This window comes from Belliella buryatensis, from assembly GCF_900188245.1.
GTDB classification, from domain to species: domain Bacteria; phylum Bacteroidota; class Bacteroidia; order Cytophagales; family Cyclobacteriaceae; genus Belliella; species Belliella buryatensis.
Map to the genome: position 1 here is coordinate 57,672 of NZ_FZOK01000012.1, position 57,671 is coordinate 115,342.

Below are 57,671 nucleotides of genomic sequence, written 5' to 3' on the forward strand. Positions count from 1 at the left end.
TTGTGTATAAAAAAGTGAAGTTATGAGAACCAATATAGAAATAGATCAAAAAGTCATTGATGAGATTTTAGAAAAAACTAATATCAAAACAAAGCGTGAGGCAGTTGATTTAGCATTGAAGGAATTTCTCCGAATGATTAAGTTGAAAGAACTGTCTGAATTGGCTGGTAAAGTCAATTGGTCTGGAGATTTAGATGCCATGAGGACTGACTGAAATGGACAATGTATTGATAGATACAAGTGTATGGATTAATTTTTTTGGAGGAAAAGACCAAAAGATTACCAGTGCTGTTCAAGAATTATTGCACAAGGATCAAGTGATAATTTGCCCTCCTGTCTACCAAGAGATTTTACAGGGAATCAAGTATCCCAAAGAGTTTTTAGACATGAAGGATAAGTTAAATGCATTAAGACAAATCCACGCCGATCCTTTTGAGGCTGCTGAAGGTGCAGCTAAGATATATGCTGTATTAAGGTCAAAAGGTGTTACAATAAGAAAGAGTTATGATTGTCTTATCGCTTGGTATGCCATTACAACTAACTCTATTCTATTTCATTTAGACAGGGATTTTATTTCAATTTCCAAGCACTTTAAATTTGAATGCTTTCAGATAAATTAAGTTAATTTGAGTTGCATTTATTAAAAAAGAGAAGTTTTTTCCAATTTCGCATACTTATTTACCCCTCCTGCTCCTTAAACTCAATCTTGCTGATCAAATCCATGGCCACATGGAGCATCACGCCTGTGACTAGCAGCATCCCTACGCATATCCCAATCATGCCATAAGCAAACTGCTTGCTGATGATAAAGACAAACAGACCGCTTCCTATAGCTGGTAAGAAACCAAACAGCAATACGCCTATTGTCATCACCGGTTTGATCAATTTCCTGTCCCAACCTTCTTCAAAACCCACATTGGTCACCGTAGTCATCGCAAATCCCGACAAATAAAACATCAGCATCGCCAATACAAATGCAGGAATCAGCAAAAGACTCAATTTGGCGATCAATACGGTAGGCACGATCAGGATCGAAGAGAAAATCAAGGTTTGCATCAGGTCCAAGCGAATCAGGTTCCAAAATTTTGCCCCCCATGATGCCGGTATGAGGATAAAATAGGGCTTCTTCAAATCTCCCACATTGTTTCGCCCCATTCCAGCGATCCAATAAATAAATATCAAAATCAATAGATAGAAATAGATTACATGGTGGGAAAACCAATCAAACCTAGATAAGGCTGCAAACAAGATCCCCAGTCCAGCAAAACCTAATCCATACAAACCAAAGAAAGGGTGGAAATCCTGCCTTGAGCTATGGACATAATTTCTCCAATACAAGGCCTTTGCCCCAAATCCAAAATTGGGAATATCCAGCTGCTTTTTGGCATTGAGGCTCATGGCAGATTCTGAAGCTTCTTTTTTGCCTTTTACTTTTTCCTTTGCCTCTTCATTGGATTTGGTCGACTCCAGCACATCTTCATAATAGTAACCCGCATGCTGCAAAACAGCCTGTAAGATCATGAAAAACGTCAGCAAGTACACCAATGAAAAACCGCCCACCAACCAAAGATTCTCATGGGAAGGGTACAGTATAATCGCCCTGCTCCAGCCTACCAATGGAAAGAAATCAAACCAAGGAGAGCTCAGCCAAGCAAACATCCCATGCCAAAACTTATCTGCCATCACACCGGGTATCACGATCATCAGCAACAATATCACTCCAAATCCAAATACACCTCTCTTGATATGCTCCATGATGCCATACTTGGTGTGCAAAGTATAGATCAGAAACTTGATCGGGAAAAGGATGAAAACAAAAAATGCCAATCCCAGACCCATCACAACCACTTGCATCACTTCCAAACCCAACTGCTCTACTACTTGTGCACTTGCATAGAGCATAAATAAAATACTCCCTCCCAATATCGGCAAGATTGATCTGATCAGGTAGTAAACCAATATACTGGATGGTGCCACTGGAGCAGTAAAAAGCATATTGACATCCGCCATGGAAAAGAAGCTGATATTCTTCTTAGTCGCTCTAAACAACTGAAACAGTAAGACACCGAAAGCTAATAAGGTAAGTCCTCCTATGATCGCCAGTTTGGCATATAGCTTGGCATCTGGAATGGCATCCATGGCACTTGCTGCCTCTTGAAGCTGTTCCAAATCCACATCTTGTATGGAGGCTGAAGATCTTTTGGCCCTTCTGAAATAGAAAAAACTAAAATACCCTACCACAAATAAATAGGGCAATAACCTTAAGGGATTCTTAAGGATAAGCTTGATATTATTGATCAGGATAAAAAGATCTTTCCTGAGTAGCAGCTTGAACTCATTCATCCTTTGTCAATTCTAAAAACAAATCCTCTAAACTATAACCTGCTTCTACCATCTGACGCTTGAGGTTCTCCAAAGTATCATTGCCGACGATGTTGCCATCTTTCATGATCATTATACGATCAGCGATGCTTTCCACTGAATCGATCAAGTGAGTACTGACCAATATGGTTTTGCCTTGCGCCTTGAGGTCTTTGAAGATTTTCTTGGTATTTCTGATTGCTTTGGGATCTAAACCAATCATGGGTTCATCAAAAAACAGCAACTGTGGATCTGGCAGCAGTGCACAGCAGATTGAAACCTTCTGTCGCATCCCTTTGGAAAGGTCTCTACCCAATTTGTCCTTTTTATCATTGAGGTCATAGTATTCAAAAAGCTCTTCCGACTTCTGCTTCCAATCCGGCACTGCATAGGCCTGGGCAATAAACTGCATGTGTTCCTGGACGGTCAATAAGTCATAGACGCTGGGTGTCTCTGGGATATAGGAAAAATATCGCTTGGCAGCCACACTTAAGTGATCATGCCCACCAATATAAATTTCCCCGGCAGTTTTCCTCAAAAGCCCTACAATACACTTCATTGTGGTACTTTTTCCCGCACCATTCGGACCGAGCAAACCTACTACTTCTCCACCTTGGAGAGAAAACGAGATGTCATTGACAGCGTTTTGCTTGCCATACTTCTTGACTAAGCCAATTACTTCCAGCATTTTTCATGTTTATTTCTGGCAAGATAATCAATAGAACTAAAAATCCTCAAAAAACTATACCCCAACGAAGGGAAAGACTCTTGAAAATGTAACTTTCTTCTAAGACACTTTCAAATCCTGGGCGCACTCCTTCAATGGGCGCACTTCCTGCTAAACGGAAGCCTTCAAAAAATGAAGCATGTTGTTGCCTGAAACCAAGCATCCAAGTATAGCTATACCGACCTTTTTTAGACTTTTTCCTGATACCTATTCCTGGCGCAACCATCGCTCCTCCCTCGTTCCAAGCCTCTCTGTTCCCATCTATCTCGCGCTTTTCGAGGAAAGCAGAGCCATAACCTAGATCCAATGCCAGCTGAATACTGTACTTTTTGTCAGGATTGAGCTCGTGTCTCCATCCAGCCCCTAGCGGCATCAGCTTCATACCGGGGTATGTATCAAAACCAAGAAAAAAACCTACTTGATTGTGCTGGTCTAATTGCACACCATGAAAACTCTGAAATGAAAAATTGATGCGATCAGACTTGTTGACATTCCCAATAAGTGCGCCTATCTCAGCATGATGAATATAAGAGCCAATCTCCCTTTGAGAAAAGGAAAATTGGCTCGAAATGAAAAATAGAACAAACAGAAGAAAAGTAGATTTCATCAAACGACGATTGGATTTTTTACATCGATACAGCTCAACTGTACAAGCTTTTCGGGATTGGAATAGTCAAACTGACAAACCCCATCAGGTCCGATAACTATCAGGGATTTTGGCCCAGGAATGATATCTACTGACTTCAAAGAGCGAAGATGCTCGATCTGATTTTGGGAAATATTCATAATATCAGCAGCATTAAAACTCTTTAACCCATGTTTTCCCTCAGCGATATAGAGGTAATCTCCAGCTAGTGCAAGCCCATGCGGATTCTGCATAGGATAGGTTTTGAGTAATTTGGGTTCATACAAGTTTTCAATATTGAGCACATGCAATTCATCTACTCCAAACCTACAATTGACGCCTGTTCTCAAAGTGACAAAGGCATGGGTTTCATTGACCACTACTGGATCGCAGGCTGTGACGTGTTGGTAGACCGACATTTTGCTTGGAGATGCTGGCTCTGTTGCATCATAGATATGCATCCCCGTATTGGAGCCTATGAAAAGTCGATTTTGAAAAGGAAAAATTGTTTCTATCCCCCAGCCTAAATTGATGGTACTAAGAAAATCAGGTTCCTCCTTAGTACTCACATCAAAAACACGCAGTGAATAATCATCCACTGCATATAAGTGCGCATTCATCAAGGTAAATCTAGCCATAGAGCCACCTTGTCCATAACTCTCTCCACCTGCGCGAGAAGCATCACTACTGAAGGCAAGCATTCCTCCACGATTCCAGAATACATTACCTCCCCACCAGCCACGCATAAAGTTTGACTCAGCAGTCAAAACCGTATCCTTCATGGTCATGAAAGTACCTGACGCCTGATTGGTATACATACTGAGAAAAACATCCTCTACCCTCTTGATTTGCTGAATATTTCTAGGATCAGAAATATCAAATACCAATAAATCCAAGTAATTATCCGCATAGAGCATGTTGGCATTGACAGCCATGTCTACGTTCCCTGGAACCTTGATAAAATTGATATTGATCGGATTTGATGGGTTGGAATTGTCCAGGATGTGGATTCCTTTTTGGGGTTCATTGATCAATAGAAAATCACCATAGATGTATATTTTGCCGGGGTTTTCCAATTGCTTGCCCGGCTCTATGATTGCTTCATTGGTTCTGAAATCACTCATCTGCATGTACACGGGCACCATGGCTCTGTAAGTGTAAGTGCTTGAAACCTGATCTTCGCAGGAAGAAAAAGTAAACAATAATGCCAGCGAAAAAATATATGCAGGCCAGTTAGCGAGTAGTTGGTTGATCTTTTTCATAAGCATGTGGTTTGGTAAAAATGATTCAAAGACGCATTTATTTTTGCAATACAAACCTAGGACGCAAACGACATATCAAACGCTACAAAGCATTGCAACTTTTTTTAATTTTCTAATCTTGCCGTCATTTTTCTATTGAAATTTTCGAATAGACTTATAAAATCTTTTAGTATCCTGCTGACCAATTCGTTCTGAGCACTTTCCGGATAGATAGGGTTATACTTGATTCTCAAAATGATCATATCCATCCAACCTTTTCCATCGTCGATCAGGTCTTCATTGAAAGCTTCTACAGTGATATCTCGTGATCCAGAAAAGGTCCCTTGATGCTTCTGTTGTCTAAAAAACTCTGTAATTGTCTTCAACGCCAATTCATGTGCCAGCTCAAAGCTTCTCACAAGCTGAGCTTCTGTCCTGGCATCCAAACCCTTAGATTTTCCACTTTGAACAAACAGCTTCAATTGCTCCAAAGCATCTTGAAAGTCAAGCAAGCACTTTTCACATGTTAGCGTTGGTGATTTCATAGGTTTTTCTTTCTGTTCAATTTACGATAATTTAATGGTAATCCATCACCTTACCGTATAACTTTGCATGAAAGGCTGTCCATTAGGTGTAAGTCCTTCTAGGCGAAGACGGCCAGAGAAATTTTCCAAAAACTGCCCCACCTTTTCAGGATTTCGTGCGGCCTCACCATTGATTTGAGTCAGCACAAAGCCATTATTCAATCCTAATTCTCGCAAGTAACCTCTTGTCAAAGCAGAGATTTTTATCCCATAATCTATACCTAATCTATCTCGCTCTATCGCATTGACTGATTCTAATCTTGCCCCCAGAATGTTGGAACTATAGAATTCTCTTTTGAGTACTCCCGTACCACCATCAAGATTTTGCAAGGTAACCTTAGCCGTTTTTCTGTCTGCTTTTCGCTGGAAGGTGAATGTCAACTGATCTCCAGGGTAGTAGTAGGACAGTACCTCCTCAAAGCTACCTTTACCCACGACATTGAAGCCTTCAATCTGTATAATGACATCATCTTTTTGAATGCCAGCCTTCTCAGCAGCCCCCCCTCTCAGTACGTTGGTAACGATGACTCCGTCGAGTGTTTTTAGATTCATTTCATCCGCCAATTCTGGGGTGATTTCCACCACATCCACACCAGGCAGCGCCTTCTGTACCTCTCCGTATTTGATCAAGTCATTGGCGATTTTGACTGCAATATCTACTGGTACTGCAAAACCATATCCTGTATATGATCCTGTTCTAGAAAGAATGGCAGTATTGATTCCTACCAGTTCCCCTTTGGTATTGACAAGTGCTCCTCCTGAATTACCAGGGTTGATTGGGGCATCTGTTTGAATAAATGATTCCAGCGGAAAATCACCTCCAAGTATGTTGATTTGGCGTTCTTTGGCAGAAACAATACCAGCGGTGACAGTTGATGTCAGGTTAAACGGATTGCCCACAGCAATGACCCACTCACCGATTCTCATATCTCTGCTACTGCCCTGCTTGATAGCAGGAAGATTTGCTGCTTCGATTTTCAGTACAGCAATGTCTGTATTTTTGTCAGTTCCTATCAGTTCAGCTTTGTAAGTCCGCTTCTGATGCACTACTTCAATGGTCTCTGCTCGATCTATCACATGATTATTGGTGATGATATAGCCATCCTTGCTGATAATTACACCAGATCCCGTACTTACACGCTGGGTGGGACCTGAGCCAAAGAAATAATCAAAAATACTATAACGTCTGTAGTCTGATCCAGAAAAGTTTTTGATAAATACTACTGATGGCGTACTCACTTCAGATGCCTCTACAAAAGAAATTGGAGCCGATGGTAATGACTCATCCTCGTAAGCGTTATAATTGACTTGTTGTCTTTCAAAAGACTCACTTTGAACATATTCATTTAGAAATTGTGGTTTATCAGCAATAAATTCCACAAAAACATAGGCGCCTGCAAGTCCTGCTACAAATGCAAGGAAAATTATCTGGATATTTTTCATCATAATGCTTAACGAAAATTCAATTTCTAAGTTAAAAAGAAGGTTTGAAATCCATAAAGAAAATTACCGATTTCCGTGCCAAAAGTACCAAAGGTCAAAAAGACTGAGAAATCACAAGGAAAAGTCTCTGATCCTTGTAATTTTGTCAGTTGGTAAAATGACCTGAAAAAAATTTTAGAGATAAACCCATTTGGAGGTAAGCCAATATTCATGTCAGATAAAAAAAGAGTTGCCATCTTAGGTTCCACAGGGAGCATAGGGACACAGACCTTAGATGTCATCAAATCCCATCCGGACAAATTTGAAGTAGAAGTACTGACTGCACAAAACAACTGCGATCTGCTAATTCAGCAGGCATTGGAGTTTAAGCCAAATTGTGTGGTCATCGTCAATGAAGCCCACTACGAAAAAGTAAGAGAAGTACTTCTTCCTCAAGATATCAAAGTATTTGCAGGGGAAAAGGCCTTGAGCCAAGTAGTAGAAATGGACAGCATTGATGTGGTCTTGACTGCTTTGGTCGGCTATTCAGGACTAATTCCTACCTTCAAAGCCATAGAAAGCGGGAAACAGATAGCCTTGGCCAACAAGGAAACATTGGTTGTAGCAGGTGAACTAATCACCAAGCTAGCCAGAGAAAAAGGCGTCAACATCTATCCAGTTGATTCAGAACATTCAGCTATTTTTCAATGCTTGGTAGGTGAATTTCATAATCCTATTGAAAGGATAATTTTGACAGCTTCTGGTGGGCCATTTAGAGGTAAGGATAGGAAATTTCTAGCATCAGTTACTAAAGAGCAAGCCCTCAAACACCCTAATTGGGATATGGGAGCTAAGATCACAATTGATTCAGCTTCATTGATGAACAAGGGGCTTGAGGTCATAGAGGCTAAATGGCTCTTTGGTTTGAAAACTGAGCAGATCGAAGTGATCGTCCATCCACAATCCATCGTACATAGTTTGGTGCAGTTTGAAGACGGATCCATCAAAGCACAACTTGGGTTACCTGATATGCGTATTCCCATTCAGTTTGCCTTGAGCTATCCTGATCGATACAAGTCAGATTTCCCAAGGTTCAATTTTGCAAAATATCCTAATTTGACCTTCGAACAGCCCGATATGGAGACATTCCAAAATCTCAGGTTAGCCTTTGACGCATTGGAAAAAGGAGGTAATGCACCATGTATACTCAATGCAGCCAACGAAATTGTTGTGGCCGCATTTTTGAGAGACGAGGTTGGATTTCTCGAAATGTCAGACCTTATTGCAGCTGCATTGGATGAAGTCAAGTTTATTAGTCAGCCAAAACTAGATGATTTTGTGGAGACAGATAGGCTTACAAGAATATTTACAAAAGAATTAATTAAGCGTAAAAAATAAGTAATGGATACATTGATCATGGTAGCTCAGCTTTTACTGGGGCTATCGATTTTAGTAGGACTGCATGAACTCGGGCATTTGCTTACAGCAAAAATGTTTGGCATGCGCGTGGAGAAGTTTTCGATTGGATTTCCTCCAAAAATTATAGGTTTTCAGTGGGGAGAAACAGAATACTCTATCGGAGCGATACCTCTAGGTGGATTTGTAAAGATCTCTGGTATGGTAGACGAGAGCATGGATACCGAGCAAATGGCTTCTGAGCCACAGCCTTGGGAATTTCGTTCCAAGCCCGCATGGCAGCGGTTGATCGTAATGCTTGGTGGTATCATTGTCAATGTGATTACGGGAATTTTGATTTTTGTGGTTTTGGTTTACCAAAAAGGAGAGACTTATTATTCTCAAGAACAAATTGCAGAACATGGTATAGTTGCTTATGAAATTGGGCAGCAGATTGGTTTTCAGGATGGAGATAAGATCATAGATATCAATGGACAGCCCTATCAAAGCCTAGGTGACCTTAGCAGCGGTGAAGCACTCTTGAGTACTGATGGATACTATACCGTAGAGCGAAATGGTGAGATCATCCGAATTGACATCCCAAGAGGATTTATCAATTCTTTCTCTAATGAGGAGAGCATGTCTAAGTTTGTCAGCATCAGGATGCCATTTGAGATCATCGATACACCAAAAGGCGGTGCAGCACGAGAAGCAGGATTGCAGAAAGGAGATAGAATCCTAGCTATCGATGGACAACCTATCAATTACTTCAACGAGTTACAAAGCAATCTTGCAGAAAGGGCAGGCTCAGAGGCAAGGCTCACAGTTCAGAGAAACACAGAGACTTTTGAAAAAACGCTAGCTGTAACTGAAGAAGGTACCATTGGAATTCAGATCAATCCTTTATTATCACCAGTGACCAACAGATTCGGTTTTGGGGAATCTATTGTCAAAGGTACCGAAAGAGCCTTCGGAGTAGTGATCATCAATGCCAAGGCTTTGGGTAGGATGTTTACCGGAGAAGTTTCCACCAAAAACGTATCTGGGCCAATTGGAATGGCTAAGATCTATGGTAATAAATGGGACTGGACCAAATTCTGGAGTATTACTGGTTTGATATCTATGATTCTCGCATTTATGAACCTGTTGCCAATTCCTGCATTGGACGGGGGTCATGTGGTATTTTTGCTCTATGAAATGATCTCAGGCAAGACCCCTTCAGATAAATTCTTGGAGAATGCCCAAAAAGTCGGCATGGTTATGTTGCTGGCACTGATGGTCTTTGCTATAGGAAATGACATTTTGAAGTTGTTCACGGGCGGGTAAACCAACTTTATATAAAAAAGTTTAGTAGGTCAATGAAAATTTTCATTGACCTATTTTTTTGTTTGATTTTTTTGATTAGAATTAATGGTTTTAAAGCCTATATATGAAGAAACTATTTACCATCAATTTCCTGATTTTTTTATCAGGATTTACAATCCCTTTTTTAGCAATAGCACAAAAAGAAATCCCAACAAAAGACCTACTTTACCTCAAAGACGGCTCAGTATTATCAGGAAGCATTCGATACAATCCTAGAAAGTCTGCTGAAACAGTCATTCTAATTTCTGAGGGGGTTGAAAAATCATACTCAGTAAATGAAGCTGATGGTTTTCTATTCGAGTTTCAAGAAAAATATGTTATCAAAGACCTTAACACAAAAGATTTTGATTCAAAACGTTTTTTCAGCAGGTTGATTGTTGATGGAAATTTGAAGCTTTACCAACTCTTTGGCAGATTTTATATTGAAGATCAATCTGGAAAAATTATTCCTTTACAAAAGTCAGAGATTGGCGAGTTTACCAAGAAAGAAAAAAGCAGCAAGCATCATTTGTCTATTTTAAGCTTTGTAACCCAAGGTGATTGTAGTTCTAACAAAGGCTCAAGCTTAGACAAGGTTCAGCTCAATGATGAAAGCCTAAGCGATTATTTAGTAGCTTACTTAGCCTGTCAGGGTTCATCTTTTACAAGTTATATTGACAACAGGCCTAGGGCTCAATTGAACTATTATGCACAAATTGGCGGTGTTCACACAAGGTACAAGTATGCAAGAGAATCTGTCCCAGTGCGACAAAACATTCAAAAAAATACCATTCCTGCTATTACAACAGGGGTTAGATTAGATGAATTAAGAGGCAAGCCTAGAGTTTCTATGGACTTTTTGTTGGGGATAACCTCCCAAAACAACTCCTTGGACTACTTTTATGAAGATAATGTTTACCAGTATGTAGGCACATCAAATTATTCTTTATTTTCTTTGACAGGCAATTGGTTTGTGAATTACACTTTGTTAAAAAAACAAAAATTTGATTTGTACGCAGGTGTAGGACCAATGACTAGGGTGAATTTTTTCAAAGAAGAATTTGGCATAGCTGAAAGAATCAGGACTACAAGTGGATTTACAGTACTTGACGAAGGCAAAACATTCGATGCAGTTCCCTATACACTTGGATTAGGATATAAAATTGGAGCTGTATTGATGAAAAACAACAGAAGCAGAATTACGGCTGAATTGATAATGGATTTCACCCCTAGAAGTGTTAATATCAATATCGCCAACAGATCAAATCTTGACCAATTTAATACCGCATTCATGATTGGTTACTCTTTTAGACAATTGAAAAAATGAAGAAGGTTTTTAATATTCTGCTGTTTTTAGTCTTCTTATCGTCTTGCGAAGAGGAGAAACTTCCTGAGTTGGTAAATCCTAGGTTTAGTGTGGCATATATTCAGGAATCTAACTCTGAAGGAGTAACTTTTGGTGCTGAAGTAATTAGCTTAGGCAAGCATGAAGTACTTGAGTATGGGTTTGCTTTAAGTAATTCGCACATTAATAGCTTAGAAGATGGGATCTTATTTAAAAAAACTGGTCCAGTTGAGAATAATTTTGAAATAAAAACATATTATTTCTTGACCACGGGTAAAGTTTATTTTGTGGCTGCATATTTCATTACCACAAATGGAACCATAATATCTCAGCAACGAGAATACATGAGTACTGATTCTAGAGGGTTTGTATTTGAAAAATTAGTACATGAAGAAAAGATATATTACAATGACCCAATTAGACTTTATGGAGAAAATATTAGTGACAAAGTGGGAGAATTCAACGTAAAAATAAATAATGAAGTTGCTGAGGTTCTTAGCGTTACAGAAGAATACATTGAAGTTTTAATTCCAGATAACATTTACTTACCCCATAATGGTATTGCTCACTTTGATGTGAGTGTTTCTAATCTTAATAGGAAATTTGATCATCCTTTATCACTTAGAGATCCAGAGTTTGAATATAGCCCCAACAGAATTGTGAAACTTTCAGAACCAATTGTAATTAAAGGGAAATATTTAAGATCGTTTGATTCAGACATAAAGGTACAAGGGAACCCATTTGAAGTCCAGATGATTGGAGAAGCTACAGATTCGACAATTACATTTAATCCACATGCTCTTTTTCCATCTGCAAACCCCACTATAAATGTAAATGTGCGAGAAAAATCTTATGATGTCCAAAACAATTTTATACTTGCTCCTATTGAGTTTATTTTTGGTCAATCCATCAACTTGAAAGCGAATGAGAAAACCACAATAAAAGGATCTAATTTCAATACATTTTTCCCAATAGACTATTATCTCATTTTTGATAGAGAAGCTGTCATATATGACATTCATGATGTCAAAGAAAATGAATTTGACATTTCGTTTAGACCAATGAAAGCTTTTACTGATGATGAAATTACAATTAAATTAATATCACATGGCCAATTTTCTCAAAATCAAGTCAACATCACTATCAAAGATCCACGATCAATTATCATGGATTTACCAAGCAATGCTTCTAGGTTCACGAGAAAGGTTAAGAATAGAATTTACTATGTAGCAGATGGGAACATTTATGAAATTGATCCACTAAACAAGACATATACAATCAAAACAACATTACCGAGTTTTTCAGAAAAGATTAATTATGTCAACATGATACTAGAATCTAATGATAAATTATATATTTCTCATTTTGATCAAGTAGACTCAAATTATTCACACAAATTTATAGAATATGATCCTACGACAAATTCAATAACAATTTTACCAGACATTCCTATAGGCTTCCAAGGACCACTCACTTATTTTTCATTAGGTAATTATATTTACATACAGCATGTTAAAAATATAGATAACTCTTCCGGGAACCCTTTAAGAAATGATTTATTAAGATTCAACTTAATCAACAATACCTGGGAAAGTTCTGCAATAAATTTGGGTATTTCCGATATTGCTTTTCCTTCTTTCAGCCATAATGGAGAGATATTTTCTTTGATAGGGTATAGATCTAATTCTAATGATACGCGATTGATGAAATTTAATTTCGGTACTAACCAATGGAATTTCATCAAAAGTTTTGCTCCTATTTCTTTGCCATATCCAAATAGTATGGGTTCATCAATTGGAAATTTAGTCTATTTCGGGACTTTTGAGGGAGGCTATTCACTTAATATGAATACGCTTTCTCTGGAAAAAATAAGCTTAGAAATAAATGAGCAAAACTCTCCATTTCAATTTGGTTCAGCATTAGGTGATTTTTTCTATTACCCTATGGAAATCAATGGAAAAATGAAATTGATTGAGTTTAACCCTTCAAAATAAGTAATCATGAATTCTTTAAATAGATCAATGAGGTATATTTTAAACATTATTATTATCAGTCTCTTTTTCGTTTTTGGAGAATCAAAAGGTCAGACCTCATTTCATTCAAAAGGAGTAGTCTACATGTTAAATGACGAAAAAATCAAGGGAGAAATAAGAATAGAGAACAGAGAGCATATCACAGAAATAACTGTTATCAGTAAGGATGGAGAGGTTTTTGAATTTAGACCAAATGAAATAATGGGTTTTAAATTAAAAGACGGAAGTTATTTCTCCTTTGAGCCAAAAATTTCAGAAAGTAGCTTTATTCAAATGCTTTTCGATGGTAGATTTAAGGTTTATAAATTTAAAAATGAATATATCATTTTTGACTATTCTGGTGCAAAAGTAACTTTGGTAGAGCAGGTTGATGAAGATTCAAAAAGAGAGAATTACTATAAATTGGAATTACTCACTAGAGGCATATATAATATCAAAAACAACATGCCATTTAGAAAATTTAAAACTGATGACGTCACTATTGCCACTATTTTGAGAGAATATCACTTTTACGAAAATGAAAAACAGACCACTTATTTCAATTATGTTTTTTCTATTAAACCATACGCTTCTCTCGGAGTATTTCATCAAACATTTTCCAATAACCAAATCCTGTGGAGATCAGATATGCAAAATCAGACTGCTCCAATTATTTCCGGAGGAATCAAGCTTCAAAATGCAATGCCCAGCTTCAGAAACTTTGTAATGAATATTGGTTTATTCTATACACAAGGGGAAAATCAGATCAATCTTTTAGGTGAAAATAATTCTCAAACCTCAATTGCCAGAGAAACTTTTAAAACCAAATCGTTTAATTTACCAATTACAATAGAATATAAGTTTATACCTAGGAAAAGTATTGTTCCATATTTAGGATTTGGAGCCATGGTTTCAATGGACTCAGGAGAAAGCATGGGAGGTGTTGTAAGCGAGTATCAAAAAAACTCTGGTTACACATTAATCAAAAATTTTAGTACTCTTGATGTTCAGAAAACAAATCTTTCTCCAATAGGAAAAATAGGAATAGAATACAAAGGAAAAATCTTTATGGAAGGAGTCATAGGTCAAACGATTGGCTATCATCAAATCACCCATTTGATTAGTGAAAGGAAAATCAATAGGCAGTTCATTTCAATCACCACAGGTATAAATTTTTAACTCTGATGAAAAAAACTATAATTTATTTATTTGTAGCATCAATCACATTATTTTCTTGCCAGAAAGAAATGGATTTTCCATTTACCGATCCAAATTTCAGCCCTCCATTGCTTGGAAGTATTAATGAAAACGGAGCGGAATTCACTTGTGAAGTTTATGAAACAGGTAATTTGCCAATCCTAGAATATGGCTTCATGTATTCTACTCTGGCAGTTCCAAGGCCTTTGAATTCTGAAATTATTAGTACATCTGGAAAACCGGATAAAAAATTCTCTCGCCAAGCAAACTACGCTTTGCGACAAGGTGAAAGATATTATGTGGTTTCTTTTGTTAGAAATGAGAAAGGGTATGTGTTTTCAGAAGCTATACCCTTCGATAGTAAGGGAAGCTTGGGATTTCAAATTACAGATGTGATTATTCCTGAGCCACTATATTTTGGTGATACTATTCATTTTAATGGGAATGGGTTCAGTAGAATTTTTGACAAATACAGAATTAAATTAGATGATTCGATTGACCTATTTCCCTTGGAGGTTTCAGAAAATGGTTTTAAAGCAATCTTCCCAAAATCTTATTTACAACTCCAATCTGCATTCACGATGAATCAGTTGAATTTCAAAATTAAGATAGATGATAAAGAATTACAGGTAAGTAAAACTTTTACATTCAGAGATCCATTGATCAACAATGTAAATCCACAAACCTATAATTTCAATGATGAAATTATAATCACTGGGAAATATCTCCTAAGTGATTTTATATATTTATATACTTATGAAAATGAGGAACAAATATATTATTCAGTGAATTATAAAAGTGAAGATACAATCAAAATTTCAGCACCTTCTAGGCTTCCAAACCCAAATCCAACCGTCAATTTCTTCATAAGAAACAAAACCTATTTGGCTGAAAATCTTTTCAAACTAAACCCCTCTGAACTAAATCCTAATCAAAATTTTAAAATTTTATCTACCCAATATTTTACTCTGGAAGGATTTAATTTTAATGAAAAGTGGGAAAATAGCATTTGGATTGACAAAAAAATTGATGCAAGCAATTACTTTTCAATAAGATATATCGATGATCAAAAATTAGAGATGTACTCTTACAATAATTATTACCAAAATAAGGCACCGATCTTAAATAGAACCTTTGAGCTTTCTGTAAAAAGTCTTGGTGCTTTTTCACAAAATTCTGCTAATTTAACCTTACTAAACCCGACGTTGCCATTTCTCAATTTACCTGAATATCTTCTCAAAACTGATATTAATGATAAAAGGAGAATCAAGTATTTACAATTCGAAGATAAAGTACTAGCGCTTTCAAAAAACCTACTTTATCAGTTCTACCCTTTTGATAAATCATTTAAAAAGTTAACATTTAATCATAGTACACCCCAAAACATAGATTTGGGGAATTTATTCACTAAGAAAACAGATGACGGTAGGGCAATAATTGGATCTGCTGACTTCAACATGTCTCAAAATACATTTAGATTTGATCTTTTTGACCCAAAAGATAATTCTCTTTCAACTTTACAAGATTTTCCGAATCTGATTAAATATATCAATGGAGTGGCTTTTTCAAATGGAAAATTAAGATTATCAATAACTACTCAAAAAGATCAAAAACTATTCAATGAATCTTGGGTATTGGATTTAGAAAAAAATGAATGGTCAAAAATATCTGATCTGGATTCTCAGAATTTTTATATAGGTTTTAAGTATAATTCTCAGTCTTATGCCTTTCACGGGAATGAATATGGTCGATTAAGTTTAAAAAAGTTAAATGAATCTACCGAAGAATGGGGACCTGAAATTGAATACTTTGGTAATATCGGAATTCCAAAGTCGTCGGAAGTTTTAATAATAGATCAAAAAGCATATGTTTATACTTCCATGATGTACCTTTTGATATTTGATATGCAAAAAATGCAATTAGAAAAAATAGTTCATAGAAGTATTGGAATTCCAATATATACTTCATTCGACTATAATTATACTTTTGCAATTGACTCAAAAGTTTACTATAACTTAGATGATAGGATACTTATGGAATTAGATCTTGAATACCTTTAAAAGACCATCAAAATCAAAAATTAAAAGGGGAATAATTCCTAGTAAATGATCTTTAATTATGAATATTAGAACACGATTGAGATTTTTTATCTCACTTTTTATACTTATGATATCCTTTGGATTTTTATCGGCTCAAGATAAAAATTATGAATTGGGGTCAATTGTATTGCTGTCTGGCAAAGTTGTAGAAGGTAGTATAAATTGGCAACCAAGAAAAAGTCCCTCTGAAATTACATTTATGGATTTAGATGGTAAAATCAGTACTTTGACAACAACTGATATTAAAAGTTTTAGTCTTGAAAGTGGTTTCGTTTTTTTAGAAAATAAAGAAATAGCCGAAGGTGAATTTATTCAGTTCCTTTTTGATGGGGAAATCTCTCTGTTTAAGAGAGACGTCAATTACTATTTACGTAACAATGCCGGTCAAATTTTACCATTGGTGAGGCCTACAACAGAGCAGCTGTTTAACAATCAGGAAAATACAGTTAAAACAAGGAATTTGGGTATTATCAGTACTCTAACTCAAGGATCATGTAACCCTACCGACAAAATCGATTTTAATTATTTCCGATTAAGTGATGAAACCCTAATAGAAATATTAAGAAAATATCACAAATGTAAAAAACTTGATTACACAGAAAACTTCTACAAGAAAAGCAAATTAAGAATCTCATTCATTTTAGCTGGAGGAATGAATTTCCAAAGTAATTATGAGTCAAAACCGATAAATCCAAAATTAAATATCAACGCAACCCAATTTAATAGTCCTGAAATCTTCGTTGGAGTAAGATTATCTGAAATCAGGTTTGTTCCCAAAAAAATGTTTGTTGATTTTCTTTTTTCCTACAGCCAAAGGTCATCAGAAGTTCTTTCCCAATTCGAAGATCAAACTGCCCGGGTTTTAGGATCTCATGAATATAAAAAGCAATCTTTCAGAGCACCGTTTACTTTAAACTATAACTTTTTAAACAACTCAAAACTTAATACTTATGCTGGGCTAGGAGGGATTTTCCAATTTCATACAACTGATTCTTCCTTTTCTATTGTAGATTCCCAAATTAAAAGTGAAAACCTTTCAATTCTCACCGAAAGATCTTGGAACAGTATAAGAGCAACTACGTTGTCGCCAAGCTTCAAACTAGGATTTAATTATAAAATAAAAGAAAAATCAAACGTATTTACTGAATTGATTATTTCACACGTATATGAATCAGAAAGTATTGATTTTACAAATAGAAAAGGCACTTACAATCAGCTTTTGACTCAACTTCTCGTTGGTTTTTCATTCTAAGATTAGATTAAGACAACATGAAAAATTATTTATTTATATTCATTATTATCCATCTCCTAGGTATTTTTTCCTGCCAAGAGGCAGTTGAAATAGAAATACCTAACCCCCAATTCAGTATTTCTTATATTCAAGACATAGATGAAAATGGAGTAGAATTCGCGGCTGATGTTTATATATTAGGTAGTTTACCAGTTTTAGAACATGGTTTTTTGTATGCCGGCAGTAATACAATTCCCAGAATTGGGAATGGTGAAGTTGTTAAAATTGAAGGTGAACCAGGAAAAACATTTTCAGCAAAAGCCACTCATTCTATGGAAAGAGGACTTTTTTATAATGTAGCTGCATATATGCGAACCGCAGACGGTTATGTGTATTCTGAACCTGTAAGATTTCAAAGTGAAGGAAGTAGTGGTTTTGTTTTTGAAAATATCGAAATACCGAGTCCAATTTACTTTGGAGATACAATAACTGTTTTTGCTTCAAACTTAAGTAAGCTGATCCAATCTTATGAAGTAACTGTTTCAGATAAAAAAGCAAAGATTGTTGAGATAAATAGCAATTCCTTCAAATTCATTTTACCAGGACCATTTGATTCAGACAAAACCAGTTACAATTTTATTATCAAAGTAGCAAATAAAACTTTAAATGCATTTTTTCCTTTAGATATCATAAAACCGATACTTTCTGAAGACTTGAAATCTTACAACTATAGCGATACTGTATTAATCAAAGGGAAATACCTATTATCAGAAAAAATTTCAATTCAAAGTCCAGAACGGAGTCCAAGAGATTTTGAATCTTTGATAAGTAACAACGATAGTTTAATTACTTTTAAATTAGATGGATTATTTACTTCATTAGAACCTACTATTGATTTAATAATTAGAGGAATAAAATTTGATAATCAAAAAATAATCAAAATAAATCCAACAGAAATAAATCCAGGTCAAAAACTAGCTGTAAGTAACGAAATAAATGAAATTTATGAAATATTTGGTAAAAATTTTAATAATACTTTAACAAATAATTTTAACGAAATAATTCAAATTAATGGGGAAAATAGTAACATATTCACATATGCGAAACAGCCAGAAATAAATAAAATATTTTTAAAACAAAACACTCCTTTATTCGGGAGGTTTAATGAACTTACCATTTCTAGTTTGAGTCATAAATTTAAAAATTCGGTTCTAATTGAACAAACTCTTCCAGATATACAGATTCAGCAACCCGAGGCAGCATTTAACAATACATATAATTTACTTAATATTGCAAAATCATTTCAAGGATTAAAGTCAAGAAATATTTTTACATTGTATGGGTCTATACTTGAATTTGACACCAAATCAAGTCAAATGATTGAAAGAATTTCCTCAGATCTATTTGATACAAATAATGAATACTTACAATATGGTACTGAAAACATATTTAACCTTCAGCACAGTGAAAATATTGTCTTTGTTTCATTCTATTCCTATAATGAATCTAATCCCTACTTTTTAAAAATTGATTTAGGTTCTAGAACAACAACAATACTTCCTCGCCTCCCTATTAATTTATACCAGCCAAGAAGAGTGTTTTCAACGGATCAATATCTTTATTTGGAGGGGGGTCAATTATGGGAGGAAATGGGGATACTTGGAGAAGTTACAAATGATAGGTGGAGATTTAATTTTTCAAATGAAACTTGGGAAAAATTATCTGATGTAAACTTTGATACCTCATCTCCTGTTTTTGAAATAGTTAACAAAAAGGATAATAAAAATTCAGTTTTAGAGCAAGATATATCTGGAATGAAAGTTCTAAGATTCAATGAAAACTTAGAACAGTGGGTGCAAGAGTCTATTTTTCCGATTCAAAACACTCAATGCTATGCTTTTATAGAAACAGATTCGGAGATTGTTTACATGGCTAATTCAGGGGTAAATACTTTAGATAAAATTTCTAAACAAGTCAAATTCTATGAAAGTCAATCAACACAGTTTCAATCACAGATAAATAAAAAAATGATTTTTAACAATGACCAGAAATTTATATACTTCCACAATGATAAATATTTTACTGAGTTTGATTACTTCTATATTGATCTCCCCTGACAAATTGCCAATAAAATAAGCTTGGCATAAGCATTGAATTAATTGGAAGAACCTTCTAAATTGAAGGTTCTTTCTTATTTTATGATTTAACATGACAGCCGGCCTGTCATCTTGTCCTTTATGAACAATTACGAAAATCAATTATATCAATCTTTAATGGTAGGCGACTACGCCGGAGAAGGCGATCTGATCCAACTCATCACTGATGATGAAGCAGATGATATCTCACAACAAGAAAACTACTCCAGCGAAATCCCAATCCTCTCTGTCAGAAATACTGTACTTTTCCCTGGCGTCGTGATTCCTATCACTGTGGGCAGACAGAGATCAATCAAATTGGTCAAAAAAGCACAGCGTGGAGATAAGCTTATAGGTGTTTGTGCACAAATCAACCCTAACAATGACGACCCTTCTTGGGAAGACATCTACCATGTAGGTACACTGGCCAAAATCATCAAAATGATAGTGCTTCCGGATGGAAACACAACCATCATCATCCAAGGGAAAAAGCGATTCCAAATCACGGACACACTTACCGAAGACCCATATTTCACTGCAAAGGTGGCTTACCTGGAAGAAAACTTCCCGAAAAACAGCAAAAAAATCGAGGCGCTGGAAGAGTCGCTCAAAGATGCTGCTGCCAAAATTCTCCATCTAAATCCAGAAATCCCAAGAGAAGCGCAAGTTGCATTAGATAATATCGACAATACGCCATTTCTTACACATTTTCTTTCTTCCAATATCAATGCACCTGTAGAAGCCAAGCAAAAGCTGCTAGAAATCAATGATGGCGTAGAGCGTGCTACCTTGCTGCTGGAGTTTATGATGAAGGACATCCAAATGCTGGAGCTGAAAAGTGAAATCCAAAAGAAAGTTCACACAGATATCGATCAACAGCAGCGAGATTACTTCCTCAGACAGCAGATGAAGGTCCTGCAAACTGAATTGGGAGAAGAAGGTCCAGAAAAAGAAGTCGAAGAACTCAGGCTCAAAGGCGCGAAGAAAAAGTGGCCTCAAGCTGTAGCCAAACACTTTGAAAAAGAACTGGATAAAATACTAAGAATCAACCCATCCGCTGCTGAATACCCAATAGCACTCAACTATGCGGAAACATTGGTAGAACTGCCTTGGAATGAACTGACAGAAGATAACTTTGATCTAAAGAGAGCTAAGGAAATCCTCGACAAAGACCATCACGGCCTTGAAAAAGTCAAAGAAAGAGTCATTGAGTATTTGGCTGTACTGAAACTAAAGAATGACCTCAAGGGGCCCATCCTTTGTCTCTACGGCCCTCCGGGTGTTGGTAAAACATCCCTTGGAAAATCCATTGCCAAAGCGCTTGGTAGAAAATATATACGCATGTCACTCGGTGGGGTGCATGATGAAGCAGAAATCCGCGGACATAGAAAAACGTACGTGGGAGCCATGCCAGGTAAGATCATTCAAAACATGAAAAAGGTCAAAACTAGCAACCCTGTCTACGTCTTGGATGAAATAGATAAGCTGAGCTCTGACTTCAGGGGAGATCCCTCTTCTGCATTTCTAGAAGTGCTAGATCCTGAACAAAACAGCACTTTCACAGATAACTATTTGGAAGTAGAGTACGACCTTTCCAAGGTCCTTTTCATCGCCACTGCTAATTCTCTTGATAGTATTCAGCCTGCCTTGAGAGACAGAATGGAGATCATCGAAGTGACGGGCTACACCATGGAAGAGAAATTGGAAATTGCCAAGAAGCATTTGATCCCAAAGCAAAGAAAAGAACATGGCTTAAAGGCAAAGGACTTATCCTTTGACAAGACAGCCATTGCCAAAATTATAGAAGACTATACCCGTGAATCTGGCGTAAGAAGCCTAGAGCGTGCAGTAGGAAAAGTAGTCAGGAATGTAGCCAAATCCATCGCTATGGAGGAGGAATACAGCAAGAAGATTACACCTGAAGCAGTGAGAAAAATCCTTGGTGGAGAGATCTTCGATAAGGAAATGTATCAAGACAACAGTGTAGCTGGAGTGGTAACTGGTTTGGCTTGGACTTCTGTAGGCGGAGAGATACTCTTTATAGAAACAGCCTTGAGTAGAGGTAAGGGCAAACTTACACTCTCTGGTCAGCTTGGAGATGTGATGAAAGAATCAGCCATGACTGCCCTCTCTTACCTCAAATCAAAAGCTGAGAAACTTGGCATAGACTACAGGGTCTTTGATCAATATGACCTCCACGTACACGTACCTGCCGGTGCTGTACCAAAAGACGGCCCTTCAGCGGGTATTACCATGCTGACAGCGATGGCTTCGCTTTATACGCAAAGAAAAGTGAAATCAAAAATTGCCATGACTGGAGAAATTACCCTTAGGGGAAAGGTAATGCCAGTGGGTGGTATCAAAGAAAAAATACTAGCAGCTAGAAGGGCTGGTTTGAAGGAAATCATTCTTTGTCAGAAGAATAAAAGAGATATAGAGGAAATCGACGAGCAATACTTGAAAGGTATCAATTTCCACTTTGTCGACAATGTAGATCAAGTATTGGAAATCGCCTTGATGAAATCCAAAGTAGAGGAGCCGATGAAGTTTACCTTCACTAGCGAAATCAACAACAATTGAAATCAAGGCGGCTCTATAGCATTTTGATCATGCTGGGACTAATCGTAGAGTCCCAGCAGATTACATTAGCTCAGACCAGTCAAGCAGCATTCAATTTTGTAGATCATCCCAGCCAAGCCAAGTTGGCCGCTTTGGGAGGAGTCAACCTAACGGCTGGTAATGATCCCTTGATGTTCCTATCCAATCCTGCCCTGCTGGACAGCAGTAGATTAAATACTCCTGCATTTCATTACCTCAACTTTCCTGGTGGAATCAATGTAGCGACCTTAGGTTATAATTTTGAAGGCTTTTCTGATGGCATTATTGGTATTGGCTTGCAATACTTCAATTATGGAGATTTTCAAGGCTTCAATGACTTAGGCCAGAGTACTGGAGAATTCAATGCTAACGAGTTTGCACTGATAGTGGGCTATTCCAAAAGTCAGGGAGTATTTCGGTATGGTACTAATTTGAAATTATTGGGGTCAGTATTAGAAAGTTTTCAAGCTTATGCCCTTGTTATGGATTTTGGAGTGAATTACCATCATCCCGAACAAGACCTAGTTTTGGCTTTCAACCTTAGAAACATCGGGTTCAATATCAAAAACTATATCGAAGGGCAAAATCTCCAATTACCTACTGACTTTAGGGTTGGGGCAAGTTACAAGCCTGAATATGCTCCATTTCGATTCCATCTGAGTTTGAGAAATCTGCAAGGAAGAGAAGTAGACTTCTTTATTCCTGATCCATTTAGAAACAATGAAGAGCTAGGAACTGTTGATCAAATGTTCAGAAGAGTTGTATTCGGGGTAGAAATATTACCTTCAGAGCATTTCAATCTGAGACTAGGATATAATCATCTGATTAGGAAAGAATTTGAAACAGCTAATGGTGCAGGAGCTGGAGGCTTTTCGGGAGGCTTTTCATTTATGGTAAAGCAATTTGAACTCTCCTATTCCCGCATGTTTTATAATATACCTGGGGGTTCCAATGTATTTGGGATTACTACTACCATCAACAAGAAAAGAACGTTCTAAAAACGTAAAAATATGAGAAGTGATTTTAAAGATTTAACACCAAAGCAGATTGTCGCCGAATTAGATAAATACATCATCGGTCAGCATGATGCCAAAAGAAATGTGGCCATAGCCCTCAGGAATAGAATCAGGAGGCTGATGGTAAAGACTGATATCCAAAAAGATATTGTCCCCAATAACATCTTGATGATCGGTTCTACAGGTGTGGGCAAGACAGAAATAGCGCGTAGGCTAGCCAAAATCGCCAATGCTCCTTTCACCAAAGTAGAAGCTTCAAAATTCACAGAAGTAGGCTATGTCGGTCGTGATGTTGAAAGCATGGTGAGAGACTTGGTAGAGCAATCTGTACATCTTGTACAAGCACAGAAAAATGAAGAGGTCAAAGAAAAAGCTGCTGCATCAGCAGAAGAAGCGATTTTGGATATTTTAATCCCTCCAGTGAAAGCTGCAGGTTTTGCAAGGTCTGTGGCACCATCTTCTTCAGAGTTTAATCCTGAAAATTCATCAGATGAAGAATTGAATGAAAGAACTAGGGAACGCTTCCGTGAAAAACTCCGCAACGGAGAAATGGAAGAACGCAAGATTGAGATCAGTGTAAAACAAAGCGCACCGATAGGTGTAGGGATGATCGGGAATGGGATGATGGATGACGCCAGTATGGCCGGACTTCAAGATATGATCAGCGGGATGATGCCTAAAAAAACCAAGAAACGAAAAGTAACCATCGCTGAAGCTAGAAAAATTCTTACTGAAGAAGAGGCTAGTAAATTAATAGACTTTGATGAAGTAAAAGAAGAAGCTATTCACCTAGCAGAAAACAATGGTATCATCTTCATCGATGAAATTGACAAAATTGCTTCCAAATCAAGTAAATCTGGAGGTGGCCCAGATGTATCTAGAGAAGGTGTACAGCGGGATCTCCTGCCAATAGTCGAAGGTTCGGCTGTCAATACCAAATACGGTATTATCAATACTGACCATGTTTTATTCATCGCAGCTGGAGCATTTCATGTAGCCAAGCCATCAGATTTGATTCCAGAACTTCAAGGAAGATTTCCGATCAGGGTAGAACTGAGTAGCTTGACAGAAGAAGACTTCTACAGAATTCTGAAAGATCCAAAAAATGCACTTACCAAGCAATATCAAGCACTATTTGAGTCAGAGGAAGTTTATTTAGAGTTCAATGATGAATCCATCCAAGAGATCGCAAAACTTGCATTTCAAATCAACGAAGAAGTCGAGAATATCGGAGCTAGAAGACTACATACTGTTATGAGTCATTTGCTCAATGACTTCCTGTTTGAAGTACCTGACACTATAGAGGCCAATTCAAAAATCATGATTACCAAAGAAATGGTTCAAGAAAGACTCAGTGTATTAGTCAAAAATCGAGACCTTTCTCAATACATCCTTTAAAAACATATCAGGCTACCTCGTTGGGTAGCCTTTTGTTTGTAAATTGAATTACAATCAAATAAAAATTGATCGTTCGATTTAGTTTTGAATTAAATAATATATGATTATCCGCAATGACACCAGTAATTCAATAAAACGAAAGAATCAAGCGGATAATCGTCGACTGATGACGGTCGACCGTCGACAACAGCTGAGTTTTAGGTATGAGTCTAATAAAATATGATTACTGGTGTGAAAGCGGATATACATAAAATAATAATACAAATGCAATCTCTCTACATCATTACAGGATCAAGTAAAGGAATAGGCAAAGCACTCCTGGAACAACTGAGTCAAGATTCCAAAAATCAAATCATAGGTATTTCTAGATCAGAGGTTAATTCAGATAAACCTAATGTTCAAAATATTTCATTGGATCTTGGTAATTTCAATTTAATCAGACAAAGTTTTGATGGCATATTTCCAGAGGGAGAATATCGGCGTATTGTATTGATCAATAATGCTGGATGGATTGGTCAGATTGATTATTTCGGCAAGCTCAAAGCAAAAAATATCCAAGATATTTTTAACATCAATACCATCGCTCCTGCTCTCTTAATGAATGAATTTGTACATCGATTTGCTGAATACAAACAAGCAGAGCGCTTGGTCATCAATATCAGCTCTGGCGCAGCTAGAAAAGGTATTGATGGTTGGTCAGGTTATTCTGCTTCTAAAGCAGCTTTGAATATGATGAGTGAAGCCGCGCAAGAAGAAGCCCAAAAAACAGATTCGGGAATAAAATTTTTCGCACTTTCCCCGGGAGTTGTGGATACAGCTATGCAAGAAGATATCCGCTCAGCACCAGAAAAAGGATTTTCTTTATTGGATAAATTTAAAGGACTTAAAGCAGATAATGCATTGAGTAGCCCTGATGCCGCAGCAGAAAAAATTATCTATTTGATTCAAAACAACGCTGATTTTAAAGGAGTCCTTCAGGATGTCAGGGAGTTCTAAATATCCTTTTTAGGATAGTCATCAAACCATATAGTTGCATTTGCCCTTTCAATATCTCTCCAATTTGTGGCTTGAAATGTAAATCCATATTGACCTGAAGTAGGAAGGTTGTCAATCTGACCTCCAAGCTCCCATATCAAATCATTGAGCCCCGGATTGTGCCCGAAGATAAAAAGCACCCCAATAGCTACAGGGATATTTCGCAAATATTCTAAAATCTCAGAAGCATCAGCATGATATAATTCACGCGTAAAATGAATGGACTCTTTTGGGAAATCCAGCTGTTCAGCTATGATTTGAGCAGTTATTTTGGCTCGCTCAGCATCAGAAGAAAGCATCATATCAGGATATACTCCTCTTTTTTTCAGCCGCTGACCCATTCTTGGAATATCTCTGAGGCCCCGTTCTGCAAGAGGTCTTTGGTGATCACTCAAATATGGGTTGTCCCATGCAGATTTGGCATGACGAATCAATACTAACTTTTTCATATTTATAAAATTAATTCTTTTTGGTCATCCAGAATCCTCCAAATATTCCCCTATCAATTCACAATTTTTCGCTCCAAGGACTTTTTATAACACCAATTTAACGAAATATTTTTTTGTTTTTTTAGCCATATTATTTACATTTATCGAACATTTAACCACATAATTTAATATTTCATTATGCTTACCGGTACAGTAAAATTCTACAACGACGCAAAGGGATTCGGTTTTATCGTAGATGACGAATCTCAAAGCGATGTGTTTGTGCATGCAACAGGTCTTTTAGACAAAGTAGCACAAGACGACAAAGTAACCTATGACGTGAAAGAGGGCAAAAAAGGCCCTAATGCTATAAATGTAAAAAAAGTATAGTCACAACCCAGCACTAGGTGAAAAGCAAAAGAGTAGTGAGTTATCGCTACTCTTTTTCAATTTAAACTATTTATTTCCTAACATTCTTCAACTCTATTCGCCTCAGTTCTTCATCTAGTTTTTTTCCAGTAATCCACTCACCTCTGACTACTATGGAATGAATAGCTTTTAGAGCTTCCAAATCTTCTAAAGGATTTCCTTCCAACAACACAAAATCAGCGGATGATCCTGGAATCAATTCCCCAAACTCACCCTCCTGCTCAAAGTATTTAGCCACATTGATAGACCCTGTTCTTAAAATATCCAAGGGGCTGATTCCTGCTTCTGACATAGAAGCGATTTCATGATGAATAGAAAATCCCGGGACATTGAAAACCTGAGGAGAATCCGAGCTCATGATTATAGGAACCCCACTTTGATGCAACTTCATTAGTAACTCCTTTCTGAACTCAAGATAGGGAAGCACATTTTCTTCCTTCAAAATCCCTTGTGCTTCGAGCATTTTTTTTTGATTGACCCACTGCTGAACCTGCAACCCAGGCATGTATTTCATCTCAGGAGCCAGGCGAAATTCATCTGCAGGAATGTACCCAAAAAAACGCTCAAATAAGGTCAACGTGGGGGCAATCCATGCTTTCTGCTGCAAAGTCAACTCAATCATAGCTGGTAATTTCTCCATATCAATATCCTTGACCAACAACATACTAAAAGGCCCTGCAATCTGGGGATCAAGTTTATCTTTATCAGCTATCAAAGCCTCAATATACCCGTCCATGTGTTCTATAGATCGATAGCCATTCAGCAGGGACTGCTCCAAACCAACATTTAAAGACACATGTCCTCCAAATTTGATTCCTTCAGCTTTTGCGGTGGTACTGATAGCCATAAACCTGGGCATATCTAAGCCCGGATGCAGCTTCAAGTGATCATAACCGGCTGTTGCTTGTTCGCTAACCATACGATTCCCTGTCTCAGCATCCGCTACCGAATCACCATTCAGAGAAGGTCCCGCGGCAAATATTCTAGGGCCTGTGATTTCTCCCTTGCTGATTTTATCTTTGAGAACTAAGTGAGAAGGATGCCCAATCATGCCTCGTACATTCAACACCCCATTAGCCAAATACAACCACATCACATCTTGTAAATAAGAGAAGTCGTCGGAATTGGTGGTTGGGATATGGGAATGCATCTCTGCTAGACCGGGGATTACAAAAGCTCCATTTCCATCTATGATAGTGGTATTCCTATTTGTTGGAAGCCCTTGAACTTCGGGTGCTATCTGGTGGATCTTATCTGCTTTCACATGGATATAATGATCCTTAAGGACCTGACCCGTGCGTACATCTATGATATTGATAGAAGTAAAGATATGATCCTGTGCTATCAGATTTGAAAAGAAAAGCAAGCATATAATCAAACTGGGAATCCTGTATATTAGTGTGTTCATGTTATGAAAATTTATAATGATTGACCAAGTGCTTTCTCGTGATCAAAGCCATCTTGGTTCAAGTTAAGAATTTTAATTATTTTCATGAGTCAATAATCATTTTTCAGTGAATATTCGAACAATCAAAAAGAAAAGAGACTACTATCTATTGAAAAAACTCTTAAAATAAATTAAAGTCATACTAATCCACGACAGAAGCGCTAACTTGGAGCAGTAATATCTGCTTTCTTGACTGAGAAAGATAAACTTATGATACAGTCCACAGCAATCCACACAGATAAATTTTATTCCAAAAAAGTAAGCGATCTCCACCATCGCAATTTGAGAGTATGTCTCTCTGAAACACCAATTTTCGAAGCCGCGCAAATAATGGCAAAGGAAAAAATCTCTTGTCTATTCATTGGAGAATCGGAACAAAAAATCCAAGGATTTGTCACAGACATCACCTTAAGAGACGAAGTAATTGCTAAACAATTGAACCCGACTTTACCAATTGAATCAGTGATGGACAGAGGGATTGTAGCAATTTCTCAAGATGCTTTTTTATATGAAGCTCTTCTTCTGATGTTCCAGACTAAGACCAGATATTTACTTGTGAGGGATAAAGAAAATTATGTAGGCTGGATCAGCAGAAATAAAATCCTAACAGAGCAATCTCAAGGGCCTTTTATCTTCATTCAATCTGTCAAGCAAGCGATGAGCGTAGGGGAACTACGAGAAAAGTGGCGGCAAGTTCCTAAAATCATTCATCAACTCGTCACTAATGGACTGAAGGCTGAAATTATCAATCAAATCATCACCACAATATCTGACACCATTGCACTTAGAGTCATAGAGAACACCATTCGAGAAGTAGGGCCTCCGCCTGCCAAATTTGTGTTTTTTGTACTTGGAAGCGAAGGTAGAGGTGAGCAAACGCTCAAAACTGATCAAGACAATGCCATTATCTATGAAGACAAAGCAAATGAACAAAGAGAGTTGGTGAGGGCCTACTTTTTAGAATTTGCCAGTCGTGTTTCTACTGGTTTAGATTTTATAGGTTTTAGTTTTTGTCAAGGTGGATTAATGGCAAAAAATCCCAAATGGACGCATTCTTTGAGTCATTGGAAAAGAAATTACGAAAGTTGGATTCAAGAATCTACTCAGGAAACCGTGATGAAATATGCGACTTTCTTTGATTGTAGGGCTATCTATGGGGAATTTGATATCCTCGAAGAATTAAAGGAATTTATGGACTTGCAGCTACAGAACCCTACCGAGCGCTTTTTTATGAATATGGGCACCAACTCCTTGCAATTTGAACCACCTCTGACCTTTTTTAAAAATATCAGAACCTTCAAAATCGATGGGGAAAAATTCTTCGATATCAAAAAGACCATGAGCCCAATCGTAGATTTGGCAAGAATATTCGCGCTAAAAAACAGGATTTTTGAGACAAATACAGGGAGTAGAATCTCTGCTTTGCAAAAGGCTGGCGTATTCACTGAAAAAGAGGCGCAAGAGCTCAGCCACGCCTACTATTACCTGATGGCATTGAGGCTTGAAAAACAAGCCCTCAGCATGATCGAGCACAATAGGTCACCTGAAAACTTTGTCAAGATCAAGGAACTTACGAAAGTCCAGCTTGTTACCTTGGTGGAAATTTTCAAAGTGATCAAAGAGTTTCAATTGAAGATTAAAGTGGAGTTTACTAAAAATTTATTTTAGTTAGTAAATCTCCAAATCATACTTCACCAAAAGTCCCCTGATACCGTCTTGTGAAAATTTGGCTTTTTTCATGTTATTTTGCTCCAAGTCAATACTATAATTGACAGCATACCTGAAATCAACTTTTGCTAAATTGGTGTCTAGAAACGTAGCTCCTGATAGGTCAGAATCTCGAAAATCAGATTCCATGAAATCTGCCCTTGAAAAATCTACTTCTGTTAGCCTACATTTTGAAAACTTTGTATTTCTTAATTTGCATTGATAAAATGATGTTTGATCTAGAATGCACGATTCAAATCCAAGACTCAATCCTATTGGGGCACATTTATCAAAACGCAAGGCTAATAATTTACAATCTTGGAAACTCACTTCTTGGAATGACACCTTGAAGAGATTTGCAAAACTAAGATTACACCCCTCAAATCGGCAGTTCAAGAATATCGATCCTGACAAATCTACTGAGGTGAAATCACAAGATATAAACTGGCAATTTTCATACTCTGTCTTAATGAACTCTAATAATTTGAAGTCTATTTGATTAAATACTTTTTCAAACATTATTTTTTAGAGTGAAGTCAATAATAATATTTAAATGACATTTATCAGATTTTTAGAAAACTTTGATCACCGAAATTAAGGACTTTTTCGAGGAAATTTGTGGGGTAATTGAAAGAAAAGATGAAAAGCCAACCAACTCTACTTCAAAAATATAATGTCCCTGCACCTAGGTATACATCCTACCCTACAGTTCCCCTTTGGGCGGATGATATGCAGGAAAGCAACTGGAAAGATTTGGTACGGATTGCTTATCAAGATTTTGGAGAAGATGAAGGGGTGACACTTTACATTCATTTACCCTATTGCGAAAGCCTCTGCACGTACTGTGGGTGTAACAAGCGCATTACAAAAAATCACACAGTAGAAACTCCTTACATAGAAACCATCATCAAAGAGTGGCAAGCTTACCTGCAGCTATTTGAAACACCCCCTAAGCTCGCTGGCATCCACTTGGGTGGGGGCACGCCGACTTTTTTTTCTCCCGAATCGCTTCAACAAATGCTCGGCTATATTTTAAGCACCTCAGAACTGATGCAGCATGCAGCATTGAGCTTTGAGGGACACCCAAATAATACCACAAGAGCACATTTACAGACATTATTTGATTTAGGATTCAGGCGTGTGAGTTATGGAATTCAGGATTTCAATCTTGAAGTCCAAAAGGCCATCCATAGAATTCAACCATTTGAAAAAGTCAAGGAAGCAACAGTTATCGCAAGAGAGATCGGGTACGAATCCATCAATTTTGACTTGATCTATGGACTTCCTCACCAGAATATCGCTACTATCGAAAATACTTTTGCAAAAGTAGCTGAATTAAGACCTGATAGGATTGCGTTTTATAGTTATGCACATCTTCCAGCTGCATTTCCAGCTCAAAAAAGTTTCGAGCAGTATCTACCTCAAGAAGCTGAAAAAAGAGCCCTCTATGAAAAAGGGAAAGAAATCTTAGCCAGCATGGGCTATTTGGAAGTAGGTATGGATCACTTCGCTTTGGAAAATGATCCTCTGTATCAAGCTAAAATCAACAAAACACTTCATAGAAACTTCATGGGCTATACCACTTCACCTTCCAAAATTTTGATTGGGCTTGGTAATAGCTCTATCTCTGATGTCTATTATGGTTATGCTCAAAACGCAAAAGGAATCAATGAATACAAAGAGAATATTAATCAAGAAAAACTTGCGATCAACAGAGGACATGCCATGACTACAGAAGACATTGCTACCAGAAATTTAATCCTCGACCTGATCTGCAATCAATCTGCTCAGTGGACTTATGCTTTCTTTGAGAAAATATCCGCTAAAAATTTAGCAAAACTCCACACCTTCCAATCAGAGGGATTGCTACAATTTGATCAGTTTGGAATTCAGGTTAAAGAAGCAGGACTACCTTTTGTGAGAAACATCTGTACGACTTTTGACCTTCGCATGCAAGCCAAGCAAGACAGGCAATTTGTATTTAGTAAGGCGATATAAAATATTTTAGCTCGCAATGATTTTGAAGGTTCAAAGTTATCAGTTCCAACTCTATCCCCCTGGATAGCAACTCAGGGCTACTAATAGTTTATCTAATGTCTTGAATCTTGTATCTTAAATCTTGTATCTTATATCTCACGTCTTCACCACTCACCTACACATCGTAACCTCCACTTGCTCAGATCCGTAGTCGAACACCTGAAGTTTTGGACTGATGTAGTGAATGCCAAGACCGAGTCCTCTGACTATAAAAAGTATGCCTATAAACATGGCAAAATATGGAAGTGCTCTGGTGAACCTGGTTCTCCATTGCAGAGAAACCAACTTTCCTGAAAGCATCACGACTAGCAACATTGGAATAGTCCCTATACCAAAAAAGAGCATATACATCGCTGAGGCAATTGGGTTTTGAAGTGCTAAGGAAGCGATCAAAGCGATATAAACCATCCCACAAGGCAAAAGCCCGTTGAGCAATCCTGATGTAAAAAAAGCAGTAGTCCCTCCTCTTTTAAGGTATTTCCCAAGTTTAGACTTCAATTTATTGACGCCACCAAAGAATCCTGTCTGCGTGATCAATCGCTCTGATCTTTTATAAAAAAATGCCATCAACAAAATCACAGCTCCCATCAAAATGGAAATCCATTGCTGAATCCCCGCCAGGGCTAATGAAAACCCTACAACTCCTATCAAGGCACCTAAAAAAGTGTATGTAAGTGTTCTTCCTAAATTATAGATCATTTTGTTTTTAAGAAATGGGGAACTGTCTTTGGCTGACACAGCCAAAGCAATCGGTCCACACATTCCCAAACAATGGAAAGAACCTAAAAACCCTAAGAGAAAAGCTGTCCAAATCATTTAAATATTGATTTGCTTCTCTTGATAGTATGCTTTTCCTTCATCTTCCCAAGTTAATTTTACTCTCCAATATCCTGGTTTCAAAGATTGCACATTCACTGCATTTTCAGCAGCATTGACTATATCAAAGTCAATCTTTTGATCCAATCTTGCATCAGAAGGTCTAAATAGATGAAGTGTCCCTTTTGCTCCCACCGGTAGATTCAATGCTACTATTTTCGATTGACTATCAAAAGTTAGCACCTCCTCCTCCAGCAGCGTAGCATTGATGATTTTCTCGATTTGATCTTGATACTTGATCTCTTCTTCATAATAATTTTGTGTTACTAGATGGATATCATCCTGCTTCACACAGATCGTCACCATACTGATCATGATGATCACAAATGCTGCTATGGTCAATACTATACCTTTTCCCCAGTCCATGTTAGTTAATAGTTATTGGTTATTAGTTGATTAAGTTATTGGTTGATTGAGTGATAAGTAAATTTGTTGTTAGTCGATTAATATCCACATTTAACTAGTATCAAATTAGCATCGAAATAAATCAAGAAGCAGCTATTTGTAATACTTATGGTTTCATTCCGGTATCCACATATTACTTGATTGGCGCTACAAAACTTGTTTTGATTTTGTCAATGACTTCTCCATTTTGAATCAAAAGCAAGGTTACTTGATCTTGATTGGTTAGGATATTTTGTTGCTCTTTGACTAAGAAGAACCTTCCATCGAATTTACTCTGACTTTCCAAAGTCCAATTTTGATCACCAACTACTTCAAGTTTGTAGTTGGTGTTTTCAGGTATCAACTCTATCAATTGATCTTTGAAAGTTTTGTTAATAAAAGACACTTCATATAGGTTACTAACCTCACCCGTATCTCTTTCTTGATATGTCATACCTCTAAATCTAGTCACCGTTGCACTCAGATCATCTCTTGTGGCCAATAAGGTCACAAAAGCTCCCACTAAGATTACCAAAAGGAGTGAGTAGACCTTCACCCTTGTAGTTATCAACTTCTGTGTTTGTTTTAGTACACTATTATCTGAAGCGTAACGAATCAAGCCCTTTGGTCTATCCACCTTCTCCATCACCTCGTCACAGACATCAATACAAGCCGTACAATTGACACATTCCATTTGTACACCATTTCTGATATCTATTCCTGTCGGGCAGACTTGCACACAAAGCGAACAATCTATACAATCTCCCTTAATGTTTTCTTCAACTTTATTTTTTCGGATCATCCCTCTGGGCTCTCCTCGGACATGGTCATAAGTGACATTGATAGAATTGGCATCTAACAAAACTCCTTGTAACCTACCATAAGGGCAAACCACAATACAAGCTTGCTCTCTAAACCATGAAAAAACAAATAAGAAAACACCTGTAAATGCCATCAATCCAATAAATCCTGTCATATGGGCTGATGGAGGTTGGGAGACTATCTCCACTACTTGATCAATTCCTATCAGGTAAGCCATGACCAGGTGTGAAATCAGCAAGGATATCAATAAGAAAATAGACAACTTCAAGCCTTTTTTCCATAGTTTCTCACTATTCCATGGCATGGCATTCAGCTTTCGCTGTTGGTTGGCGTCTCCTTCGATCAAATACTCGATCTTGCGGAACACCATCTCCATAAACAGCGTCTGAGGACAGGCCCATCCGCAGAAGACCCGTCCAAAGACTGCTGTAAACAGAATGATAAAGATGAAGAAAATGAGCAAAAGGAAAATCAATATATGCGTATCCTGAGGCCAAAATGCAGCCCCAAAGATGATAAACTTCCTTTCGAAAATATTGAACAGCATATATGGCCTCCCTCCTACTTGAATAAAAGGACCAGCAAATAAGATTGCTAATAAAACCCAAGACAAATAGGTTCTCCATTGGTAAAATTTACCGGATACCTTCTTGGGGTAAATCCAGTTCCTTTTACCATCCTCTTTCATAGTCCCTAGAGAATCTCTAAAACTATTGGGATCGAAAACCTCTTGATTGCTACTCATTTTCTTCTATTTATTTTCAACCTTCTTCTTCAACCGGAACTAAGCCTAATTCATCTTCTCCTAGCGCATCTAAAGGTTGCTCTATGGCAGGCTCGTATTTGTCGCCCTCAGGTGCTTTGGGATTAGCAGGTGTGGTTCCTTGAAGCGTCAAGATGTAACTAGATACATGCTGCATTTCCTCAGGACTGAGTTGATCCTGCCATGGAATCATCCCTTTTTCGATTACACCATATTTCACTACAGTGAAAATATCCTTTATACTTCCTCCATGAATCCAGTATTCATCAGTCATATTTGGACCTACTCCACCACCACCATCAGCAGCATGACAAGCCGCACAGTTGGCATCATAGATCTTTTTACCGGCTGTAATTGCAGGGCCTGAACTATCAAAAATAACTGAGTATTCATCAATCATACTGAGCTGTTTTGACTTATACTCTTCAATTTGTATAGCAGCTAATGAAAGTTCTTGCTCGTATTCTTCAATTTGTGTTTTACCCAAACCTAAAACAGAATAATAAGTAAAATAAACCACAGCAAATGCAATTGTAAGGTAGAATACACTCACTAACCATGGTGGCATGTGGTTATCAAGTTCTACTATACCATCATAACTATGATCCATCATCATTTCCTTTTCTTCCTTACCACCGACAGGCTTCATTTTACCTACAATGTACTTTTGCTTGAACTCAGCCCACCATGATGGTTGGGTAGCAAGCTCTGGACTATCTTGCTTGAATACCGACACCATAAATGACATCAAGTATATCATCAAAATCAGCAAGAGCACGATCACACCTAATACGACAGCAAGGATTATCAACAGTGTCAACTCACTGTTGTCCATTTTTTGGAGATTGCTCACCCACTCTATATCCGTAGACTGAGCAAATGTCGGCAGGGTCAAAAACATCCCTACCAATAGAAGTAGTACTGATTTAAACTTTTTCATAGCCGCTATTTTTTGGTGTTGAATCATCGAAAGGTAAATCTTTCATATGATTGATATATTTCTTATCTACCCTGATCACCCAAATGAACATCCCAACAAAGAAGATCACAAAGATCAACAAGCTGATGATTGGGTAGATTTCTATGTTCTCTATTGAACTTAAGATATCTTTTTTCATGTCTTTTTCTGATTATGGGTTGGCAGCTGTGGTTTTCTTAATATCTGTACCCAATCTTTGTAGGTAAGCAATTAAGGCTACAATTTCAGAATTTGGAAGTACTTCCACTCCTGAACCTTTGAGGTTAGCTACAATTTGATTGGCTTGGAATTCTAAATCTTCATTAGCTTGTGCATCATAGCCTTCTGGATAGGGAACACCAAGTTTTTGAAGCGTCCTGATCTTGGCTGGAAGGTCAGAATGATCCATGATATTCGTAGCCATCCAAGGGTAAGGAGGCATCAGTGAACCTGGAGACATACTCTTAGGGTCTACCATATGGTGGTAATGCCAGCTATCTGGGTACTTGCCTCCCACTCTGTGTAAATCTGGACCTGTTCGCTTAGAACCCCATAAGAATGGACGATCATAGACAAATTCACCCGCTTTGGAATACTCACCATATCGCTCTGTCTCCGAGCGGAAAGGTCGAATCATTTGAGAGTGACAGCCCACACAGCCATGAGAAATATAAAGATCTCTTCCTTGTAATTCGAGTGGGGTATAAGGTTCCACACTAGTGATAGTAGGCACGTTAGATTTGACCAAAATTGTAGGAATAATCTCTATGGCACCTCCTATCAAAATAGCTATAGTAGCTAGTACGGTAAAGAAAATTGGCTTCCTTTCCCACGCTCTGTGCCAGAACTCACCTTTCTCCTCAGTATGCGTAGCAAGTGCAGGAGCTTCATCCGTTTCTTCGGCCATGAACTTACCTTGCTTGGCTGTTTTGACCATATTATAGACCATCAAAAATGCTCCAGATAGGTAAATTAGTCCTCCAAATGCTCTCAACATATACATTGGGACAATTTGAACAACTGTCTCTAGGAAGTTAGGGTACACCAACCTGCCCGCCTCAGAGAATTCTTTCCACATCAAGGATTGAGTCAATGCCGCTACATACATTGGGAGTGCATAGAAAATGATTCCTATAGTACCCATCCAAAAGTGTGTAGTAGCTAACTTAGTTGAGTATAATTTGGTATTCCACATTTTTGGCCATAACCAATACAGCATTGCAAAAGTGAAGAATCCATTCCATCCTAGACCTCCAATATGCACGTGGGCTACAATCCAGTCAGTATAGTGAGCGATAGCATTGACATTTTTTAAGGAAAGCAATGGTCCTTCGAAAGTAGCCATACCATATGCTGTCACAGCTACCACCATGAATTTCAAAACGGGGTCTACTCTTACCTTATCCCAAGCACCTCTCAAGGTCAAGAGACCATTGACCATACCGCCCCAAGATGGAGCGATCAGCATCACAGAGAAAACCACACCCAAGACCTGCGCCCATTCAGGCAAAGCAGTATAAAGTAAATGGTGCGGACCTGCCCAGATATATAAGAAAATCAATGACCAAAAGTGTACAATGGACAATTTGTATGAGTACACAGGTCTATTGGCCGCTTTTGGTAAATAGTAGTACATCAATCCCAAGAATGGAGTAGTAAGGAAAAATGCAACTGCATTGTGCCCATACCACCATTGAACCAAAGCATCCTGTACACCGGCATAGGCCGAATAGCTTTTGAATAATGATACTGGAAGAGCCAGGGAATTGAAAATATGAAGCACTGCCACAGTTACAAAAGATGCCAGGTAGAACCAAATCGCCACATACATGTGCTTTTCTCTTCTTTTGATCAAGGCACCGATCATATTGGCACCGAAGGCTACCCATACTACTGCGATCAAAATATCAATTGGCCATTCCAATTCCGCATACTCTTTAGAGCTAGTCAAGCCCAAAGGAAGCGTGATGGCTGCCAAAAGAATAATTAACTGCCAGCCCCAAAAATGGAACCAGCTCAGAGCCTTACTCCACATAGGTGTCTTGAGGAGTCTAGGCATAGAATAATAAATCCCGGCGAATATCGCGTTGCCTACAAAGGCAAAGATCACTGCATTGGTATGCAAAGGTCTGATCCTACCGAATGTAGTATACGGATTCCCCATGTTGGCTTCGGGAAGGAAAAGCTGGGTGGCAGCAATCACTCCGACCAACATCCCGACGATACCCCAAGCGATGGTGGCAACGCCGAAGTACTTTACGATCTTATTGTCGTAATTGAACTGTTCCATAGTTGTTCCTGACATACTTACTTCGTTTTAGTTGATGGTACTTTTTTATCTTTAGTTAATTGTTTGTTTTCAAATAATATTCTGATCGCAGGCGTATGGCTATCCTCAAACTGACCACCTTTCATCGCCCTGAAAAAGAGAATAAGAAAGGAACCTGCGAGGATTAAGCTAATTGCGATCAATACAAATATGACTTCCATGCTTACCAGATTTTTGCTTTTAGACCACGCTTATAGGCCAAATAATTGGTCGTCAATGTGGTGAATATGACTACTGAAATGCTGCTGATTGGCATCAGAATGGCACAGAAAACTGGACTAACTAATCCCTGCACCGCAAAGAATACCCCGACGGTATTATATGTGAAGCTCAGCCCAAAGCTAGCTTTGATGATCTTTCGACTTATCTTGGCAAACTGTAAGAAGCTAGGGAGCTTGGTCATCACTTCAGCATCCATGATCGCATCAGAAGCAGGTGAAAAATTGGTGATTTTATCCGTAATTGCCACCCCTACTTGACTGGCTCTCAATGCCCCCGCGTCATTCAACCCATCCCCTATCATCAAGGTAGTCAAGCCTCGCTTATTCAATTTTTCAATGTAGGTTAACTTATCGCTTGGGCTTTGATTGAAATTCATCAAGACATCATTACCAAAAATTCTCTTGAGATTAGCTCTTTCATGATCTTGATCTCCAGAAAGGAAATGAACGCCCTTTCCCATTTTTATTTCAGCTACTACGCGATCGATATCCTTTCTCAATCCACTCTGAATAAAGAAGTGACCAATCACTACCCCCTCTACCGCAAAAAAGACTACATTTCCTCCTTCTCTTTCTACTAAAACTTGAGAATTCACGAAATCTGCTGACCCCAACCTGACTTCTTGGTTTTTATAAATCCCAAGGAGACCTTGACCTGAAAATTCCTTCACTTCGTCAATGACAACTGCCTTGACACCATCAAGCCAAGCATTGATTCTATTACTTAAAGCATGGGTAGATTGATTGACTAGCGCTTTGATGATGGATTTTGATTCGGGAGATAAGTCCTCACCTGTATAAGTTACCTTTGCCTGAGAAGGAGCAGTCAGCGTCCCTGTTTTATCAAATATGACAGTATCTACCTGCGCCATTTTCTCTATGACATGGGCATTTTTCAAATAGAACTTCCCTTGCCCAAAAACACGCAATGTGTTCCCAAGCGTAAATGGCGTAGACATGGCTAAGGCGCATGGACAAGTGATGATCAAGACCGAAGTGAATGATAAAACTGCCAAGGATAACTGCCCCTGATACGCCCAGAAAGTGAATGCCGTAAGCGCAATAAAGATCACCGTAAATGTGAATTTACCCGAGATGCTAGTTGCTAATGACTCTAAACTATTCGTCTTTTCCTTTTCAAAAGAGTCACTATTCCATAAATCAGTCAGATAACCTTGAGAAGGTGATTTTTGTACGGCTAAGGTCAAAGCATTCCCTTTTTGCCTTCCGCCAGCATAGATCAACTCTCCTTTCTTCTTGACTACGGGGATTTCCTCACCAGTCACAAAGCTGTAATCTATATAAGCATCGCCCTCTAGGAGAATACTATCGGCAGGAATTAACTCTTCATTTCTGACTTTGATGATATCTCCCACATTCAATTTGATCAGTGGAATCACTTCCTCTTCATCCTTGACCAACTTGGTCACTGCGACAGGGAAATAAGACCGATAATCTCTATCAAAAGAAAGTGTGTCGTAGGTTTTTTGCTGATAATATTTCCCAATCAATAAGAAAAATAACAATCCCCCCAAGGTATCCATATAACCTTCATTGAGTAGGAAAAAAATATCATAAAGACTATAAAAGAATAAAGTAATAATACCTATAGCAATAGGCACATCCATATTGACAGCTTTATTTCTGATCGATAGCCATGCTGATCTATAATAGTCGGTAGCAGCATAAAAAAATACAGGCAAAGCAAGTAACACATTAAGGTAATTAAAGGTCTTTTTGAAACCATTACCGAGGAGTTCTGCTTCTGCAAAATATTCTGGCAAGCTGAATAGCATCATATTACCAAAACAAAATCCTGCTACTGCAAGCTTAATGATTAACTTCTTATCCGTAACCTTTACTTTTTTCTTCTCAACATCAGCTAGATTGATGGTGGGTTCATAGCCTATTTTGGAAAGTAATAGCACAACCTCTTTTAGGCTGATTTGACTTTGTTGAAACTTGACTTGAACTTTTTTCTTAATGAAATCTACTCTTCCAGAAATGATACCTGGATTGAGCTTGTGTAAGTTCTCGAGGAGCCAAATACAAGAAGCACAATGAATCATTGGAATCGTAAAAGTGATATGTGATTCTTGTTCATTTTGAAAATCTAAAAGCTTTTTGATGACATCTTTGTCATCTAGATAGTCAAATCGATTATCCTTTCGAGAAGCTGTTTTTTGTGTAAGTCCAGGCTGATCGGCAATATCGTAATAGGTACAAAGATCATTTTCATTCAAAACTTCATATACCAGCTTGCAGCCAGTACAGCAAAAGTCTTTTTGATCGAAATGAAGGATTTCGTCCTGACAGGCTTCGCCACAGTGAAAGCAAGTAGCGGTAGCTTTGGAGCTATGAATGATACTTTTTGACATATTGCTGGGATCTCTAAAATAAGAATTTGATGGAAGGAATCATATTTTGTGATCGATTAATAAGACAAATAAAAAGATAACCTATTGTACCAAATCCCTCCTTTATAGAAGTGAAATAGTACTTTTGCCAAATCTGCCTGATACTCTTTTGTAGTCACTAAAAGGGTACATTGATGCTTAACTGCATAGGACCAGAAGTCGCCAATCCTTGTGAAATTAAACTTGATAAAGGAGGTCTCGAAGGTACTATTGCTTACTAGTTGTATGAGTTCTTGTTCTTCACGCTGTTTGGATTTGGGAATAAAAGAAGGTGAAATGATAGTTGCTTTACTTTGCTTGATATTATCTTGAAATAAAGTGATAAAATTTCTAATCAATCCAGCCGAAGCTGGAGTACCATCGTAATGAAAAAGTAAATGTTCTGCTGACAGCTCTTCATCATAAAGTAGCACAGGAATAGGGCATGGATTCTCTTCTAACCCTCTAGGAATCTCCATCCCATGTAGCCAATCCAGAACTTCTGGCAGGTGGGCTGTCATTAGTGTAGGACTACTTTCAGGGCTGCAATTTATCGATTGGGCTACTAAAATCTGATTTTGCGTGAAATTTCCTGGAAGCCTCCCACAATAATGCTTGGTGATGATCTCTTCTGGAATGCTCGTCTTCACTCCCTGTTGTACTTTCCCCTGCATAGCTTTACTACTTATTTAGATTACAAAGCTAGCTGAGGCAAAGTCTCAATTTGGTGACATTAAAAAGGCTAGAATATGATATTAATCATATTTTAGCTTATTGTAATCAGAAAATTTAAAAGTAAACAAACAGATTTTTATGATCATTTATTATTAAATGTAAAAAATACACTAATTTTAAACCACATCAATTTCGCTTACAGTAAAACTAAAAAACCAACAGACAAACAATGAAACAATCATTTTATTCCTATGCAGTTCTTGCGCTGATGATCGCTTTACCTATCAGTACACAAGCCCAAGATTTCCAATTCGATAATCCCATAGCTGAACAAAGAGCTGATCCTTGGGTATATAAGAATGATGATGGAACCTATTTCTTTATTGCGACAGTACCAGCGTACGACCGAATTGTACTACGAAAAGCAAAAACTATAAACGGATTAAAGCAAGCCGAAGAAAAAGAAGTTTGGACCAAACACGAAAAAGGTGTAATGGGACATCATATTTGGGCACCAGAATTACATAAGATTAACGACAAATGGTACATCTATTTTGCTGCAGGTGAAGCTGAAGATATTTGGAATATTAGAATGTGGGTTTTATCAAATGAATCAGACGACCCAATGGAAGGAACATGGAAAGAGGAAGGTCAAGTCATTACAAAAATTGATTCATTTTCTCTCGACGCAACGGTATTTGAACATAAGAATAAATTGTACATGATTTGGGCTCAAAATGTACGAGGCGGGGAGCATGGCACTGCATTGGTCATGTCCGAGATGGCTTCTCCTACTACTCTAACAGGTCCTGAAATCATTTTGACCGAGCCAGAGTTTGGGTGGGAAAGAGTAAAATACAACGTAAATGAAGGACCTGCTGTAATTAAGAAAAATGGAAAAATATTTGTCTCATATTCCGCAAGTGCAACAAACGAGAATTATTGTTTAGGACTATTATGGATTGATGAAGACAAAGATTTGATGAATCTGTCCAATTGGAACAAATCTCCTGGACCAGTATTTTATACTAATGAAGAATTAGAAAGATTCGGACCAGGTCATAATTCGTTTACACTTGCTGAGGATAACGAAACAGTTATCATGATCTATCATGCAAGAGATTATAAAGAAATCCAAGGTCATGAACTTTCAGACCCCAATCGTGCTACAAGAGCTCGAGCTATCAAATGGACTCCGAGCGGTTTTCCTGATTTCAGACAAAAAGAAAGAGACTAAATCAAAATAACTATCAGGTCTCGAAGTACTATCAACTAGTTACCACGTGAATAAGATTAAATTCCAATATTTTAACCTAATCTCTAAAAATTCAATTTTTACTTTATAAAAGCTTATAAAGTAAAACACCCATAAAAAAAGACCACCCGAAACGGGTGGTCCTTTAATAAATCTACAGGTTAGGGATTTTTTAATAATACGCTGTAGTATTTATATTATATGTGTTTTTTACTTCTTTTAAAATTCCAGACTCTCTACCTAGTAAATATAACGTTTTTTCGGCTATTTTATAAAGAAAAGTATTTCCTTTATAACGGATAAGCAATGAGATCCTTGTACTTACGAGCTTTTAATTCACGAAAGGCTTGTTATGCAAAATATACTGAAGGTGATCATATATTATCCCCAAGAGTAGTGATTTTTTACCTGACACTCTTATGTTTTTCAAGACATTACAATAAAATTGAAATTATAAATATGTAAGTAAAGATAAAATTTTAAGTCTAAAACTATAAAAAGCTTAACTCATTAGAACAATGCAGTTACTTGCATGCGCCCAACATGAACCAGACGACCTAGACCTTGAGAGTTCCTTCCCTCGTATACCAGATTCATTTGAAGACCTTCTCCGATTTTCTGCAGCCAATTAAAAGTCCATGTCAAATTATTACCTACATTCAAAGCTTGAAGCATTTCATATCCAGTTGGAGAATTCGCCTGTCCATTATAATCAATCCGAGTATATTTTAAATTAGCATTTAAAGTAGTTTTAATCGCTTTGGCATATCGGAACTCTAAACCCAGCTGATTGAGTAAGGCTTTCTCTTCAAATTCCTGATTTGCAATATTGACCTTGTCTGTATATTGATACATGAAAGTAGCTCGGAAAATACTGCTAGGCTGCCATGAAAGTTCAGGACCTAAAGCATATTGTTCAATGTTATAATTTCTGTTTTCTAAGAAATCTGAAGCTGCAATTCTATTTCCTGCCATCAATAAAAACCTCAAATTCAAAGTTGGATTAAAATTGAAACGAGTATTCAGCCTCCAGTCTTTTTGAACTAAATCGTCAAAACCACCAGCGAGCAACTGTTTATTTTGGCTATCAAAAACAGATAAATCAAATCCGTATTTAGGCGAAGCTCTATTGAAGAAAAAAGAGCTTCTAATCACTTGTCTCACAGAGATCAAGTCTTCTTCTGCAAAACCTCCAACAAATGGATTGATCCTTTCCCAAAATTCATTCGATGTGATCTTTTTCTCAATACTCAAACTTGTCGTATTTGAAAACTTTTGAAGAAAAACCCTCAATCCTTTTTCTTTTCTCCAGGTGTCAGGAAATTTGGCATTGAGCCTGTAATTGAATATAGTGGAGTAGGCTTGGATAAAATCTGTAGTTGGCACAAAAACCTTGATGAAGTTTTTTTCCTCGGGATTGACAGCGATATAAAATTCATTCAATTGCTGTACACCATCTCCATTATCATCTCTCCAAGCATGAGTCCCCTCCCCTGTAGGCACTGGGAGAAAGACAAATTCTCTTCTAAACTCCCTTCCATTCCCTAAAGCATAAGACAGCTCGTTACGAACATTCCCATCAAAAAGATTACTCAGATAGTCAACCTTCCCCAATACTGTGCTCTCGACATCTTGTGCCAATCTAACAAATCGAAGTTCCCTATATGTGAATGTTCCCTTGAAGTCATGATTTCCAAAACGTCTTCGCAAACCATAATTCATGGCGAAAGCCTCAGTATCTGCCACCAACTGTCCCGCTACTGGAAACTTATCTTCTCGCCAACTCACATCCGCAAAAAAGGAATAAGGTAATGTGTCGTTGGATTTGATATAAAGCATCTGTTCTAAAAAATTCATAGCGGTACTTACTACAGAATCTGTTTCACTATTTCTGACTGCATTCCTATCTATCATCAATCTATACCCAGGAACAAGGTATTTACTTTTATAGCTTACATCACCCGTATAGCGTAGCCAATCAGAGTTAAGGTTCCGTATATCACTATTGAGCTTGAAGAATTCATTTTTGATAAAGATACGCTTACCCACTATTTGATTGAATGTAGCTAATTGCTGGGTGCCCGCTAGAATTTCACCCCTATTTCTTAAGTTGAATCTAAAAGAAAAAGTCTGATCTGCATCCTTGCTTAACGAAACCTGTGTATTGAAAATCCTCTCATTTGCAGAAGTCTGTAAATCCTCTTGTGTCAAACTCCAATCCCTATCAAATTCTATGTATCTCAATCGATCGATGAAACTAAAATTAGCAGAGTTGTATTCAAATTCCGTAAGGGCATTGAACTTGTATCCTTTTGCTTTTTGAAAAGTCCTATCTTCTGATAACACTCCGGATTTTATTGCAAAACCACTATTGTCTTCATTGTCTAATTGGGAAAACAAGTTATCATCGGTATTAGAAAAGGCGAATTCAGTATACGCTTGCTCGTGGGTACTTAATTTGATCCTTGTACCCGCAGTAAGCATTTGCCTTTTGTTCGGAGCAGGCAGTTGTGACAATATAGAAAATCTCCCCTGAGGCACACCGTTAATTCTAGGTACATATTCATAAACAGGACCATTCGCTAATTGCTGAGAGCGGACATAATCTCCATTTCCTTGTCCTACTTCAGAGAAACCAACTGCAAAAAAAGCTTCCTCAGGATTAGTTGAGTATTCGAAAAAAACTACTGGCAAACCCCTATCATCAAATGATGCCAACCTTCTATAAAGAATTCTATTTGGATCAAATGCAATAGAATCTACACGAGGTACTGAAGCCGCTTCAAGATTATCCCCAACTGAAGCTAACAAACTTTTTTCTGCATCAGAAAACTCAAAAAATAAAGGTCTATTTCTATTATCTTGTTCTCTGTAAAAGTTCATGTAGAAAGAAACACTTTCTGTTTCTTGGATATGGTTAGCAGTAAGAATGGACCTAGAATAATTTCGCTCAGCATACTCAAAGTCTATCCTTACCCTTGAGTATTGGGTAATCAGCACATTGGGTGTGAATGTGATTTCTCCTTGATTGTAATCGATTACATAATCATAATTAAATCCGCGTTGTAATTGCTTTCCATCAAGGAATACTCTCTCTGAGTTAGCCATGATTATAACAAATCGCTCGTTTTGGGGGCCAGGAATTCTGTATGGGCCTAAGGTTCCCTCAAAAATCTCCAACTGAATGGAAGCAAATTTCCCTTTTGCTACAGAGGCCGCTGCTTGAGTTGATGCTTTCCATTTATCCCCTATTTGGTAGTTTGTAGTAAATTGTGCGCCCTGTACATTTTTATAATATCTCAAGAATTCAGATTTTCTTTGCCTCAAAACGACATCTCCCGCAGCCAAATTGAATTTGTCATTATAAATTTCCACCAAAACGTTATCAAAATCTTGTAGTTGCTGGGTATTTCCTTCGGGTTGAAATGGCACATTTTGATCTGTAATACTTGCTCTGATATTAAGATTTTCAGACAATTCCCCTGACATCTGCAAATTCAATGAAGAGTTGACAAAGACATTCTGAGTATTCCCAAATGACACTCCCCTTGTCAAATTCCCTGACTTATATAGATTGGTAGAAGGAAAAAGCTCCTCCCGGAAATCAAAAGCAGGAATAGCTTGTACCCTATTATCTCTAAACATTGCCATGGAATCATAATCTTGCATTAATGTCCTCCTTGCTACTGTCTGATGCAAGCTGTAAGGAAATGTCTGATAACAAACCTTTAGTGAATCAATTCCTAAATCCTGATTGAGATCGACTTTGATCGTACCAGAATTGAGACTGTACTTGAAGGTATAGGTTTGATTATTCCTATCTTGAATTTTAATAGTCTCTTCTATTACAGAAAGTGAATCTAATAAAGTCCAGCTTTTAAGTTGTTCTACCGGAAACCATTTACATTTCTCTTCTTGAGCGTAAACCCAAGTCGATGAAAATATGATTATCCCCAGCAGTAAAAATCTTCTCAAAGCAAACATTTATTGATTAATCTGTTTACTAAGGTAATATTTTAGACGATAAAATAGTGTTACTTTTTCAGGTAGATAAATGAACTAAGTATGGTTACTCTTGTCTTGTCAAGTCAAAGGATAGGTAAAAAGTAGTTCCTTTCCCAATTTCTGTTTCAAACCAGATATTTCCACCCGCCGTCTCTACTCCTCTCTTAGCAATCGCCAACCCTAGACCAGACCCCTCCGATTTAGTACTGAAATTAGGAATGAAGATTTTGTCTTTCAAATCATCCGATATTCCCTTACCGTTGTCTTTAATCTTCAAGAGCACCTTACCAATATCATTGATATCTAATACAACTTCAATCCTCGGTTTCTTTGGTGACTCTACTGCTTGAATTCCATTGATAATTAGATTTGCAATTACCCTTCCGAATAATTGATCATCACCCATCACGAAAAGTGGAACTCCCTTAGTTTTATCCTCAAGATTAAGCGTACCCTTCTCTCTATTTTTAAATAATTCAATGCTTTCTTGTACTACAACCCTGAAGTCCATCAATTCATTCTTAGGCAAAGGCATCTTAGCAAAAGTAGAGAAGGATGTAGCGATGTCGCTCAATGTATCTACCTGGTGTATTAGGGTTTCTATAGGCTTTTTTAATTTTTCTGTATCATCCAGCTTACCCATCAATTGAAGTCGAAGTAGATGCTGAAGTGTCAATTTCATTGGCGTAAGAGGGTTTTTAATTTCATGCGCTACTTGCTTGGCCATCTCCCTCCATGCTGACTCCTTTTCTGTATTGGCCAAGGTTTTCTTGCTGGCCTCGAGTTTAAATAGCATATTATTATATTCGTTGACAAGCAGACCTATTTCATCATTAGCAGGCCAATACATGGGTTCGTTACTATCCAAATCGGTGTCTTTTAGCTTCTGGGTCAAAAGATTAAAAGGAAATGTAAGATTCTTGGATACGAAATAAGACACAAATAGGAAGATGATAAAAATCAGAACAAAGATATTGGCGATATTACTCAGTACGTCTGCAATCAATAAATCAAGTTCAGATTCTGATTCGAAAAAGGGAATAGAGACTATGGCTCTAATCTGCTGGCTATCAGATGACCTAATAGCAAGATACACTGTCTTAAAATTTAGCTCACCTATTCTTTCCTCTAGCAAGGCTCTGTTATTCTGTCTTTCAATCACCTCTGCAATTGCCTTGGGATTGATGTACTTTGTCAATATACCCTTGTCAAAAGTATTGGGCTGGGATGTTGCAAGCAATTGTCCTTCTGCGTCATACACATTAATCTCTACATTCGTAGTACCTGCAAGATTATTCACCATCTGAGCAAAATCATCTCGATCAGCCTCACCGATAGCTTGCCTTTCTAACACACCAGATAAGTTGTCTCCTACTAAAGAAGCTTTTTGAAAATATTGTCTGTGTAATTCCTCCCGGTAAGAATTTGTCAATAGACCAATGATGATCAAGCTAATAGTCAAAATTGGAAAGAAAAATGCAAAATTCAGATACATCTGAAGTTTGGTAGCATAGTTGAAATTAAAATTACGGATACCTTGTCTCAAGGTAAAACTAAGTATACTCAACAAAGTCAATAAAATAAAAGCCACAAAGAAAAGTGAAATATCGGCTAGGATATAATAAACAGGATAAACTGGTGTAGATACAACCACCATTCTCTCTTCATTCTCAACAGCAAGATGATGATATTTCCGTAGATAAATACCTGCAGATTTGAGTTTTGCATTGGCTTGGAATTCATCTAAATCCAATGCTCTATAATTGAATACACCAACAGAATAAGATAGACTCCCTTCCTCGAAAACAGCAAAATCAAAATTCCGTTCCCCATAATTCACATTGTATTTCCTATCCATCAAAAGTTTAGGAAATACGGCTGAAGGCTGAATCTTAAGCTGTCTTAATTCTAGAAAAATAGTACCTATGAAATTATCTTCTCGATAGAGTGGTATAAAAACAATATACTTATTCCCTACACCTTCTTCAATACCTTTGACAAAATACAGGTCTCTCATTGCTGTAGCATAGTCGCTTTTTATATAGCTCAACCGAAGGTCTTGTAATTTTTCTTCTGAGAATCGATCTATGACATTATCACCTATGGAATTGAATACTTTTACTCTAAGATCATATTGGTCAAAATAATTGATCATATGGAATTTTCGAATTTTCCTTTCTATGGCTTCATTTGATTGAAAAGGATCAGTTAAAGTGTTTTTGATAAAAAGGTCATTTTTGATCCGCTCCATAATTCCACCTAAATAAAATTCGGCCATCACATCATTTTCTACCAATTGCTGTGTCCCAAACCGAACCTTTGCTTGAAGCTGCCTTTCCAAAAAAACTTCATGAGATGCTATACCTGTGATTACAGCACCGATCAAACAGCCAAAGAAAAAGGTTAGAAAAGTATTGAAGCCAAGCTTAAAAATATTCTTATAAAGCTCAAAACTGATGATAGAAAACAAAAGAATAAAGTGAGAAGAAAAAGCAATGAAATATACCCAGTTGTAATATGCTAGAACTATTCCTACTGGAACTGAGAAATAAAGCAAAATTCTAAGCGCTACTATCTTTTCAATCTTCTCTCCACTCAAAACTAAATTGATCCCCAAAATAGAGAAAAGTAGATACATGGCTCCTCCAAAAAAGACAATAAATAAACTGATCAGCTTAAAATAGTCAAATGTAGGAATCGATAGAATATTAAGATCCCATTGACTGTTGCTGAGAATATTGATATACAAGCTATAAAACAGCACCAACAATATAGTAGACACCAGATAGGCCAAAAAAACAAAAATACCAGGCTGATATCTAGCTCTGAAATGATTGAACCTTTGTTGAAAACTTTGACCTGCCAGTACAGACAAAATCAAAGAAAAAATAATTAGAGAACATACGGTGTTTAACAAAAGATCACCCAAGCTAGGATTGAACCAAGAAGATGCATACTTGCTGGAGTCGAATAATTCAAAGTCAAAATAATCCTGCGGAAAGTGAAAGAATATCATAAATGCCCTAATGGCTAATAAAATCCCTAAAGAATAAGCAATTGCTAGATTTTTATGACCTTTGCGCCAGATTGTGGCTACAAATCCATATCCCAAAATCAGCACAAGCGAAAGTAGAGAAAAGAAAAATATCAATAATGTAAAATTACTCTCTTTGGTCACTGGTTGATATCCAGATTCAAAATCTATAGAGAAGATATACTCCCCTTTGATACTGTTAATTGTATAAGCATCAGTCTTGACATTAGATGCAGATAATTGTACCCTATTGTTACCAAAAAGTTCTGGATTAAAACCTGAAAGCAAAAAATCATTTTGGACTTCCCGCTTATATTTCAATGGATATAACTGAACTAACCAATATGAGCTTTCTGCTCTTTTTAAATTTCTAAGACGTATGTAATAAACTGCCTTGCTGTCTTCATACAATTGATGGGTTCTAGATTTATCAATAATCTCAATATCTGGTGAATGAATAAAATCTGACCAAAATACTAGTCGATCTAAGTCATCAAATAAAAAATAAGAGTGATGACTTTCTACAATCAAATTTGAAAAGCTCAATTCCTCTCCAGGCCTATTATTCATCAAAATAGCTATAAAATCTTCATCAAACTGCTGTCCTATTTGTTGAATTTTAGCTTCAATGGGGGCCGCTAACCTATCTGTAGAATGTTTACTACTTAAAAAATAATTTAATGCCAGTAGGAGTCCTATGGCAAAGATGGAAGATAATAGAATTAGTCTTTTTTTCTTGAGCATAATCTTGATAAAAGTAAAAAAGCAAAGTCTATTATCAAACTTTGCTCATTTTATACATTAAATTCAAAAACCGTACTAGAATTTCTCACCTTGAAAGACAAATTTAGACTTTCTTTTTTTGGCATTCCTATACCATAAAAATCCAATCACAGCAGCAATCAAATAAGGCATGGTGAAAAGATATAAAATTCCAGTGTTCAATCCAGCGCCGATAGTCGTCTCACCATTACTCACATTATTTTCAACAGAGGCTCTACACATCGCACATTGTGCAAATGAAGTAATTTGAGTCATCATAAACCCAATGAATAAAAAGAAGGCTTTTGAAAGATTTTTCATCAACTTAATAACGCTAGAAACGGGAAGATAGTTTAGAAGCTATAATAAGGACTGATCATAAGATACACTACTACTCCTGTCACCGTCACATAGAGCCAAATAGGGTAGGCAAATCTAACTACTTTCCTATGCTTTTCTCGCTGATCAGTATAGCCATAATAGTAGGCTAATAAAATCGGAAATAAAGCCACAGCAGCCAAAATGATATGAGTAATCAAGATAAAAAAGTAAATAGTCCTAATCCAACCTTCACCACCAAAAGAAGTACTTTCAGCTGAAGCGTGATAAATCACATAAGAAACAAGAAATACAGCTCCCAATGTAAAGGCAGTTGTCATCGATGCCCGATGCAATGGGATATTTTTGTTTTTTATAAAAATCAAACCAGCTATCAACGCTATGGTAGCAGCAGTATTAATTACTGCATTGAGATGTGGTAAAAAATATACCCAATCACTCGCGAAATCTAACTTCGTGGGCATGAACAATAATAAAGCTACTACTATAGGTACAGCAACTGCTATAACTGTCACCAGCCTAATGATTCCTTTATCCTCAGAACTATTCGACAAACTATTATTTTCCATATAATAAGATTTTTGTTTCTAATATCAAACGATCTACCTCTTCTCTATTGGTTCCGCTATAATACCCCCTAATTCTCCCCTCTTCATCAACTAAGACAAATTTATCAGAATGTACAAAATCATCAGGCACTCCCTCTCCATCTATAGTAGGTAATATAAATCCACATCGTGCAAGATTATAAATCTCAGATTTATCACCCGTCAGAAAATGCCATTTCCCCGGGGTTGCTCTATGCAAATCAGCATAAGATTGAAGCATCTCAGGTGTATCATATTCTGGATCAATTGATATAGAATAGATCTGAACATCATCATTTTGTCTAAACACATCATCTACACGCTCCATTTCTGTAGACATCACAGGACAAATGCTAGGACAGGAAGTAAAGAAAAAGTCAACAATAGTAACTTTTCCTTTCATTTCTATACTCCCTATCTCTTGATTGAGGTGAGAAGTAAATTTAAATTCTGGAATCCTATGTTGTTTGCCTTCTTCAAAATTACATTCTAAAAAAGGATTATCAACGCCAGTTTCGTAATATACCGGAATATCATAAGTATTTGAACTCATTGTCTTTAAAAAGACGATAATAAGAACAGGAATCAGTAAGATGCACAATAACACTAAGCCCTGTAAAATTCTAAGTCCCTTCATAAGATTTGATTTATTATATAACAAAAAAGTAGGTTGAAGAGTCCATCTCCAACCTACTTTTTTTGTTAATAGAAAGATTTTACCACCTTAACATAAAGATGTCTGTGCCTTCTCTCATCAATGCAATTACCAACCACACCAAAAATATGAGTGGTACTATGATAGAATAAAATAAAGGTTTTGCCTCTTCACCAAGATGCATAAATTCCATCATAATGTATTTCGCTTTCCAAATTGTCAATACAATAAAGAGGAAGTAGAGTAAAAGACCTCTATCCATGGTAAAAGCCATCAAGAATTCAACCGCAGTGATCGCTAATAGGATCCCAGCTGTCTTCCAGATTTTCATAATTTTAGCATTATCTCTAGGAATTACTTCCAAGCTAGTTTTATTTTCTTGTGCTGCCATATCAAATATGCTTATAATTTCTTTAGATTAAGTAGAAGAAGGTAAAAACGAATACCCATACAAGATCAACAAAATGCCAATAAAGACCAATTTTTTCAATCATTTCATAATGTCCTCTTCTTTCATACACACCAACTGCCGCTTGATAAAAGGCTAGAAATAGCAATACCACTCCAATAGTTACGTGAAATCCGTGGAATCCAGTGATAAAGAAGAATAGTTGGGCAAAAGCGGCTGGGCCATATTCATTAACTACCAAATTGGCTCCATAAATGGTCTCTGTTACAACTTGATTCAGTGTGTTCACATAAGTCAGTACAGCTCCATTATCAGAACCGTGAATAAAGTGAGACCATTCCCATGCTTGACAGCTCAGGAATGTGATTCCACCAAGTAAAGTCCAAAGCATCCATTTTACTACGTCGTTTCTATCATTTCTATGACCAGCTTCTACAGCCAATACCATCGTAACAGAGCTCATGATCAAAATAAATGTCATCAAACCTACAAAGACCAATGGCATATGAACTCCATGGAAGAAAGGAAAAGCATCAAATACCAATTCTGGAATAGGCCAGTACTCATTAGAGCCTTGGAAAGCATCCATTGTTCCTGAGTAGGCAGGATAACTTACGCGGATAGCTGCATAAGTAATCAAAAATGCGGCAAATGTAAAGATATCTGAAAGTAGGAAAAACCACATCATGAGCTTTCCATAACTGGCTTTTAGAGGTTCATTACCACCTCCCCAGATTCCTCTTTTGGAGCTAACTCCGATCGCTGTTGCAGTCGTCGACATATGAATTAAATTAACTTTATATTTAATGATTAAGTTGCAAGAACATAAATAGGTATAACCATAGACCTCCCAAGAAATGCCAATAGGTTACGCACATTTCCATCGGTGTCATAGATTGAGAATGTACCTTGTATCTAAAGGACGAAATTAATACAATAATTAGAAATATCACACCGCTAATCAAGTGTAATGCATGCAAACCTGTAAAAACATACAAGAAGGAGCCTGCAGGATTACCTACAAAATATACATCTTTGTCTACTAATGCAACCCAACTATACCATTGACCTATTAGAAAAAGGATTCCCAATATAACCGCAATTGACATACCTAACCTTACTTGGACAAGTTCATCTTTTTTAGCTGAGACATAAGACCAATGAAGAAAAATACTGCTAAGTACCACAATTCCTGAAGTATAATAAAATATATCAGGCAAAGTGAACTCCAACCAATTACCTTCGGACTGTCTGACAATATAAGCACTAGTCAAAGCTGCAAAAATCATTACAACAGTAACCATAAATAACCATAGTGCAAACTTCTTTGGATGCATGGAAATTGGTTGCTCTGCCCCTTCAATATATGCGAATTTTTCCTCCATCTTAAATCTTATCTAGTAAATACGCAATTTGTACAATCGGAAGATACAAAAACGATCCAAACATGATCTTCAAAGCAGATTTTCTTGAGCAATCTCTCATCAAGGAAAACGTCTGCGCTAAGAAAAGAACACCACAAACTGTAGCTACGATACCTGAATTTAGCCCTGTCAAACCAAAGTAAGTAGGCAACAAACCCAGAGGCAATAAGAACAAGGTGTAAATCATAATTTGAATCGCAGTATTGAGGTCCTTTTTTCCACCAGAAGGCAATAACTTAAATCCAGCCTTTTTATAATCTTCGTCACTTACCCAAGCGATAGCCCAAAAATGAGGAAATTGCCAAACAAACTGAATCCCGAAGATAATCAAGGCCTCATGTGAAATCATCCCAGTAGCAGCAGTCCAACCTAACAAAGGAGGCATAGCCCCAGGGATTGCTCCAACAAAAACAGCTATTGGCCCAACTCGCTTCAAAGGGGTGTAAACAAATACATAAAGAATCATGCTTAATACACCCAAAGCAGTAGTCAAAGGATTGGTAAATAACCAGAGTATACTTACACCAATAATCCCAACTATTGTAGTAAACCAATAGGCCTCTGAAAGAGTAATTTGTTTTAAAGGAAGAGGTCTGTTTTGAGTTCGCTTCATTAGCTTGTCATAATCTCTTTCCCATATTTCGTTTGCCGCCCCAGAAGCACCACTAATCAGAAAACCTCCAATCATCAAGGCAAAGAATTTCCCCCAAGAAAAAACTACTCCAGAGTCTCCCAAAATAAATCCAAACACCGCAGAGAAAGTAACCAATGCGCTCAGTCTGAATTTGATCAATTCGTAATATGCCTTTGCTCTAAAAGCAACTGCATCGATTAGCGTATTTTCGACAATATTTAAAGTCCTCATGAACTAACTGTGTCTATTTTTAATTTATTTTGATCAAAAAGATTCAATAACAATAAGAATTGAATTCCTATGATCAATGCACCTAATAATAGGTGGACTGGTTGCAGGAAAGCTGGAATTGCAAAATATGCCATCCCAACCCCCGTCAATATTTCAAACACAATTATTATAAGTAGTAATTGTGATAATTTGAAGATTCCTGAATTACGAAGCGAGTATTTATAAATTTTATAAATAAACAGCAGATGAATACCCAAGAGCACCAAGGAATAAGACCTATGAATAAGAAAAGGCAAACCCAATTGCTCTATCCAAGTACTTCTCAACAAGTTCCCCATGGCTGTGGCAACTTGATCAATTTCTTCTCTCACCTGCGTACCCAAGATAATTTGTACTATCATTAGAATGAAACCAATGAATAATATAATAGAAAGTCTTTTAGATTTATAAGTCCTTCTTTTGATCTCTTTACCAATATGATGTGCTCTGAAATGGATGTAGATTAATATACAAACCAATAACAGTGCTAACAACATATGTATGGTGATCATCCATGTCAATAAATTCGTGGAAACGACGATTGAACCTATCCAACCGATAAAGAGAACGAGGATCAAGCTGCCAATAGATAAGATAGGAATTAATTTATCTTGACTCCATAAAGAAAGAGATCTATAAACAGTAAGTATTATCAAAAGACCGATGACAACGCCAATTAATCTATTGATATATTCTATCCATGTTTTGGTGGCATTAAACTCCTCCTCTATCAAAATAGACTTATCATTTCTTATCTCTTCTGCCTTATTCGTAAAACCTAACTTTTCTAAACTAGCGACAAAGCGATCATTTTTTTCAACTCGCTTTTCGAGGTATATTTCCTGATAATCATTTGGGAGCTGATTCACGCTCGTTGGCGGAACCCAGCTCCCAAAGCATTTAGGCCAATCAGGACATCCCATACCAGAACCGGTACTTCTGACAATCCCACCAACCAAGATCAGAAAATAAACAGCAATCACAGTAATCAAAGAGATCCTGCGAAAGCTGTTAATTGATTTAAGATTCCTTAGATTCATTTGCTACCAACACTTCCTCTTCCTCTGCGATAATTTCCTTTTCTAATTTAACCAATTCCTGTTCATGAGGAAGGTTAGATTCAGGAGTAGCAGACAACGGAACTGTTTGCATAATGAAGTCTTCCTTAGCACCTGGCTTAGAGTAATCATACGGCCATCTATACACTGAAGGAATTTCACCAGGCCAGTTACCATGTCCTGGGAATAATGGAGTAGTCCACTCTAAAGTGGTAGATCTCCATGGGTTTAAACTCGCTTTTCTGCCTCTATACATGCTATAGAAGAAATTGAACAAGAAGATGAACTGAGCTGCAAATGTGATAATAGCTGCCGCAGATACAAACATATTCAAATCAGTGTACATGTTAGAAAACTCAAAATTGGTCCAAGAATAGTATCTCCTAGGGAATCCAGCGATACCGATATAGTGCATCGGGAAGAATACCAAGTAAACACCCACAAATGTCAACCAGAAATGGATATATCCCAGCCTAGCATCCATCATTCTACCAAACATCTTAGGGAACCAATGATAAACACCAGCCATCAATCCAAAGAAAGAAGCAGAACCCATTACAAGGTGAAAATGGGCAACTACAAAATATGTATCGTGTAGTTGAATATCAATTGCAGAATTACCTAAGAAAATACCAGTCAAACCACCAGATATAAAGAATGAAACTAATCCAATGGAAAATAACATTGCAGGAGTAAAGATCAAATTACCTCTCCAAAGTGTAGTCAAGTAATTAAATACTTTTACAGCAGATGGGATAGCAATAATTAATGTTAGGAACATGAAGATGGAACCCAAAAATGGATTCATTCCTGACACAAACATGTGGTGAGCCCAAACTACAAACGAGAGTATAGTAATACCCAACATTGAAATAATCATGGCTTTGTAACCAAAAATTGGCTTTCTAGAGTTTGTAGCAATTACTTCTGAAGTGATACCTAATGCTGGCAACAATACAATATATACTTCAGGGTGACCTAAAAACCAGAATAAATGTTGGTATAAAACTGGACTACCGCCAGTATTTGGCAGAGCTCCTTCTCCAGAAATGTATATATCTGATAAATAGAATGAAGTACCAAAACTTCTATCGAATACCAATAGCAATGCAGCAGCAAATAAAACTGGGAATGATAACAAACCAATAACAGCTGTCAGGAAGAAAGCCCAAATTGTCAATGGAAGTCTAGAGAAAGACATACCTTTGGTTCTTAGGTTAATAACTGTCGTTATATAATTGATACCTCCTAACAAGGACGAAGCAATGAAAAAGGTCATCGAAATCAACCATAGCGTCATACCCATACCAGAACCTGGAATAGCTTGCTCCAATGCAGATAACGGAGGATATACTACCCAACCACCCCCTGCAGGGCCATTTTCAAGGAAAAGAGAAATAAACATGATCACACCTGATACAAAGAAGAACCAGTAGGAAAGCATATTCATGAATCCTGAAGCCATATCTCTTGCACCAATCTGAAGAGGTATCAAGAAATTAGAGAATGTTCCACTCAAGCCAGCTGTCAATACAAAGAAAACCATAATGGTACCATGCATCGTAACTAACGCCAAATAGAAATTAGGATCAAGTTTACCCGCCTCATCAATCCAGCCTCCAAGTAATGGCTTAAGGAATGTTAAGTCCATATCAGGAAAACCTAATTGAAGTCTAAATAAAATCGAAAGAAAACCTCCAATCAAAGCCCAGAAAATACCAGTAACCAAAAATTGTTTACCGATCATTTTATGGTCAGTACTAAAGATGTACTTCGTGATAAAGTTATCGTGATGCTCGTGATCATGATCATGAGCAGTAGCACCATGAGAAGCTACGTTAGCTGTTGCCATAATTTTACTTATTTAATTACTTATATTCACCGATAGTGATATCGGCCAATTCTTTCAAATCTGAAGGTAAGTTTTCAACCAGTGCTGGATTGTTGACAATATATGGTTTTTGTTCTTTCAACCATTCCTGATATTCTGCAGGCTCAACTA

General features: G+C 37.2%; 48 protein-coding genes (1 of these 48 only partly in view). 18 read left to right on the forward strand and 30 right to left on the reverse strand.

The annotated features are described in order from the left end of the window. Positions 1-22: 22 nt before the first annotated feature. On the forward strand, positions 23-214 hold the full coding sequence (locus tag CHB66_RS12795) for a type II toxin-antitoxin system VapB family antitoxin (protein ID WP_076502244.1): 192 nt from the start codon (positions 23-25) through the stop codon (positions 212-214). Position 215: 1 nt separating this feature from the next. Then, on the forward strand, positions 216-620 hold the full coding sequence (gene vapC, locus CHB66_RS12800) for a type II toxin-antitoxin system VapC family toxin (protein WP_089241567.1): 405 nt from the start codon (positions 216-218) through the stop codon (positions 618-620). 58 nt (positions 621-678) lie between these two features. Here vapC and CHB66_RS12805 read toward each other — a convergent pair whose 3' ends face one another. The 6 genes from CHB66_RS12805 to CHB66_RS12830 form a co-directional block, all read right to left on the reverse strand. After that, the gene (locus CHB66_RS12805; RefSeq protein WP_089241569.1) at positions 679-2,343 is read right to left on the reverse strand and encodes a putative ABC exporter domain-containing protein; all 1,665 of its coding nucleotides are present in this window, start codon (positions 2,341-2,343) and stop codon (positions 679-681) included. Further along, the gene (locus CHB66_RS12810) at positions 2,336-3,049 is read right to left on the reverse strand and encodes an ABC transporter ATP-binding protein (protein ID WP_089241571.1); all 714 of its coding nucleotides are present in this window, start codon (positions 3,047-3,049) and stop codon (positions 2,336-2,338) included. Before CHB66_RS12810 ends, CHB66_RS12805 begins: the two co-directional genes overlap by 8 nt. Positions 3,050-3,095: 46 nt before the next feature. Next, a complete protein-coding gene (locus CHB66_RS12815) occupies positions 3,096-3,695 on the reverse strand; it encodes a hypothetical protein (RefSeq protein WP_089241573.1) in 600 nt (199 codons plus the stop codon). Beyond that, positions 3,695-4,975 carry an LVIVD repeat-containing protein gene (locus CHB66_RS12820; RefSeq protein WP_089241729.1) on the reverse strand — a complete coding sequence of 427 codons (1,281 nt, stop codon included), beginning with the start codon at positions 4,973-4,975 and terminating at the stop codon, positions 3,695-3,697. The genes CHB66_RS12815 and CHB66_RS12820 overlap by 1 nt, the downstream gene beginning before the upstream one ends. Positions 4,976-5,079: 104 nt before the next feature. Further along, positions 5,080-5,499 (reverse strand): nucleotidyltransferase substrate binding protein, encoded by a 420-nt coding sequence (locus CHB66_RS12825; protein ID WP_089241575.1) that lies wholly within the window; start codon positions 5,497-5,499, stop codon positions 5,080-5,082. 45 nt (positions 5,500-5,544) lie between these two features. Further along, positions 5,545-6,984 (reverse strand): S1C family serine protease, encoded by a 1,440-nt coding sequence (locus CHB66_RS12830; RefSeq protein WP_089241577.1) that lies wholly within the window; start codon positions 6,982-6,984, stop codon positions 5,545-5,547. A 207-nt stretch (positions 6,985-7,191) separates the two neighbouring features. On the opposite strand from CHB66_RS12830, the gene CHB66_RS12840 reads away from it, so the two are divergent. From CHB66_RS12840 to CHB66_RS12895, 12 genes are all read left to right on the forward strand, one after another. Next, positions 7,192-8,358 carry a 1-deoxy-D-xylulose-5-phosphate reductoisomerase gene (locus CHB66_RS12840; protein ID WP_089241581.1) on the forward strand — a complete coding sequence of 389 codons (1,167 nt, stop codon included), beginning with the start codon at positions 7,192-7,194 and terminating at the stop codon, positions 8,356-8,358. A 3-nt stretch (positions 8,359-8,361) separates the two neighbouring features. Further along, a complete protein-coding gene (gene rseP, locus CHB66_RS12845) occupies positions 8,362-9,681 on the forward strand; it encodes an RIP metalloprotease RseP (protein ID WP_089241583.1) in 1,320 nt (439 codons plus the stop codon). Positions 9,682-9,784: 103 nt separating this feature from the next. Further along, positions 9,785-11,026, forward strand: coding sequence for a hypothetical protein (locus tag CHB66_RS12850; RefSeq protein ID WP_089241585.1), 1,242 nt, complete (start codon positions 9,785-9,787; stop codon positions 11,024-11,026). Next, entirely contained in the window at positions 11,023-13,038 is a 2,016-nt protein-coding gene (locus tag CHB66_RS12855; RefSeq protein ID WP_089241587.1) for a Kelch repeat-containing protein, read from the forward strand. Before CHB66_RS12850 ends, CHB66_RS12855 begins: the two co-directional genes overlap by 4 nt. Before the next feature lie 6 nt (positions 13,039-13,044). Next, a complete protein-coding gene (locus tag CHB66_RS12860) occupies positions 13,045-14,235 on the forward strand; it encodes a hypothetical protein (RefSeq protein ID WP_089241589.1) in 1,191 nt (396 codons plus the stop codon). 5 nt (positions 14,236-14,240) lie between these two features. After that, entirely contained in the window at positions 14,241-16,313 is a 2,073-nt protein-coding gene (locus tag CHB66_RS12865; protein WP_089241591.1) for a hypothetical protein, read from the forward strand. Between the two features lie 58 nt (positions 16,314-16,371). Next, the gene (locus CHB66_RS12870) at positions 16,372-17,604 is read left to right on the forward strand and encodes a hypothetical protein (RefSeq protein ID WP_141107403.1); all 1,233 of its coding nucleotides are present in this window, start codon (positions 16,372-16,374) and stop codon (positions 17,602-17,604) included. 17 nt (positions 17,605-17,621) lie between these two features. Continuing rightward, positions 17,622-19,700, forward strand: a complete 2,079-nt coding sequence (locus CHB66_RS12875) for a hypothetical protein (protein ID WP_089241595.1) — start codon at positions 17,622-17,624, stop codon at positions 19,698-19,700. Between the two features lie 120 nt (positions 19,701-19,820). Beyond that, positions 19,821-22,298 carry an endopeptidase La gene (lon, locus tag CHB66_RS12880; RefSeq protein WP_089241597.1) on the forward strand — a complete coding sequence of 826 codons (2,478 nt, stop codon included), beginning with the start codon at positions 19,821-19,823 and terminating at the stop codon, positions 22,296-22,298. A gap of 29 nt (positions 22,299-22,327) precedes the next feature. After that, positions 22,328-23,314 (forward strand): type IX secretion system protein PorQ, encoded by a 987-nt coding sequence (porQ, locus tag CHB66_RS12885; protein WP_245812730.1) that lies wholly within the window; start codon positions 22,328-22,330, stop codon positions 23,312-23,314. 12 nt (positions 23,315-23,326) lie between these two features. Continuing rightward, positions 23,327-24,730: an ATP-dependent protease ATPase subunit HslU gene (gene hslU / locus CHB66_RS12890; protein WP_089241601.1), complete on the forward strand. Its 1,404-nt coding sequence runs from the start codon at positions 23,327-23,329 to the stop codon at positions 24,728-24,730. Between the two features lie 264 nt (positions 24,731-24,994). Continuing rightward, positions 24,995-25,726, forward strand: a complete 732-nt coding sequence (locus CHB66_RS12895; protein WP_317045600.1) for an SDR family NAD(P)-dependent oxidoreductase — start codon at positions 24,995-24,997, stop codon at positions 25,724-25,726. Here CHB66_RS12895 and CHB66_RS12900 read toward each other — a convergent pair. Then, positions 25,723-26,214, reverse strand: a complete 492-nt coding sequence (locus CHB66_RS12900; protein WP_089241603.1) for a SixA phosphatase family protein — start codon at positions 26,212-26,214, stop codon at positions 25,723-25,725. The genes CHB66_RS12895 and CHB66_RS12900 overlap by 4 nt on opposite strands. Positions 26,215-26,391: 177 nt before the next feature. Here CHB66_RS12900 and CHB66_RS12905 point away from each other — a divergent pair, with 177 nt between their 5' ends. Continuing rightward, positions 26,392-26,583: a cold-shock protein gene (locus tag CHB66_RS12905; RefSeq protein ID WP_076502283.1), complete on the forward strand. Its 192-nt coding sequence runs from the start codon at positions 26,392-26,394 to the stop codon at positions 26,581-26,583. A gap of 70 nt (positions 26,584-26,653) precedes the next feature. On the opposite strand, the gene CHB66_RS12910 is transcribed toward CHB66_RS12905, so the two are convergent. After that, on the reverse strand, positions 26,654-28,030 hold the full coding sequence (locus tag CHB66_RS12910; RefSeq protein WP_089241605.1) for an amidohydrolase family protein: 1,377 nt from the start codon (positions 28,028-28,030) through the stop codon (positions 26,654-26,656). A 249-nt stretch (positions 28,031-28,279) separates the two neighbouring features. On the opposite strand from CHB66_RS12910, the gene CHB66_RS12915 reads away from it, so the two are divergent. Beyond that, positions 28,280-29,737, forward strand: coding sequence for a DUF294 nucleotidyltransferase-like domain-containing protein (locus tag CHB66_RS12915; RefSeq protein WP_089241733.1), 1,458 nt, complete (start codon positions 28,280-28,282; stop codon positions 29,735-29,737). Here the strand turns inward: CHB66_RS12915 and CHB66_RS12920 are convergent, their stop codons facing one another. After that, the gene (locus CHB66_RS12920) at positions 29,738-30,295 is read right to left on the reverse strand and encodes a pentapeptide repeat-containing protein (protein ID WP_089241608.1); all 558 of its coding nucleotides are present in this window, start codon (positions 30,293-30,295) and stop codon (positions 29,738-29,740) included. 120 nt (positions 30,296-30,415) lie between these two features. On the opposite strand from CHB66_RS12920, the gene hemN reads away from it, so the two are divergent. Then, complete coding sequence (gene hemN, locus CHB66_RS12925) at positions 30,416-31,774, forward strand: oxygen-independent coproporphyrinogen III oxidase (protein ID WP_089241610.1); 1,359 nt, start codon at positions 30,416-30,418, stop codon at positions 31,772-31,774. 150 nt (positions 31,775-31,924) lie between these two features. Here the strand turns inward: hemN and CHB66_RS12930 are convergent, their stop codons facing one another. The 9 genes from CHB66_RS12930 to CHB66_RS12970 all read right to left on the reverse strand — a co-directional run bounded on the left by CHB66_RS12930 (position 31,925) and on the right by CHB66_RS12970 (position 41,236). Beyond that, positions 31,925-32,629 (reverse strand): sulfite exporter TauE/SafE family protein, encoded by a 705-nt coding sequence (locus CHB66_RS12930; protein ID WP_089241612.1) that lies wholly within the window; start codon positions 32,627-32,629, stop codon positions 31,925-31,927. Continuing rightward, on the reverse strand, positions 32,630-33,055 hold the full coding sequence (locus tag CHB66_RS12935) for a FixH family protein (RefSeq protein WP_089241614.1): 426 nt from the start codon (positions 33,053-33,055) through the stop codon (positions 32,630-32,632). It abuts the gene before it with no gap. Positions 33,056-33,227: 172 nt separating this feature from the next. Then, a complete protein-coding gene (ccoG, locus tag CHB66_RS12940; protein WP_089241616.1) occupies positions 33,228-34,640 on the reverse strand; it encodes a cytochrome c oxidase accessory protein CcoG in 1,413 nt (470 codons plus the stop codon). Positions 34,641-34,656: 16 nt separating this feature from the next. Further along, on the reverse strand, positions 34,657-35,598 hold the full coding sequence (locus tag CHB66_RS12945; RefSeq protein ID WP_089241618.1) for a cbb3-type cytochrome c oxidase N-terminal domain-containing protein: 942 nt from the start codon (positions 35,596-35,598) through the stop codon (positions 34,657-34,659). Continuing rightward, on the reverse strand, positions 35,585-35,776 hold the full coding sequence (locus tag CHB66_RS12950; RefSeq protein WP_089241620.1) for a CcoQ/FixQ family Cbb3-type cytochrome c oxidase assembly chaperone: 192 nt from the start codon (positions 35,774-35,776) through the stop codon (positions 35,585-35,587). Before CHB66_RS12950 ends, CHB66_RS12945 begins: the two co-directional genes overlap by 14 nt. Positions 35,777-35,788: 12 nt before the next feature. After that, the gene (gene ccoN, locus CHB66_RS12955) at positions 35,789-37,921 is read right to left on the reverse strand and encodes a cytochrome-c oxidase, cbb3-type subunit I (protein ID WP_089241622.1); all 2,133 of its coding nucleotides are present in this window, start codon (positions 37,919-37,921) and stop codon (positions 35,789-35,791) included. A gap of 2 nt (positions 37,922-37,923) precedes the next feature. Further along, positions 37,924-38,106, reverse strand: coding sequence for a cbb3-type cytochrome oxidase assembly protein CcoS (gene ccoS, locus CHB66_RS12960; protein WP_089241624.1), 183 nt, complete (start codon positions 38,104-38,106; stop codon positions 37,924-37,926). 2 nt (positions 38,107-38,108) lie between these two features. Continuing rightward, positions 38,109-40,544: a heavy metal translocating P-type ATPase gene (locus CHB66_RS12965; RefSeq protein ID WP_089241626.1), complete on the reverse strand. Its 2,436-nt coding sequence runs from the start codon at positions 40,542-40,544 to the stop codon at positions 38,109-38,111. A gap of 56 nt (positions 40,545-40,600) precedes the next feature. Beyond that, positions 40,601-41,236: a hypothetical protein gene (locus CHB66_RS12970; RefSeq protein ID WP_089241628.1), complete on the reverse strand. Its 636-nt coding sequence runs from the start codon at positions 41,234-41,236 to the stop codon at positions 40,601-40,603. A gap of 230 nt (positions 41,237-41,466) precedes the next feature. On the opposite strand from CHB66_RS12970, the gene CHB66_RS12975 reads away from it, so the two are divergent. Then, a complete protein-coding gene (locus CHB66_RS12975) occupies positions 41,467-42,474 on the forward strand; it encodes a glycoside hydrolase family 43 protein (protein WP_089241630.1) in 1,008 nt (335 codons plus the stop codon). A 528-nt stretch (positions 42,475-43,002) separates the two neighbouring features. Here CHB66_RS12975 and CHB66_RS12980 read toward each other — a convergent pair. The 12 genes from CHB66_RS12980 to CHB66_RS13035 all read right to left on the reverse strand — a co-directional run. Further along, positions 43,003-46,476, reverse strand: a complete 3,474-nt coding sequence (locus CHB66_RS12980) for a hypothetical protein (RefSeq protein ID WP_089241632.1) — start codon at positions 46,474-46,476, stop codon at positions 43,003-43,005. A gap of 85 nt (positions 46,477-46,561) precedes the next feature. Beyond that, a complete protein-coding gene (locus CHB66_RS12985; RefSeq protein ID WP_089241634.1) occupies positions 46,562-50,275 on the reverse strand; it encodes a sensor histidine kinase in 3,714 nt (1,237 codons plus the stop codon). A gap of 75 nt (positions 50,276-50,350) precedes the next feature. After that, the gene (locus CHB66_RS12990; RefSeq protein ID WP_089241636.1) at positions 50,351-50,614 is read right to left on the reverse strand and encodes a hypothetical protein; all 264 of its coding nucleotides are present in this window, start codon (positions 50,612-50,614) and stop codon (positions 50,351-50,353) included. Positions 50,615-50,646: 32 nt separating this feature from the next. Continuing rightward, a complete protein-coding gene (locus CHB66_RS12995) occupies positions 50,647-51,201 on the reverse strand; it encodes a DUF420 domain-containing protein (RefSeq protein WP_089241638.1) in 555 nt (184 codons plus the stop codon). Next, a complete protein-coding gene (locus CHB66_RS13000; RefSeq protein ID WP_089241640.1) occupies positions 51,191-51,856 on the reverse strand; it encodes an SCO family protein in 666 nt (221 codons plus the stop codon). Before CHB66_RS13000 ends, CHB66_RS12995 begins: the two co-directional genes overlap by 11 nt. Positions 51,857-51,935: 79 nt before the next feature. Further along, positions 51,936-52,265, reverse strand: a complete 330-nt coding sequence (locus tag CHB66_RS13005) for a cytochrome C oxidase subunit IV family protein (protein ID WP_076501750.1) — start codon at positions 52,263-52,265, stop codon at positions 51,936-51,938. A 22-nt stretch (positions 52,266-52,287) separates the two neighbouring features. Then, positions 52,288-53,064, reverse strand: a complete 777-nt coding sequence (locus CHB66_RS13010) for a cytochrome c oxidase subunit 3 (RefSeq protein WP_089241642.1) — start codon at positions 53,062-53,064, stop codon at positions 52,288-52,290. Positions 53,065-53,086: 22 nt separating this feature from the next. Further along, the gene (locus CHB66_RS13015; protein ID WP_089241644.1) at positions 53,087-53,668 is read right to left on the reverse strand and encodes a cytochrome c oxidase subunit 3; all 582 of its coding nucleotides are present in this window, start codon (positions 53,666-53,668) and stop codon (positions 53,087-53,089) included. A 1-nt stretch (position 53,669) separates the two neighbouring features. After that, complete coding sequence (cyoE, locus tag CHB66_RS13020; RefSeq protein ID WP_089241646.1) at positions 53,670-54,572, reverse strand: heme o synthase; 903 nt, start codon at positions 54,570-54,572, stop codon at positions 53,670-53,672. After that, positions 54,569-55,651: a COX15/CtaA family protein gene (locus tag CHB66_RS13025; RefSeq protein WP_089241648.1), complete on the reverse strand. Its 1,083-nt coding sequence runs from the start codon at positions 55,649-55,651 to the stop codon at positions 54,569-54,571. Before CHB66_RS13025 ends, cyoE begins: the two co-directional genes overlap by 4 nt. Beyond that, the gene (locus CHB66_RS13030) at positions 55,632-57,521 is read right to left on the reverse strand and encodes a cytochrome c oxidase subunit I (RefSeq protein ID WP_089241650.1); all 1,890 of its coding nucleotides are present in this window, start codon (positions 57,519-57,521) and stop codon (positions 55,632-55,634) included. Before CHB66_RS13030 ends, CHB66_RS13025 begins: the two co-directional genes overlap by 20 nt. A gap of 16 nt (positions 57,522-57,537) precedes the next feature. Then, positions 57,538-57,671, reverse strand: the final stretch of a protein-coding gene (locus tag CHB66_RS13035; protein WP_089241652.1) for a cytochrome c oxidase subunit II. It continues 904 nt past the right edge of the window; the window shows 134 of its 1,038 coding nt (coding positions 905-1,038); its start codon lies beyond the right edge, outside the window; the stop codon is at positions 57,538-57,540.

Coding starts and splice junctions, on each gene's coding strand:
- CHB66_RS12795 (WP_076502244.1), top strand. CDS start 23: ATGAGAACCAATATAGAAATAGATCAAAAAGTCATTGATGAGATTTTA.
- vapC (WP_089241567.1), top strand. CDS start 216: ATGGACAATGTATTGATAGATACAAGTGTATGGATTAATTTTTTTGGA.
- CHB66_RS12805 (WP_089241569.1), bottom strand. CDS start 2,343: ATGAATGAGTTCAAGCTGCTACTCAGGAAAGATCTTTTTATCCTGATC.
- CHB66_RS12810 (WP_089241571.1), bottom strand. CDS start 3,049: ATGCTGGAAGTAATTGGCTTAGTCAAGAAGTATGGCAAGCAAAACGCT.
- CHB66_RS12815 (WP_089241573.1), bottom strand. CDS start 3,695: ATGAAATCTACTTTTCTTCTGTTTGTTCTATTTTTCATTTCGAGCCAA.
- CHB66_RS12820 (WP_089241729.1), bottom strand. CDS start 4,975: ATGAAAAAGATCAACCAACTACTCGCTAACTGGCCTGCATATATTTTT.
- CHB66_RS12825 (WP_089241575.1), bottom strand. CDS start 5,499: ATGAAATCACCAACGCTAACATGTGAAAAGTGCTTGCTTGACTTTCAA.
- CHB66_RS12830 (WP_089241577.1), bottom strand. CDS start 6,984: ATGATGAAAAATATCCAGATAATTTTCCTTGCATTTGTAGCAGGACTT.
- CHB66_RS12840 (WP_089241581.1), top strand. CDS start 7,192: ATGTCAGATAAAAAAAGAGTTGCCATCTTAGGTTCCACAGGGAGCATA.
- rseP (WP_089241583.1), top strand. CDS start 8,362: ATGGATACATTGATCATGGTAGCTCAGCTTTTACTGGGGCTATCGATT.
- CHB66_RS12850 (WP_089241585.1), top strand. CDS start 9,785: ATGAAGAAACTATTTACCATCAATTTCCTGATTTTTTTATCAGGATTT.
- CHB66_RS12855 (WP_089241587.1), top strand. CDS start 11,023: ATGAAGAAGGTTTTTAATATTCTGCTGTTTTTAGTCTTCTTATCGTCT.
- CHB66_RS12860 (WP_089241589.1), top strand. CDS start 13,045: ATGAATTCTTTAAATAGATCAATGAGGTATATTTTAAACATTATTATT.
- CHB66_RS12865 (WP_089241591.1), top strand. CDS start 14,241: ATGAAAAAAACTATAATTTATTTATTTGTAGCATCAATCACATTATTT.
- CHB66_RS12870 (WP_141107403.1), top strand. CDS start 16,372: ATGAATATTAGAACACGATTGAGATTTTTTATCTCACTTTTTATACTT.
- CHB66_RS12875 (WP_089241595.1), top strand. CDS start 17,622: ATGAAAAATTATTTATTTATATTCATTATTATCCATCTCCTAGGTATT.
- lon (WP_089241597.1), top strand. CDS start 19,821: ATGAACAATTACGAAAATCAATTATATCAATCTTTAATGGTAGGCGAC.
- porQ (WP_245812730.1), top strand. CDS start 22,328: ATGCTGGGACTAATCGTAGAGTCCCAGCAGATTACATTAGCTCAGACC.
- hslU (WP_089241601.1), top strand. CDS start 23,327: ATGAGAAGTGATTTTAAAGATTTAACACCAAAGCAGATTGTCGCCGAA.
- CHB66_RS12895 (WP_317045600.1), top strand. CDS start 24,995: ATGCAATCTCTCTACATCATTACAGGATCAAGTAAAGGAATAGGCAAA.
- CHB66_RS12900 (WP_089241603.1), bottom strand. CDS start 26,214: ATGAAAAAGTTAGTATTGATTCGTCATGCCAAATCTGCATGGGACAAC.
- CHB66_RS12905 (WP_076502283.1), top strand. CDS start 26,392: ATGCTTACCGGTACAGTAAAATTCTACAACGACGCAAAGGGATTCGGT.
- CHB66_RS12910 (WP_089241605.1), bottom strand. CDS start 28,030: ATGAACACACTAATATACAGGATTCCCAGTTTGATTATATGCTTGCTT.
- CHB66_RS12915 (WP_089241733.1), top strand. CDS start 28,280: ATGATACAGTCCACAGCAATCCACACAGATAAATTTTATTCCAAAAAA.
- CHB66_RS12920 (WP_089241608.1), bottom strand. CDS start 30,295: ATGTTTGAAAAAGTATTTAATCAAATAGACTTCAAATTATTAGAGTTC.
- hemN (WP_089241610.1), top strand. CDS start 30,416: ATGAAAAGCCAACCAACTCTACTTCAAAAATATAATGTCCCTGCACCT.
- CHB66_RS12930 (WP_089241612.1), bottom strand. CDS start 32,629: ATGATTTGGACAGCTTTTCTCTTAGGGTTTTTAGGTTCTTTCCATTGT.
- CHB66_RS12935 (WP_089241614.1), bottom strand. CDS start 33,055: ATGGACTGGGGAAAAGGTATAGTATTGACCATAGCAGCATTTGTGATC.
- ccoG (WP_089241616.1), bottom strand. CDS start 34,640: ATGAGTAGCAATCAAGAGGTTTTCGATCCCAATAGTTTTAGAGATTCT.
- CHB66_RS12945 (WP_089241618.1), bottom strand. CDS start 35,598: ATGAAAAAGTTTAAATCAGTACTACTTCTATTGGTAGGGATGTTTTTG.
- CHB66_RS12950 (WP_089241620.1), bottom strand. CDS start 35,776: ATGAAAAAAGATATCTTAAGTTCAATAGAGAACATAGAAATCTACCCA.
- ccoN (WP_089241622.1), bottom strand. CDS start 37,921: ATGTCAGGAACAACTATGGAACAGTTCAATTACGACAATAAGATCGTA.
- ccoS (WP_089241624.1), bottom strand. CDS start 38,106: ATGGAAGTCATATTTGTATTGATCGCAATTAGCTTAATCCTCGCAGGT.
- CHB66_RS12965 (WP_089241626.1), bottom strand. CDS start 40,544: ATGTCAAAAAGTATCATTCATAGCTCCAAAGCTACCGCTACTTGCTTT.
- CHB66_RS12970 (WP_089241628.1), bottom strand. CDS start 41,236: ATGCAGGGGAAAGTACAACAGGGAGTGAAGACGAGCATTCCAGAAGAG.
- CHB66_RS12975 (WP_089241630.1), top strand. CDS start 41,467: ATGAAACAATCATTTTATTCCTATGCAGTTCTTGCGCTGATGATCGCT.
- CHB66_RS12980 (WP_089241632.1), bottom strand. CDS start 46,476: ATGTTTGCTTTGAGAAGATTTTTACTGCTGGGGATAATCATATTTTCA.
- CHB66_RS12985 (WP_089241634.1), bottom strand. CDS start 50,275: ATGCTCAAGAAAAAAAGACTAATTCTATTATCTTCCATCTTTGCCATA.
- CHB66_RS12990 (WP_089241636.1), bottom strand. CDS start 50,614: ATGAAAAATCTTTCAAAAGCCTTCTTTTTATTCATTGGGTTTATGATG.
- CHB66_RS12995 (WP_089241638.1), bottom strand. CDS start 51,201: ATGGAAAATAATAGTTTGTCGAATAGTTCTGAGGATAAAGGAATCATT.
- CHB66_RS13000 (WP_089241640.1), bottom strand. CDS start 51,856: ATGAAGGGACTTAGAATTTTACAGGGCTTAGTGTTATTGTGCATCTTA.
- CHB66_RS13005 (WP_076501750.1), bottom strand. CDS start 52,265: ATGGCAGCACAAGAAAATAAAACTAGCTTGGAAGTAATTCCTAGAGAT.
- CHB66_RS13010 (WP_089241642.1), bottom strand. CDS start 53,064: ATGTCGACGACTGCAACAGCGATCGGAGTTAGCTCCAAAAGAGGAATC.
- CHB66_RS13015 (WP_089241644.1), bottom strand. CDS start 53,668: ATGGAGGAAAAATTCGCATATATTGAAGGGGCAGAGCAACCAATTTCC.
- cyoE (WP_089241646.1), bottom strand. CDS start 54,572: ATGAGGACTTTAAATATTGTCGAAAATACGCTAATCGATGCAGTTGCT.
- CHB66_RS13025 (WP_089241648.1), bottom strand. CDS start 55,651: ATGAATCTAAGGAATCTTAAATCAATTAACAGCTTTCGCAGGATCTCT.
- CHB66_RS13030 (WP_089241650.1), bottom strand. CDS start 57,521: ATGGCAACAGCTAACGTAGCTTCTCATGGTGCTACTGCTCATGATCAT.